This window comes from Fuscovulum sp., assembly GCA_035192965.1.
Classification (GTDB): Bacteria; Pseudomonadota; Alphaproteobacteria; order Rhodobacterales; family Rhodobacteraceae; genus Paragemmobacter.
The window spans coordinates 2,181,830-2,238,193 of sequence record CP136571.1 but is presented as its reverse complement, the minus strand read 5'-3'; the positions used below and the strand labels follow the sequence as shown (position 1 = coordinate 2,238,193).

Below are 56,364 nucleotides of genomic sequence, written 5' to 3'. Positions count from 1 at the left end.
ATCAACGGCGTCGGCGGCGATTGTCCCGGCAAGACGGAACTGCACCGCGATATCCTCGCCCGCTCGTCCATCTTCGTCGAATACCCGCCCCAGACGCGGGTAGAGGGTGAAATTCAGCAACTCGCCCCCGACCACCCGGTCACCGAACTCTGGCAGGTCATCGCAGGCCAGACACAGGGTCGCACCCATGCGACCCAAGTCACCCTGTTCGACTCTGTCGGCTTCGCGATCGAGGATTTCTCGGCCCTGAACTACATCCGCTCCAAACTGGCAGAGACAGGCCTCTACGAAGACCTCGACATGATCGCCGACCCCGACGATCCGCGCGACCTGTTCGGCATGCTCCTGCGCGCCGCCTGACACACCCCGAAAAAGCGGCCAAGCCGCTTCATCTTGGCAAAAATACCCTGGGGTCCGGGGCAACGCCCCGGGGGGTGCCTTCCCGCGCACCCTTGCCGGATCATCTACACGCCGCTCGCTGCGTGCATACGCCCGTCTGCACAGCCGTCTGCACCACACGCTGAACGCCGATTTCAGTGCAAACGGAACTCGCCCACCACGTTGCGCCACTCGCCGGGGCTGATCAGCTTGCGATGGGTGAACCGCACCGAATGCAGCGGCCCCTCGATCTGCTCATGCCAGAACTCGATGAAGCGGAACAATTCCGGGTAATCCGGGGCCAGATCATAGGTCTGCCAGACGAAGGTATTGAGAACATTGCGATAATCCGGCATCCGATAGTAGAATTCCGCCGTCGTCAGGCCATATCCCTTCAGCATCAACTCGGTCTCGCTGCGGTCACGGTTCAGGCTCATGCGCACCTCCAAGTTATTCCCCCAGTAAAATGCTGTACCGATTCGGATTTTCCGGCAATGATTTCAATATGTTGTCACTCTCCCGCCGTGGCTGCCAAAACCCAGGCCCTTCCTGCATTGCACCCCAGATACGGGATGGTGTAAGGTCCACGCCAACAAGATGTAGCATGCCCACAGGAAGGCTCAGGTCCACGTGAACGACACGCCCGAAACCCCTGAAAACACCGAAGATTCCGCGCCAAAGTCCACCTGGACAGGCCAGCAGCGGTCGATCACCGAAGAGATGAAGACCGCCTATCTCGATTACGCCATGAGCGTGATCGTCTCCCGCGCGATCCCCGATCTGCGCGACGGTCTGAAACCGGTTCACCGCCGCATCCTGTTCGCGATGCAGGAATCCGGCAACACCCATGACAAATCCTATCGCAAATCCGCCCGCCCGGTCGGCGACACGATGGGGAAATACCACCCCCATGGCGATAGCGCGATTTACGATGCACTCGTCCGCATGGCACAGCCCTTTTCCATGTCGCTCAAGCTCTTGGATGGGCAGGGAAATTTCGGGTCCATGGACGGCGACGCCGCCGCGGCCATGCGCTACACCGAAGTGCGGATGGACAAACCCGCCGCCTTCCTTCTGGCCGATATCGACAAGGATACCGTCGATTTTCAGGACAACTACGATGGCAAGGACCGTGAACCCACCGTCCTTCCCGCCCGTTTCCCGAACATGCTGGTCAATGGCGCAGGCGGCATCGCTGTCGGCATGGCGACCAACATCCCGCCCCACAACTTGGGCGAGGTGATTGATGGCACGCTGGCCCTGATCGACAATCCCGACCTGTCGACAGAGGCGTTGATGGACATCATCCCCGCCCCCGATTTCCCCACGGGCGCGGTGATCCTCGGCCGGTCCGGCGCGCGCAAGGCATATCTGGAAGGGCGCGGCAGCGTCATCATCCGGGCCAAGACGCGGGTTGAAGAAATCCGCAAGGACCGTTTCGCCATCATCATCGACGAGGTTCCCTATCAGGTGAACAAGGCGCGGATGATTGAAATCATTGCCGAAATGGTCCGCGACAAGAAAATCGAAGGCATCTCCAACGTCGCCGATGAATCCGACCGGATCGGTGTGCGCGTGGTCATCGAACTCAAACGCGACGCAACGCCCGATGTGGTGCTGAACCAGCTTTACCGTTTCACGCCGATGCAAACCTCGTTCGGTTGCAACATGCTGGCGCTGAACGGTGGTCGCCCCGAACAACTCACCCTGCGCGATTTCCTCACGCATTTCATCACCTTCCGCGAAGAGGTCGTCGCCCGCCGCACGGCGTTCGAACTGCGCAAGGCCCGCGAACGCAGCCATATCCTCTGCGGTCTGGCCGTCGCTGTCTCGAACGTCGATGAGGTGGTCCGCACCATCCGCGCCAGCGCCGACGCCGCCGAGGCGCGCGAAAAGCTGATGACGCGCCGCTGGCCCGCCCATGACATCGCCGATTACATCCGCCTGATCGACGATCCTTCGCATACGATCAACGAAGACGGCACCTATAACCTGTCCGAGGCGCAGGCCCGCGCCATCCTTGATCTGCGCCTGCAACGCCTCACCGCGCTTGGCGTCAAGGAAGTCACGGACGAGTTGGAAGAACTGGCCGCCAAGATCAAGGATTACCTTGATATCCTGTCCTCGCGCGACCGGATCATGGGCATCATTTCCGATGAACTGCGCGAGGTTAAGGCCCTCTTCGCCGTCCCCCGCCGGACCGAAATTCAGGACTGGTCCGGCGATATGGAGGATGAAGACCTTATCGAGCGCGAGGATATGGTCGTCACCATCACCTCGGGCGGCTATATCAAGCGCACGCCGTTGGTGGAATTCCGGTCCCAGAACCGGGGCGGCAAAGGCCTTTCGTCGATGCAGACGAAAGAAGATGACGTCGTCACCACCCTGTTTGTCGCCAACACCCACACGCCGCTTTTGTTCTTCACCACCGACGGCATGGTCTACAAGATGAAGACATGGCGCCTGCCGCTGGCGGGCCGCACCGCCAAGGGCAAGGCCATCGTCAACATCCTTCCCATCGCCACCGGTGTCTCCATCGCGGCCCTGATGCCTGTCGATGTGCCGGAAGAAGAATGGGAAAACCTGCAAATCGTCTTTGCCACCTCTGATGGCGATGTGCGCCAGAACGACCTGTCCGATTTCACCAATGTCAAACGCAATGGCAAGATCGCGATGAACCTGCCTGACGGCGTGTTCCTTGTGAACGCAGCGATTGCCGATGAAAACGATGACGTGATGCTGGTCACCGCTGGCGGCCGCGCCATCCGCTTCCCCACCACAGATATCCGCGTGTTCAAATCGCGCGGGTCCACCGGGGTGCGCGGCATCCGTCTGGGTGAAAGCGATACCGTCGTCTCCATGGCCATCATCCGCCATTTCGACGCCACGCCCGAAGAACGCGAAGCCTATTTGAAACAGCGTCGCCTGATGGCCGGCGCGGTTGAAGATGAGGGCGAGGCCGATGAAGACGAAGAGACCGTTGCCGCTGGCCAGTTGTCTCCCGAACGCTATGCCGAAATGTCCGCCGCCGAAGACCTGATCCTGACGATCACCTCGGGTGGGTCGGGCAAGCTGTCCTCCTCCCATGGCTATCCGATCCGGGGCCGCGGCGGCATGGGCGTCAAGGCGATGGATGGCGCGATGCGCGGCGGCAAGCTCGTGGCATCGTTCCCGGTGGAAATGTCCGATCAGATCATGCTCGCAACCTCCACGGGCCAATCCATCCGCGTGCCGGTCGACCAGATCAGCTTCCGCTCCCGTTCGGCCGGTGGCGTAAAGGTGTTCAACGTGGGCACGGATGAAGAGGTCGTCTCCGTCGCCCGCGTCGCCGAACAGGGCGATGATGACGCTTGAGGAACGGCTGGCAGCCCTTGCTGCCAGCGGTGACACCATAACCTACGGTGCGCTGGCCCGCGATCTGGGCTGGCGCGTTGCGGAACTGACTGCCGCCCTTGAGCGGCTGATGGAAACAGACGCTGCCACCGGCGCACCCCAGCGCGCAGCCCTGCTGGAAGCCCGCCTCGCGAACGGGCAACCCGCCCCGGGTTTTTTCCTGAAGCTGGCCGAACTGGGCATCGTGCCCGATGATCCTGCCGCCTTCATCGCCGAGACCCGCGCCCGCCTGCGCCGCTGACCTGTGCATGGGCGCACAAACACCTTGCATCCAGCCCTATTTGGCGCGCCGGAAAGCTGGGCTATGCCTGCGCCAATCGGTCGCTCCTGAACAAAGGTCGCGCGCCGGGATATTCGGTACACAGGGACAGGAACCCAAACGATGCAAGCACTTAACACTTTTGGCCCGCTGGTGGGCCGCGTACTGATCGGCCTTCTTTTCCTGCTCGCAGGTCTGGGCAAGCTGGGCGATGTCGCTGGCTTCTCCGGCTATCTCGCCTCGGGCGGCCTGCCCGCCTTCCTCGCCTGGCCTGCGGTGATCTTTGAACTCGCCGTCGGCGCACTGCTGATCGTGGGCTACCAGACCCGCATCGTCGCATTGGCCACCGCCGCCTTCTGCGTGGTCGCAGGCCTGCTCTACCACTTCGCCCCGGCAGACCAGATGCAAATGGCCATGTTCCTCAAGAACCTTGCCATCGCGGGCGGTCTTCTGATGTTCGCCATCCACGGCCCCGGTCGCTACGCCGTCGACAAGGCATAATGCCCTTTCACCCCCGGCCCTGTGCCGGGGGAACGACCTTCCCCTCTCCCCCACCTCGGGGGCGAGGGCTTGGAAAAGGGGCGCCCACCGCCGACACCCTTTCCAACCGCGCCATTTGCGCCTAAATCCACCCCATGACAGACACACTCCACATCATCGGCGGTGGCATGGCCGGGGCCGAAGCCGCCTGGCAAGCCGCCCAGCAGGGCATTCGCGTGGTCATCCACGAAATGCGCCCCCATGTCGGCACATTCGCCCATCGCACCGGCAGCCTGGCCGAGATGGTCTGTTCCAATTCCTTCCGTTCCGATGATGACGAACGCAATGCCGTTGGCCTGCTCCATTGGGAAATGGGCGCGGCTGGCGGCATCATCATGGAAACCGCCCGCGCCCACCGCCTGCCCGCAGGCGGTGCCTTGGCCGTGGACCGCGATCCCTTTGCCGAGGCCGTCACCGCCCGCCTGCACGCCCATCCCCTGATCACGGTCGAGCCGGGCGAGATCACCGAACTGCCCAGCACCGGCCATTGGATCATCGCCACCGGCCCGCTCACCTCTGCCACTTTGGCCAACAGCATCCGCGCGGCCACCGGGGCCGACAGCCTCGCCTTCTTCGATGCCATCGCCCCCATCGTCTATGCAGAATCCGTCGACATGTCGGTCGCCTGGATGCAGTCGCGTTATGACAAGGGCGAAACCGCCGAAGAACAGACCGCCTATATGAACTGCCCGATGGACAAGGCGCAGTATGAGGCCTTTATCGACGCCCTGCTTGCCGCCGACAAAACCGAATTCCACGAAGGCGAGACGGCAGGTTACTTTGACGGCTGCCTGCCGATCGAGGTGATGGCCGAACGCGGGCGCGAAACCCTCCGCTTCGGCCCGATGAAACCCGTGGGGCTGACAAACCCGCACCGCCCCGACGTGAAACCCTATGCCGTGGTACAGCTGCGCCGCGACAACAAGCTGGGCACGCTCTACAACATCGTGGGCTTCCAGACGAAGATGAAATACGGCGCGCAAACCGCTGTTTTCAAAATGATTCCCGGTCTGCATGAGGCATCTTTCGCGCGACTTGGCGGCATCCATCGCAACACCTTCATCAACTCACCCACCCTGCTGGATGATCAGATGCGCCTGAAGTCCCGCCCCAACCTGCGCTTTGCCGGGCAGGTCACGGGCGTGGAAGGCTATGTCGAATCCGCCGCCATGGGCCTGCTCGCTGGCCGCATGGCCGCCGCCGAGCTTCAGGGCCGCCACCTGCCTCCGCCCCCGCCCGATACCGCCATGGGCGCGCTGATCACCCACATCACCGGCGGCGCGGATGCCAAGACCTTCCAGCCGATGAATGTGAATTTCGGCCTTTTCCCTCCGATTGATGCCAAGGGCGGGCGCAAAGGCCGCAAAGACCGCTACAAGGCCTATACCGACCGCGCCAAGGACAGCTTCACTCGCTGGCTCGCGGATCAGACAGCCATGGAACACCAACCCGCCGCCGAATGATGCTGCGCACCCGCTTTGCCCCTTCGCCCACCGGGCCGCTGCATCTGGGCCATGCCTATTCCGCCCTTCTCGCGCATGACATGGCCCGCGCTGCAAACGGTGCCTTCTTGCTGCGGATGGAGGATACCGATCTGGACCGCTGCCGCCCGGAATGGGAGGCGCAGATCGCAGATGATCTCATTTGGCTCGGCCTCACCTGGGATGGCCCGATCCACCGCCAATCCGACAAGATCGCACAATACAACGCCCGCCTTAAACCGCTGGCGGAACGTGGCCTTCTCTACCCCTGCTCCTGCACCCGAGCCGACATTCGCGCCGCGCTGTCGGCCCCACAGGAAGGGGTGGCCTTCCAAGTCTATCCCGGCACTTGCCGCCACCGCAGCATGGAAAGCCGCCAACCGGGCGATGCCCTGCGCCTGAACCTCGCAACGGCATTTGACGCGCTTTCAGGCGAACCGCTCACCTTCACGGATACCAGCCCTGCCCATCAAGGCACCCATCAGATCGACCAAAAAACCGCCCTCGCCCTGATCGGCGACGTGGTTTTGTCCCGCAAAGGAGAGGATATCGTCGCCTATTTCCTCGCCTCCGCCTTCGATGACGCTGACCAAGGCATCACCCATGTGATCCGGGGCGAAGATCTGTTCGATTTCACCCCGGTGCAGGTGATCCTGCAGCGCCTCCTCGGCCTGCCCACCCCCACCTACCACCACCATCGCCTGATCCGGGACGAGAACGGCAAGCGCCTCGCCAAACGCGACGACGCCCGCGCCATCACGAAATACCGGGCCGAAGGCGCCAAGCCGCAAGACATCCGCCGCATGGTCGGCCTCTAGCCCCCGCCGCGGCTCTCTTCTCTGTTGAAATATCCTCAGGGGGTGAATTGGCGCGGCACGCGCCAAGAGGGGGCGCGAGCGCCCCCTTCCTTCCGTCACTCCATCGGCTCCGTCAGCACCACCTCTGCCCCGTCCCGCACCGCCGTGTAAAAGCACGACCGCCGGTTCGTGTGGCAGGCGGGCCCCGTCTGATCCACCTGCACCAGCAGACAATCCCGGTCGCAATCCACCCGCAACTCTACCAGCCGCTGCACATGGCCCGATGTTTCGCCCTTCACCCAGAACGCCGCCCGCGACCGGCTCCAATAGGTCACCCGCCCGGTTTCCAGCGTCTGCCCCACGGCATCGGCATTCATCCAGGCCATCATCAACACCTCGCCCGTCGCATGATCCTGCGCAATACAGGGGATCAGGCCATTGGCATCATACTTTAGGCTTGCGGCATCAAAGCTCACGGGCCTTCTCCTTGGCAGAGGCGGTGGACGGGTCTATCTAAGGGATGCAACGCCGGAGGAAAAGGCATGAGCGACAGCGATCTGGTCAAGCTCTATTCGGGCCGCATCCTCGAATTGGCGGCGGATATCCCGCATCACGGCCGCCTGCCCGCCCCCGAAGGGACCGCCCGCAAACGCTCACCGCTTTGCGGATCGACCGTGACCGTGGATCTGACGATGGCGGGCGACCGCATTGCCAGCTACGGCCAGGACGTCAAGGCCTGTGCCCTGGGTCAGGCCTCGGCCTCGGTCACGGGCCGCGTGCTGATCGGTTGCACCCGTGAACAGGTGGCGCAGGCCCGCACAGAGTTGGAAGCGATGCTCAAACGCGGTGGCCCGGTGCCGCACGCCCCGTTTGACGGGCTCGAGGTGCTTTTGCCCGCCCGCGACTATGCCAATCGCCATGCCTCAATCCTGCTGGCGCTGGATGCGACGCTGGACGCGATGGATCAGGCCGCCAAGGCCAGCGCGGCGGGCTGACGCTTTTCCCCAAGAATGAAAAAACCGCCGCACGTCTTGCGACGGCGGCGGCAGTGGCGTTTCGTTCCGGTGGCGAATGGCAGGGCTGTCATCCGCGTGCCGCTTGGGGACAGGCACGGCCGGGAAACGGAGCGCAGGCAGAAAACGTCAGGCCGTGCCGAACAGGTGCAGGCAGGCAAAAAGCAGGGTGAACAACGACACGACACCAATCGTGTCTTCCACCAACGTGGCGCGCGAACGGGCCAGAATATCCTTGATTTCGGTCAACATCGTCACCTCCATGCTTCGTTGCTCATTTGTTCTCATATTCCGGCGGGCCTGTAAAGAACTTTTTAAGAACATTTGAGATCATAGGGGGAACACGCCCACCCTCAGACGTGCTGGAAGTGTGGCAGGGCCGTAAGTTCGGCAAGCCGATTTCGGGGAAGAAGGCCCTTATCCGACCGAAATCAACCGGATCGCCCGGTCCTGATCCAGCAGCCAAAGCAGCAGCCGCGCCGCGCGCCCACGCGGGGTGCTCAGGTCCGGGTCATCGGCCAACAGCCGCCGCGCATCCGTCTGTGCAATCGCCATCAGCGCGCCCTGCCGTTCCAGATCGGCCACGCGGAACCGGGGCAACCCCGATTGCGCGGTGCCGATCAGATCGCCCGCCCCGCGCATCGCCAGATCCTCTTCGGCGATGCGGAACCCGTCCTCGGTGTCGCGCAGCACCTTCAGCCGCCGCTCGCCGCCCTCGCTCAACGGTGCCTGATACATCAGAAGGCAGGTCGATGCCGCCGCCCCGCGTCCCACCCGCCCGCGCAGCTGGTGCAACTGTGCCAGACCGAAACTCTCGGCCCGTTCGATCACCATGATGCTGGCATTGGGCACGTTCACCCCCACCTCGATCACCGTGGTCGCCACCAGAACCTTGGTCACCCCCGACACGAAGCGCGCCATGGCGGCATCCTTTTCGGCGGGGGGCATCTGACCATGCACCATGCCCACCACATCGCCAAAGGCCGCGCGCAGATGCTGAAACCGCGCCTCGGCGCTGGCGTAATCCAGCACCTCAGAATCCTCGACCAGCGGGCACACCCAATAGGCCTGCCGCCCCTCGGCCACGGCTTGCGCCAGATGCGCCACCACCTCATCCATCCGCGCCGTGCTCACCAGCGCCGTGCGGATGGGCTTTCGCCCCGGCGGCTTTTCATCCAGCACCGAGACATCCATGTCGCCATAACTCGCCAGCGCCAGCGACCGGGGGATCGGTGTCGCCGTCATCACCAGCGTGTCGGTGGCCACACCCTTGGCCCCCAGTTCCATCCGCTGCGCCACGCCAAAGCGGTGCTGTTCGTCCACAATGGCCAGCCGCAGATCGTGAAAGGCCACATCCTTCTGGAACACCGCATGGGTGCCCACCAGAATGCCGATCCGCCCCTCGGCCAGATCGCGCATCTTGGCGACACGCTCCCCCCCCTTGTCGCGCCCGGTCAGCAATTCCAGGCGCACCCCTGCCGCCGCAGCCAGCGGCGCCAGCCCCTCATGGTGCTGCCGCGCCAATATCTCCGTCGGGGCCATCAGCGCGCCCTGCCCCCCGGCCTCGACCGCGATCAGCAGCGCCATGAAGGCCACCAGCGTTTTCCCCGCCCCCACATCGCCCTGCAACAGCCGGTTCATCCGCAGCGGCGCTTCCATATCCAGCGCAATCTCGCGCAGCGCGCGGGTCTGCGCGCCCGTGGGCGCATAGGGCAGGCTTGCCAACACCTGCGCCTGCAATACCCCCGTCCCCACTGTGGGCAGCCCCTTTTGCCGCCGCAGCGTCGCCCGTGCCAAGGCCAGCGTCAGCTGATGCGCCAGCAGTTCATCATAGGCCAGCCGCTGCCGCGCCGGATGGGTGGCGGCCAGATCCGCCGCCCCCTGCGGCCCATGCGCCGCCAGCAGCGCCGCGCGCCAACCGGGCCAGCCCTCGCGCGCCAGAAGCGGACCGTCGATCCATTCCCCCAGATCCGGCGCACGGGCCAACGCCCCCGCAACAGCCTTGGCCACCAGCTTCTGCGTCACCCCCGCTGTCAGTGGATAGACCGGCTCAAATGCCGGCAACTCCCCCGCTTCCTCTACCCGCAGCACATGGTCGGGATGCACCATCTGGGCGATCCCGTCGAACAGTTCCAGCTTGCCCGAAATCAGCCGCCTCTGCCCCGTGGGCAGCAGCTTTGTTAGGTACTCTGCGCGCGCGTGAAAGAAGATCAGCATGAATTCCAGCGCTGCATCGCGCACCATCACGCGGTAGGGCTTGCCCTTGGTCCGCGGCGGGAAATGCGCGCCCACCTCCACCTCCACCGTCACGGTGCAAGGGGCCACCACATCGCGCACGCTGGCTTTGCGCGCGCGGTCCACCCCGGAATGCGGCAGCAGATACAGCAGGTCCTTGGGCCGCTGCACCCCCAGCCCTTCAAAGGCGCGGGCAGTCTTTTCGCCCACGCCCTCCAGCGTTTCCAACCCCGCGAACAGCGGAAACAGTTCGGGCGGGCGGCTCATGCGTCCCCGATCAGGGCAAGCCACCCATCCTCGTCGATCATCTTCACGCCAAGCCGTTCGGCATCCTTGGCCTTCGACCCCGCGCCTGGCCCGGCCACCAGCAGATCGGTCTTGGCGCTGACCGATCCCGCCACCTTGGCGCCAAGGGCCTCGGCCCGCGCCTTGGCCTCGGCCCGGGTCATCTTCTCCAGCGATCCGGTGAACACCACCGTCAGCCCCGCCACGGGCGAGGCCGTCGCCCGCGCCTCGGGCGGCAACACCTCCAGATGCGCGACCAGCCGCGCGATCGACGCCCGCTCCTCCGGGTTGGCCAGCGTGTCCGACAGCGACAGCGCCAGCACCGGCCCGATCCCATCGCCGGTGATCAACTCCTGCCAGGCAACCTGCGCGTCCCCCGGAACGGCAAGCATGGCGGCCGCACGGTCCCGCGCCTCCTTGGCGCGCACGCGCCGCCCTTCCGCAAGGGCAGCCTGCCGTTCCACCGCTTCCGCCTCATCCGCTGCGCGATGGGCCAGCGCGGCCGGACGCGCCAGATCGACCGCCGCCGCAAGCGCATCCCAGCTTTGATAATGCCGCGCCAGATCCTGCGCCGCGACCTCGCCCACATGGCGCATCCCCAGCGCAAAGATCAGCCGCGCCAGCGCAATGCGCCGCCGCTCGTCAATCGCGGCCCAAAGATTGGTCACCGATCTGTCGCCAAACCCGTCACGATTCTTCAGCTTCTGCAACGGGTTGGCGGCATCTCTTGCGGCAAGGGTAAAGATGTCCGCAGGCTCGCGCACGGGCAGGATGTCATCGGCAAAGAACATCTCAATCTGCTTGCGCCCCAGACCTTCGATGTCGAACGCCGAACGACCCACGAAATGCACCAGCCGCTCCACCGCCTGCGCCGGGCAGATCAGGCCCCCGGTGCAGCGGCGCACGGAATCCCCCTCTTCCCGCACGGCGGGCGATCCGCAATCCGGGCAAACCGCAGGGAAGCTATAGGGCACCGCCCCCGCAGGCCGCTGCGCCAGATCGACATCTGCAATCTTCGGGATCACATCCCCGGCGCGGTAAACCTGCACCCAATCGCCCACGCGGATATCCTTGCCGCCCCGGATCACCTCGCCCCGCGAATCCCGCCCGGCGATGTAATCCTCGTTGTGCAACGTGGCGTTGGATACGACCACGCCCCCCACCGTGACCGGCGTCAGCCGCGCCACGGGCGACAGCGCCCCGGTGCGGCCCACCTGAATGTCGATGGCCTCCAGCCGCGTCCAGGCCAGTTCGGCCGGGAATTTATGCGCAATCGCCCAACGCGGCGTGGTCGATCGGAACCCAAGCCGCGCCTGCAACGCAAGGTCATCCACCTTGTAGACCACCCCGTCAATGTCATAGCCCAAGGTCGCCCGCTGCGCCTCAATCTTGCGGTAGTGGACCAGCATCTCCTCTGGCCCTGCGCAAAGAACGGTCAGCGGATTTGTCTGAAACCCCAATGTCTTAAGCCGTTCAATTGCACCAAATTGCGAACCCGCCAAAGGTGCCGACAGCGCCCCCCAGGCATAGGCAAAGAACCGCAGGGGCCGCGCCGCCGTGATCGTGGCATCCAACTGCCGCAGCGACCCCGCCGCTGCGTTGCGCGGATTGGCAAAGATCTTGTCGCCCTTCGCCGCCTGCCGCGCGTTCAGCGCGGCAAAATCGGCATGCGACATGTATACCTCGCCCCGCACCTCCAAAACGGCTGGTGCATCGCTCAGCGTTTGCGGGATATCGGCAATCGTGCGGGCATTGTCGGTGACATTCTCGCCCACCTCGCCATCGCCGCGCGTGGCGGCCTGTACCAGCCGACCGCCCTCATAGCGCAGGCTCAGCGACAGGCCGTCGATCTTCGGCTCCGCCGTATAGGCGATGCCTGACCCAGCCCCCGGCCCGGCGCCCAGAAAGCTGCGCACCCGCGCGTCGAATTCGACCACATCATCCGTCTCGAACGCGTTCTCCAGCGACAGCATCCGCACCTCATGGCGGATCTTGCCGAACCCGTCCGCCACTGCCGCGCCCACCTGATCTGACGGGCTGTCGCCCCGCTTCAGATGGGGAAACCGCTCCTCAACCTCGGCATTGCGGCGCTTGAGCGCGTCATATTCCGCGTCCGAAATCTCGGGCGCGTCCAGCCTGTGATAGGCCTCATTCGCCGCTGCAATTGCACTGGCCAGCCGCGCCAGTTCCTGCCGTGCCTCGGCCTCGCTCAATTGCCCGACATCCATTTCCGCCGCCATGACAGCCCCCGTGATCGCCCCCAAAGGTTTAGGGGGCGACCACAGGACAGTCCAGCCTCAGCCGTTCAGCTTGCCGCCGCGATGGACACGCGGCGATGCGCCACTTCCGGCACAGGATCGCGCATCACATAGCCGCGCCCCCAGACGGTTTCGATGTAATTGTCACCCCCCGTCGCCTCGGCCAGCTTCTTGCGCAGCTTGCAGATGAAGACGTCGATGATCTTCAGTTCCGGCTCATCCATCCCGCCGTACAGATGGTTGAGGAACATTTCCTTGGTCAGCGTCGTGCCTTTGCGCAGGGAAAGGAGTTCCAGAATCTGATACTCCTTTCCCGTCAGATGCACGCTCTTGCCCCCCACATCGACCGATTTCGCATCCAGATTCACATTCACCTGACCGGTGCGGATGATGGATTGCGAATGCCCCTTGGACCGGCGGATGATCGCGTGAATCCGCGCGATCAATTCCTCACGATGGAAGGGTTTGGTCATGTAGTCATCCGCGCCAAAGCCAAAGCCGCGGATCTTGTTATCCGTGTCGTCGGACCCGGACAGGATCAGGATCGGTGTCTCGATCCTTGCAAGGCGCAGCTGGCGCAGAACCTCATGCCCGCTCATGTCAGGAAGGTTCAGGTCCAGCAGGATCAGGTCATAATCGTAAAGTTTCGCCAGATCGATCCCGTCTTCGCCCAGATCGGTGCAATAGACGTTCAGATTGGCATGTGTCAGCATCAACTCGATGCTCCGCGACGTCGCGGGATCGTCTTCAACCAGAAGTACTCGCATTTTACACTCCGTAAGGTCGCATAAGAACGACTTTGCAGACCACTCATTAAACAAATATTACTATGCCAGCATTTGAAAGAAAGACAACTTAAAATTGACGATATTGCTGGATCTTCGTCACCCGAAGGGCAGCCTCACCATGGCTGCGGATGGCGGTTTCCCACAGACCGAACTCCTCATCCGTCAGGTCATATCGTTCCAGTGCCTCATCCCGGGCCAGCAATCCATGGGCAACCGCCTGCACCACCACCGCCTTGCGCCGCGCCACCCAACGGCGGGTGTCGGCGGGCGGCAGATCGGCCCGGGTCAGGATGGTTCCATCCGGCAGCGTCACATGGCGCGGGCCAGAAACACGCTTGATATACATGGCAAGCCTCCTTTGTTTAGCCCGCACTATCGCGCCAGTTCCTTAATCCTTGCTGAACGCCCGCCGAGGCGCAGGCCCTTGTGGCCCGGCCCCCTTTTCCTGTAATGCAACGGCTTCCCGCCCTCGAAAGCTAGTCCGATGCCGCTTGATCAACCGCTCAATTCCCTGGGCCTGCCCAAGGCCCCCGCCGACACCCGCGTGGTTGTCGCCATGTCGGGTGGCGTCGATTCCTCGGTCGTGGCCGCGATGCTGGCGGAAGAGGGCTATGATGTCGTGGGGGTCACCCTGCAGTTGTACGATCACGGCGCGGCGCTGGCCAAAAAGGGGGCCTGTTGCGCGGGACGCGATATCCACGATGCCCGCCGCGTGGCCGAAACCATGGGCTTTCCGCATTACGTGCTCGATTATGAAAACACCTTCCGCGAGGCGGTCATCGAAGAATTCGCCGATGCCTATCTGGCGGGTGCCACCCCTGTTCCCTGCATCCGCTGCAACGAACGGGTAAAGTTCAAGGATCTGCTGGCCACCGCCAAGGATCTGGATGCCGACTGCATGGCAACAGGCCATTACATCCAACGCATGATGGGCGCGCGCGGGCCGGAACTTCACATGGCCACCGATCCGAACCGCGATCAAAGCTATTTCCTCTTTTCCACCACGTCGGAACAACTCTCCTACCTGCGCTTCCCGCTTGGCCATCTGGCCTCCAAGGCGGAAACGCGCGCGCTTGCCGCCCGTTACGGCCTGCCCGTCGCCGACAAGCCCGACAGCCAGGACATTTGCTTTGTCCCCAACGGCAACTACGCCGCCGTGATTGAAAAACTGCGCCCCGGCGCGGCTGATCCGGGCGAGATTGTCGATCTGGCCGGCAACATCCTGGGCCAGCATCGCGGCGTGATCCACTACACGATCGGCCAACGCAAGGGGCTGGGCATCGGCGGACTGGAAGACCCGCTTTATGTGGTCCGGCTTGATCCCGTCAGCCGCCGCGTGATCGTCGGCCCGAAAGAGGCGCTGTCCACCCGCACCATCCCGCTGCGCGAAATCAACTGGCTGGGCGATGCGCCCCTGACCAGCCGCCCGGAATGGCACCTGAACGTCAAGGTCCGCTCGACCCGCCCACCGCGCCCGGCGGTGATCCGGCCCCTGTCCGAGACGGAGGCCGAGGTGGAATTGCTGGCCCCCGAAGACGGCGTCAGCCCGGGCCAGGCCTGCGTCTTCTACGCACCCGAAGGCACCCGCGTCTTTGGCGGCGGCTGGATCTGGAAAGGCCGCCAGGCCTGAAACTTTTCACTGAAAAGTTTCAAGCCGTACCGCACCGGAATTTTTCCTGAAAAATTCTGGTGTTGTTTGCGCCAAGATTTTTCCCGAAAAATCTTGGCGCGTGGCAGGTGCAGTTCACAACGCCGCCAACACCGACCGCGCCGCCCGAAGCCCGGGCGGCTCACCGCCTTTGCCCAACAGTTCCATCGTCACCCGCATCGCAGCATCCTGCGCTGATGGATCGGCCAGCACCGCTTCCACTGCCGGAACAATCAGATCGGCGCGGCAACGGTCTCCGATGAATTCCGGCACCACCCGTGTCTCAGACACCAGATTGACCAGCGTTACCGTGTCAATCAGCGCCGCCCGCCGCATCAGCCACAGGGTCAGCGGGTGCATGTCATAGGCAATCACCATCGGGCAGCCATTGGCCGCCAGTTCCAGCGACACCGTGCCCGACGCGGCAATCGCCACATCCGCCGTGGCAAAGGCCCCGCGCTTCAGACCCGCCTCCTCGATGATCTGCGGCTGCACGGCCCACCCCGCCGTCACTTCACGCACCAGCCCGGCCACCCCCGGCACCGTGGGCAGCGCCACGCGCAGGCCCGGATGGCGGGCGGCCAACCGCGCTACCACCTCGCCCAGCACGGGCGCGATCCGCGCCACCTCGCCCCGGCGCGAACCGGGTAGGGCCAGAACCAATGGCCCCTCTCCCGCAAAGGCGGCACGCTCCGTGTCGGAGGCCAGCGTCTCGGCCACCACAGGATGCCCCACGAAATCGCAGGTCATGCCCGCCGCTGTCATATAGGGCGGCTCGAACGGCAACAGCGCCAGCACGTGATCGACATGGCGCGCCATCTTGGCCGCCCGCCCCGGCCGCCAGGCCCAGACAGACGGTGCCACATAATGGATCGTCCGCAGCGCGGGACGCGCGGCTTTGACCAAGGCCGCCACCCGCAGCCCAAAATCGGGGGAATCGATGGTGACCAGCGCCGCCGCATCACTGGCAATCACGGCCTCTGCAACCTCACGGATGCGCCGTTTCAGATGCAGGTATTTGGGCAGCACCTCAGCAATGCCCATGACCGACAATTCATCCATTGGAAACAGCGACGCCATCCCCTGCGCCTGCATCAAGGGCCCAGCGACGCCGGCAAACTCCGCCCCCGGCGACAATTGCTGCAATCCCGCCATCAGCGCCGCGCCCAGACGGTCGCCCGAAGGCTCGCCCGCGACGAGGAAGATCTTCATGCCTCCCGCGCCCACAAGAACAGGCCGCGCGCCTTGGCCTCGGCAATCATTTCCGGCACGTTCAGGCAGATCACCCCGCCCGCCTCGAACGCGATGCCGCCCAGCCCCGCCTCGGCCACCCGGCGCACCGTCTCCGGCCCCAGCGCCGGCAGGTCGATGCGGCGGTCCTGCCCCGGCTTGGGGGCCTTGTAGAACAGCCCCCGCGCGCCCGCAGGTCGCAGCGCAGGCGGCAAAGCCGCCACCCCCGCCAGCATCACATCCGTTCCGGGCAGCGCCTCTACGCCCAAGCACAGCCCCTGCTGCACCACCGCGCCCTGCCCCACATCCACCGCCCCCAGCGCCGCCACGATGGCCGCTGCGCGTTTGGCATCCGCCTGATCCCGGTCCGTCACCTGCCCGGCCAAAACGCCCGCCTCCGGCACCAGATCCGGCGCAATCTCCGGCACGCCCGCCAACGCGAACCCTGCCTCTTCAAAGATCGCCAGCACTTCGCGCAGCGTGGCATCATCGCCCTGCGCCATGGCCTGCAACAGGCGCGGCACCATGGTCGCGGTATCGGGATCGAACAGCGCCGGATCCAACCGGGGCCGCTCTACCGCGCCTGCAAAACAGACGCGGGCCACCCCCTCATCCTCCAGCCGCCGCAGGAAGGGCACCAACCTCTCAACGCGGAACGCCAAATCGGGAACCAGACCGGCAGGGTTGAACCCTTCCAGCGCCGCCACAAAGGGCCGTTCCTGCAACGCCGCCACCAGCGCCGCAGGCAGCGCCCCGCGCCCCGCAATGATCGCCGTCCGCGTCATTTCGGCGTCAGGAAAGACCGGTCCGAGGCCGACAGAATGAAATCCGTCACCTCGCGCACATGCACGCTGTCCGTCTCTTCGCCCAGACGCCGCGCCCGGTCCAGAAACGTCCCCTCGCCCTGTGCCAGCATCTGATAGGCGGCGCGCAGCGCGGTGATTTCGCCCCGCTCCACCCCCCGGCGCTTGAGGCCCACAAGGTTCAGCCCGTCCAACTCGCCCCGCGGGGCCTGCACAAGGCCATAGGGGATCACGTCATTCGTCACCATCGTCACTGCGCCGATGATGGCCCCCTGCCCGATCCGCACAAATTGATGCACGCCCGACAGACCGCCCACGATCACATCATCGCCCAGCACACAATGCCCGGCGATGGCCACGTTGTTCACCAGAATCACACGGTTGCCGATCTGGGCGTCATGGCCCACATGCGCGCCGGTCATGATCAGAACGTCATCGCCCACCCGCGTGACACCGCCGCCACCCTCGGTTCCCAGGTTAAGCGTCGCGCCTTCGCGGATGCGGCAGCGTTCGCCGACGACAAGCCGCGACTTCTCGCCCTTGTATTTCAGGTCCTGCGGCACCTCGCCCACGGTGGCAAAAGGAAAGATCACGGTCTCGGACCCGATCTCCGTGCGCCCCGTCACGACGGCATGGCTCTTCACCACCACGCGGTCATGCAGCACAACCTCGGCCCCGATCACGCAGAACGGCCCGATCTCGCAGCCCGCGCCGATCACCGCTCCGGGTTCCACAACACTCGACGGATGGACGCGCGCCTCGGGGTGAACGGTCATATCTGTCACGCCTTCGGCACGTCAAACATGGCCATGAAGGTGGCCTCGCAGGCCAGCTCCCCCTCAACCATCGCGCGGCCTTCGAATTTCCACACGCGCCCCCCGCCCCGGACGGCCCGGACATGCAGTTCCAGCACATCCCCCGGCACCACCTTGCGGCGGAACTTCACGCCATCCACACCCATGAAGAACACATTCGCATTCTTGTCGACCAGATCCATCGACAAGCCCACCAGAATCCCGCTGGTCTGGGCCATCGCCTCGATGATCATCACGCCGGGAAAGATCGGCATGCCGGGAAAATGCCCGGTGAACTGCGGCTCGTTGATCGTCACATTCTTGATGCCGACACAGCTTTCGGGAACGACGATGTCGCGCACCTTATCGACCAGCAGGAACGGATAGCGATGCGGAATAATCCGCTGGATCAAGGCGAGGTCGGCAGAGGTGACGGGACTGTCGGTCATCTGGTTCTCCTTCACGGGTGCCAAACAGGACACCCGTTCGTGACTAGCAACTTGAAAAGGCCGAAACAAGCGCCCCCGGATCAGGGGGCGGTGGCCGCGCCATCGGCACCGTCCGGCGCCGCTTCCGGTGCGGGGGCTTCGGGCAGCGTCGATCCGTCCCCAAGGGCGGCATCAATCAGCGGGATCGCTTCGTCGGTGATATCCACACCGCGCAGTGACAGGATCACCGTATCCTTGTCAAAAATGGCAACCGCCCCGCTTTCCTGCATCAACTCGCCCAGCACGGGCACCGCCGCCTGCAGGAACCGCTGGCGGTCCTCCTCGCGCTTGGTGGTGATGGCACGCGACTTTGCGTCCTGCGCGGCGCGGATGGCTTCAGTCTTTTCGTCAAAGGCCGTGGCCAGCGCCTGAAACGCCTCGGCATCCAGCGTGGCCCGCTGGTCCGTCAGGCTGCGCTCTTCGGCTTCCAGCGCGCGTTCAAGCGCAAGGTTCTCGGCAATCAAGGCCTTGCTGTCGGCCTGAAACCGGGCCTCCGCTGCCTTGCCAAATGCGGACTCGGTGAACAGCCGGTTGCGATCCAGCATCAGCACCGGCGCGCGCAACCCGTCGGACTCCTGCGCTTGCGCAGGCACCGCAACAGGACCGCACAGCGCCAGCAGCGCCGTCACCAGCACCGTCTTTGCGCCCGCGCGCAGCATCAGAACTTGGTCGATACCGTCAGGTCGAAGGTCTGCTCGACGTCGTAATCTTCCTTGATCAACGGCTTGGCAAAGTTCAGACGCAGCGGCCCGACCGGCGTTTCCCAGAACACCGAGAATCCGACCGAAGACCGCAGGTTCAACGAGTCGTCCACGATATCCGCCCCGGCCAGGCCGCCGTTGACGTTATCCAGACTCCAGACCGACCCCACGTCAAAGAACAAGCCGCCGGTGATGCCGTATTCTTCCGGCAGACCAAGCGAGAAATCCGCCTCGAACCGCGCGACGGCAAAGATGTTGCCGCCCAGTGCCTCGTTATCCGTACCCGCGCCCAGTTCGCGCGGCCCGATCCCGCCCGGCTCAAAGCCGCGGATCTTGCCATTGCCGAAGAAGCGTTCGGTGATCCGGCTGTTCGTTCCACCAAGGCTGTTGATCATCCCGCCTTCAAAGATGGCGCGCAGCGTCACCTCTTCCTGCCGCACCTTGGTTTCCGCCAAGGCCAGCGCGCTGGTCAGGATATACTGGCTGTCGCCGCCCAAACCGGCAAAGTCTTGGCCAAAGCGCAGCAACACGCCGCCCTTGGGGTTCAACCCGCTGATCCGGCTGTCATAGCTATAGGTATAGCCGACCGAACTGGTCACCACCGCACCTTGGTTGACGTCCTGACGGATGATGTCCGACGCCGTTGCCGGGGCATTGCTGATCTTGCTGTCCTGATAGGTATAGCGCACTTCCAGCCGGCTCAGCTCACCCACCGGGAATTCCAGCGCGGGCGAGAACCGACCGATGCGCGAGTCATAGGTGGACGAATTTTCATTGTCGGACTCGCGATAGGAAATCGCGAATTTCAGCGCCACATCCCGGCCCAGGAAGGCCGGTTCGCGGAACGAGAAGCTGCCTTCGGTTGCATCCGTGCCAGTCGTCAACGACACGCCAACCGCCTGCCCGCGACCCAGGAAATTCTGCTCGCTCAGGCCGATGTTGAACCCGATCCCGCTCGACACGCCATAGCTCGCGCCAAGGCTCAGCGATCCGGTCGGCTGTTCTTCCACATCGACATTGACCACCACCTGATCCGGGCTGCTGCCCGGCTCGGCATTCACCTGCGCATCAGCGAAATAGCCCAGCGTCCGGATACGTTCCGCAGACTGGCGGATTTCGCGCGCATTCAGCGGGTCACCTTCCACCGTGCGGAACTGGCGGCGCACCACCTGATCCAGCGTCGTGGTGTTGCCCTCGATGTCGATCCGTTCCACGAAAATCCGTTCGCCACGCACGATGGCGAATTCCACGTCCAGCAGGCCGCCGCGTTCATCCCGCGTGATCCGCGGATCGACGCGCACAAAGTTTAACCCCTTGCGAAGCGCCAGATTTTCCATCCGCGCGATGTTGTTGTCGATCAGTGCCGGCGACCACACCTCACCCGGACGGATGCGCTGCACCGCTGCGAATTCGGCCTCGTCCAGCCCTTCCACTTCGGAAATGGTCGACACCTGCCCGATGCGGAACTGTTGGCCCTCGCGGATCGAGATGGTCACAAAGAACGCATCGCGTTCGCGCGCAACATCCGACGTCGCCTCAAGCACCTGCACATCGGCATAGCCGCGCGCCAGATAGAAATCGCGCAGCAGTTGCTTGTCCAGTTCCAGCCGCTCGGCCACGAAGGTATCGCGCTGGATGATCTGGCGCAGCAGACCGGCCTGCTTCGTCTCCAGCACCTGCCGCAGACGGCGGTCGCTGAAGGCCCGGTTGCCGACGAATGACAGCCGCTCAATCTCGGCCACCTTGCCCTCGGTCACCTCGAACACAAGGTCCACCCGGTTGCCGTCGCGGCGGATGATGCGCGGCTCCACCGTTGCGGCGATCCGGCCGCGCTGGCGATAGGCCTCGGCGATATTGGCAGCATCCTCCTCGGCCTGCGACGGCGAATAGACGAAGCGGCCCTTGGACTTGGCGATCTCGGCCAGTTCCTCATCCTTCAGCCGCGCATTGCCCTCAAAGTTCACGATGTTGATCATCGGATTTTCGACAACGCGGATCAGCAGTGTGCCACCCTGCGGCACCAGTTCGACAGATTGGAACAGCCCGGAATTGACGATTCCCTGATAGGCGTCATTCAGACGGGCGGCAGACACCGTCTCGCCGCGACCGATTCCAGCCAAAGAAATGATCGTCGCAGCTTCGATGGCCTGGTTGCCTTCGACCTGCACGCCGGAAAAGCTGTAACTTTGTGCCTGAGCGGGTGTCAGGAACGGCCCGGAAATGGCCGCGCTGGAAAGGAAAAAGGCAATCAGCGCCGGGCGCATCACCCCGGTGCGCGCACGCATCTCCGGCTTCGCCTGCGTCTCGAACGCCGTTGTCGTGTTCCGCATTGCCTGGCCCCGCCGTTAACAAAGTCTTGTGCTCTGACTACTCGGAAGCGCAGGACTTGTCAAAAGGCTGAGGCCTTTTTAACGATTTTCAGTGACCCAAAAGTGAAGAACCAAGGAAGGCGCCGGCCAGCAAACCCGCCACCATCGTCCCCACCGTGAAGATACGGTCGGAATTCACCACCATGATCAAAGACAGGCCGCGATAGCCCTTCGTGAATGTTTGCATCTTCTATCCTCCGGCCCCCGTTCGTGAGGTCAGGACTAGGATGCAAATATGGCGCGACTTTGGCTCACACCCGGCACTTTCGCGACGGGGGCAAACTGGCACGCGCCTTGCTGGCGCGCTGCCCACTTTAGGTTACGGACAGAAAATGTCGTTGGTTAGCGCAAAGACCATCAGCGTCAGAATCGCCGCCAGACCCACCGTCATCAACACCCGCAGCGCTTTGGCCGTCGGCGGTTTGCCGGTCACCGCCTCATAGGCGTAGAACACCAGATGCCCGCCATCCAGAACTGGCACCGGGAACAGGTTCATCATCCCCACCGCCGTCGACAGCATGGCGATGAACCAGATGAAACTGGTGATCCCCGCGCTTGCCGCCGCACCAGAGGTTTCGGCAATCCCGATCGGCCCGCGCAGATTGCACGACGATATCGCCCCCGTCACCATATGCCACAGCCCCGACAGCGACGTGGTCGCAATGTCCCAGCTTTGGCTTGCGCCCAGACCGATGCTTTCAATCACGCCCGGCACCCGCGTTTCCGGCTCGAAATACATCGCCCCCGTCAACCCGATCAGCCAGCGGGTTTCAAACCCGCCCTCGGCCAGCGGAAGATCCACCCGGCGCGGCTGCAATTCCAACTCGACCGGCTGGCCCTCGCGCATCAGGCTCAACCGCAGGGGCGTACCATCGGATGCCCCCACCAGTTCGCGCAGTTGCGAAAAGGTCGTTACCGCCTGCCCGTTCACCCCTGTGACGATGTCACCCGCCTGAACCCCGGCCTCCTGCGCTGCCGAATCCGGCTGCACCGTTTCCACCAGCGGCGGCAGCGGATGCGAATCCGTCACCTCGACCGTCACGCCGCCCCGATCCACTAGGTATTGCGCCGTGGCCACCGGCGGCAAAGCTGCCGCCGCATCAAGGAAGGCCGGGAAATCCGGCGTCTCCTGCCCGCCCAATGCGACGATCTTGTCGCCCGGTTGCAGGCCAGCCGTGATCCCCGGCATGGTCTTGACCATTCCCACCGTCGGCGCATCCGTCGCCACACCGCTGGCGAGAAACACCCCGGCAAAGACAACGATCGACAGGATGAAATTGAAGATCGGACCCGCCGCCACCGTCGCCGTGCGCGCCCAAAGCGGCGCGCCATGCATCGTGGCCCGCACCTGTTCAGGCGTCAGCCCGCCCAGATCATCCACATGCCCGGCCGACGCCGCGTTCGAATCCCCAAAGAATTTCACATAACCGCCCAAGGGCAGCGCCGCGATCTGCCAGCGCGTCCCGCGCTTGTCCGCCCGCGACCAGATCACCGGCCCAAAGCCCAGCGAAAACACCTCTGCATGAATCCCTGACCAGCGACCCACGATGTAATGGCCGAATTCATGCACAAAGACGATGATCAGCAGCGCCAGCACAAAGGCAAGGATCGTATAGGCCAAGCCGCCAAAGCTTGGGATCAGGTTGATAAGTTCCACGCGCTACCTGCCCTTTATTCGGTTTCGGGCCTGCTCGGCGGCCCGTATTCTTGCCAGATGGTCCATGGCCAGCACCTCTTCAAGGCTCGCCGCGGGCTTTGTCAGCCCCGTCTCGGCTGACAGGACCTCCAGCGTATCCTCGACCACCGCCGCCATGTCCAGAAATCCGATCTCGCCCGCCATGAAATGATCGAGAGCGATCTCCTTCGCCGCATTGAACGCCGCGCCCGACAGCCCGCGCAGCGCCATCACCTCACGCGCCAACCGCAGCGCTGGAAAGCGGCGGTCATCGGGGGCTTCGAATGTCAGGCTGCCCAGCCGCGCCAGATCCAGCCGCTCCACCGGGATATGTCCCCGCTCTGGCCAATGCAGCGCGAATCCGATGGCATGGCGCATGTCGGCAGGCCCCAGATGGGCCATGATGCCCCCATCGCGGAACCCCACCAGCGCATGAACGATGCTTTGCGGATGCACCAGCACCTCGATCATCGCCGGATCGAACCCGAAAAACTCGCGCGTCTCGATAAGTTCCAGCGCCTTGTTGAACATCGACGCGGAATCAATGCTGATCCGGTTGCCCATCGACCAGTTGGGATGCGCCTTTGCCTCGGCCACCGTCGCCGCCGCCAGCCGCTCCAGCGGCCATTCGCGGAACGGCCCGCCCGATGCAGTGATGATCACCCGCTCCACCGCCCCGGCATCTTCGCCTGTCAGCGCCTGAAACACCGCTGAATGTTCGCTGTCCACCGGCAGGATCGTCGCGCCATGCGCCCGTGCCGTGGCAAGCAGCAACTCCCCCGCCGTCACCAGACTTTCCTTGTTTGCCAGCGCTAGACATGCCCCATGGCGCAGCGCGCGCATCCCCGGCACCAGCCCCGCCGCGCCCACGATCCCGCTCATTACCCAATCGGCTGGCCGATCCGCAGCCTCGGCAATTGCCGCCGCACCCGCCGCTGCCTGCACGCCCGACCCTGCCAGCGCTTCGCGCAGCGCGGGCAACTCCGCCTCATGCGCCGTCACCGCCACCTCGGCCCGCAACTCTCGCGCCATCTCGGCCAATCTGCGCACATTGCGCGCGCCGGTCAGCGCAACAACCCGATAGGCATCGGCCCCGCCTGCCCGGCGGATCAGATCAAAGGTGCTCTCACCGATCGACCCCGTGGCCCCGAATATGGAAATCGACCGCATATCCCCTCAGCCGATCGGAAGGTCTTTGAAGAACAGACCCAGCAGCATCACCAGAACCGTCGCCCCTATCAGCGCATCGAACCGGTCCAGCAGCCCGCCATGGCCCGGAATCAGGTTGGAACTGTCCTTCACCCCTGCCCGGCGCTTGACCCAGCTTTCCAGAATGTCGCCCAACTGCCCGGCCAGCGCCACGATGGGCGACAGGATCAGCAGACCCCAATCCCCCCGCCCGGCAATCACAAAGCACAGCCCCACCAGCGCCGCCCCGATCCAGCCCGCCACCGTCCCCGACCAGGTTTTCTTCGGGCTGACCTTGGGCCAGAACTTCGGCCCGCCCATGATCCGCCCGACGAAATACCCCGCCACATCCGACACCACCACGATGATCACCAGCCACAGGATGCCGGTCGTGCCAACCTCTTCGCGCAGGTCCACCAGCCCATAGCCCGCCACCATGATCGCCGCCGCATAAAGCGCGGCAATCTGGCGGTCCCGGCGCGGCGTCAGCGCCAGCGCCATCGGCGCCATCATCAAAAGCGACGTCGCCAGATCAGACCGCAACACCAGCGCCCCGCTCAGCGCCGCCGCCGCAATCCCGGCCATCAAAAGGGGGCGGTTCTTCTGCACCGGCGCGGTGATCGCCGCCAGTTCCCAGATCATCCCCGCCGTCAGCAGCACCACCAGCACAGCAAAGGATGGCCCGCCCAGCCAGATTTCCGCCGCACCGACGGAAATCATCACGATGGCCGACACCACCCGTGGCCTCAGGTCATTCCACCGACCCAGCACATTGGCCGCCGGCTCTGCCGGTGCCGCTGCGGCCTGCGCGGCGGCCTCCGCCGCGCTCTCCTCCGTCTTGTCCGTCATGCGCCTGCCACACCACCAAATCGACGCTCGCGATTGCCGAACTGGCCGACAATTGCCGCCAATTCCTGCGCGCCGAAATCCGGCCACAGCGTTGGCGAAAACTCGTATTCCGCATAGGCCGCCTGCCAGGGCAGGAAATTCGATGTCCGCGTCTCACCGCTGGTCCGGATCACCAGATCAGGGTCGGGCAGATCGCCCGTGTCCAGACGCGAAGCAAACACCGCTTCCGTCACCGCCTCGGGTGCCAACCGCCCCTCGGCCACATCACGGGCGATGGACCGCACCGCGCGGGCAATCTCATCGCGCCCGCCGTAATTGATGGCCACAGTAAGGTTCAGCCGCGCGCCACCCGCCGTGCGCGCCTCGATCCCGGCCATCATTTTCTGCAACTTCGGGTCCAGCCGCGTCCGGTCGCCAATGAACCGCAACCGCACGCCTTCAATCGACAGTCGGTCCGCCTCACGCTCGATATAGCGGGCAAAGATCGCCATCAGGCCCAGCACCTCTTCGGTGGACCGCTTCCAGTTCTCGGTCGAAAAGGCGTAAACTGTCAGCCAACGGATGCCCAGATCAGGACAGGCGCGCACGATCTCGCGCACCCGTTCCGCCCCGCGCCGATGCCCCACAAGCCGCGGCCAGCCGCGCGATGTGGCCCAGCGGCCATTGCCATCCATGATTATGGCCACATGCTCCGCATTGCGGGGCGGGCGCTTCGGATCGGTTGTCTTGCCTGTTCCCAAGCCCTGCTCCCCCCCACATAGCCAGACGGGGACCAAAGCCCCCGGCCCGGCCATGTCAGACCTGCATGATTTCCGCCTGCTTCTGTTCAAGCTGCTTGTCGACGGCGACAATCGCCTTATCCGTCAATTCCTGCACCTCGTCTGACCACATCTTCTGATCGTCCTCGGACATGCCGGCAGATTTGGCCTTCTTGATCTGGTCCATCCCGTCGCGCCGCACGTTGCGGATCGCCACCTTGGCGCTTTCGGCATATTGCGCCGCCACCTTGGCCAGCTCCTTGCGGCGCTGTTCGTTCAACTCGGGGATCGGCAGCCGGATCAGCGGCCCGTCGGTCACCGGGTTGATCCCGATCCCGCTTTCACGGATCGCCTTTTCCACCTTGCTGATCATGCCCTTGTCCCAGACGTTGATCACCACCATCCGCGGCTCAGGCACGTTCACGGTGCCAAGCTGGTTGATGGGCGTCATCTGGCCATAGGCATCCACCTGAATGGGGTCCAGAATTTGCGCCGACGCACGGCCCGTCCGCAACGAGGCGAATTCCTGCTTCAGCGCGTTCATCGCGCCGTCCATGCGGCGCTGAATGGCGTCCAGATCGATGTCGAGGTCATCAGCCGACATTTGGTCTTCCTTCATTCTCCAGCCCAAACCCGCTTCGGATTTCGGGGCCGTTTCGTTGCTCTATACCAGAGCCGCACCGCAACGGAACAGCGTCATTGACCACGCGGCAGGGCACATCCCTGCGCTGCGCTGCGGCCCGGCGCGTCAGTCCTGAACCCGTGTATAGGTTCCTTCGCCCCGCAGGATGCCGCGGAACCCGCCCGGCTCGTCCAGCGAAAACACGATGATCGGCAGGTTGTTGTCGCGCGCCAGCGCGATGGCCGAGGCATCCATCACCCCCAGATGCTTGGCCAGACATTCATCATAGCTCACCGTCACATAGCGTTTGGCATCGGAGTGCTTCTTGGGGTCCTTGTCATAAACCCCGTCCACCTTGGTGCCCTTGAAGATCACCTGACAAGCCATCTCATTGGCACGCAACGTGGCGGCCGTGTCGGTGGTGAAATAGGGGTTGCCCGTCCCGGCCGCAAAGATCACCACGCGCTTCTTTTCCAGATGCCGCACGGCGCGACGGCGGATATAAGGCTCGCAGACCTGATCCATCGGAATCGCGCTGATCACACGGGTGAACACCCCGATCTGCTCCAGCGCCGATTGCATCGCCAGCGCGTTCATCACCGTGGCCAGCATCCCCATATAATCCGCGGTCGTCCGCTCCATCCCTTGCGCCGATCCGGCCAGCCCGCGAAAGATGTTCCCCCCGCCGATCACCATGCAGATCTCGACGCCCAGATCGTGCACCGACTTCACCTCTTGCGCGATGCGCTGAACGGTGGGCGGATGCAGACCAAAGCCCTGATCCCCCATCAGCGCCTCACCCGAGATCTTGAGCATCACGCGGCTATACTTCACCGCAGCATCAAGACCCGGTTTGGACATGGAAAACCCCGTTCTTCAGTATATCGGTTGGACTGCGCCGCAAAATGTATGAAAACGGCGGCGGGTTCAACCGGGAACGGCAGGCCGGAATTGCGAATGTCGGCACCGCACACAGGGGGCCCCGCCCTTCCCTGCCTGCGCAACAGGCCCGGACCAATGGACGTTGAAAGGAACATCCCCCTTGGGCTTTGATCTGTCGCCCCTCTCGCGCGAAGCCCCCGTCCTGATCGCAGGCCCCACCGCCAGCGGCAAATCCGCGCTCGCGATGGAACTGGCCGCCCGCGACGGGCGCGTGATCGTGAATGCCGACGCGCTTCAGGTCTATGATTGCTGGCGCATCCTGACGGCCCGCCCTTCTGTTCCCGACGAATCCGCCCTGCCTCACGCCCTATACGGCCATATCGGGCGCGATGCGCCTTATTCGGTGGGCCATTGGCTGCGCGAAGTGACGCCACTCTTGTCCCGCCCTGTCGTCATCGTGGGCGGCACGGGGCTTTACTTCACCGCCCTCACCGAAGGGCTGGCAGAAATCCCGCCCACGCCCCCCGCCATCCGGGCCGAGGCTGACCAGCGCCTGTCGCAGCACGGCCCCGCCGCCCTGCTGGCAGATCTCGACCCCACCACCGCTGCCCGGATTGATCAGCGCAATCCCGCCCGCATCCAGCGCGCATGGGAGGTGCAGCGCAGCACCGGCCGCGGCCTCGCCGCCTGGCAGGATCAGACCGGCGCGCCGCTTCTGCCTTTGTCAGGCGCGCAGGCGCTCGTCCTGCGGCCCGATGTCGATTGGCTCAACAGCCGTATCGACCACCGCTTCGACCAGATGATCGCCGCAGGCGCATTGGATGAAGCCCGCGCCGAACTGCCCCATTGGCAGCCCACCCGCCCCTCCTCCCGCGCCATCGGCGCGCCTGAACTGATCGCCCATCTGCGCGGCGAACTGTCCCTGCCCGATGCCATCGCGGCTGCCAAGATCGCTTCGCGCCAATATGCCAAACGTCAGCGGACATGGTTCCGGTCCCGCATGGGCGACTGGCGCAGCATCGTCCTGCCCTGACGGCACCCGCCAAAATGGGCTGTCATAGAACACTGCCACAGAACTGAGACACCCCTTGGTTATCAACAGGCGACGAATGCCTTGTGGATAACTGCCCCCCCTCGCCATCTTTTCGCTTGGGTTCGTTGCAATAGCAGGCGTATGATTCGTTAACAACGCGGCGGAAGTGCCTTTGATGCAAGACCAAAACCATTCAGCGGCCGTTTCGGGTGTGGCTGGCGGGGAACCCCGCCTTGTCGCGATTCCGCGACTCGCCGCCGGTGGCCGTTGGCGGGTCGAGGCGATGCGCGCCATTTCCGAACCGATGCTCCTGTGGTTCACCAAGGGACAGGGACGCATCACCGTGGCCGGCGTCACGCGCGGCTACACCGCGCACAACGCTGTCTTCATTCCCGCCGGCGTGATGCACGGGTTCGAGGTCGGGCCGCAGGTCTTTGGCAATGCCATCTTCTTTGGCAAGGATTGCCCCATCCCCCTGCCCCAGACCCCGCAGATCCTCCGCATCCGCGAGGTACACGCCCAGCAAGAGGTGAATGTCATCTTCGACATGATCCTGCGCGAGATGAATTCCGACAGCCCCGCCCATGAACGCGCCACACGCCATTACCTTGGCCTTCTGGGTGTCTGGCTGGAACGGCAGGTCGCCAAGGCCGCGCCCGAACAGGGCAAGCCCGACGCCGCCCGCCGCCTGGTGGCACGCTACACCGCGCTCATCGAACGCGATTTCCGCTCGGGTGCCGGGGTTGGTGACTTTGCCGCCGCGCTGGGCGTCACCCCCACCCATCTGTCGCGCTGTTGCCGTCAGGCTTGCGGCCGGTCGGCCATCACGATCCTGCAAGACCGCCGCATTTTTGAGGCCCGCCGTCTGCTGGCCGAAACCCGGATGCCCGTGGGCCAGATCGGGGCCAGCCTCGGCTTCACCTCGGCGGCCTACTTTACCCGTGCCTTCCAGCACCTCACCGGCAAGTCCCCGACCGAGTTCCGCCGGTCCCAGTGACGGGCGTTCGGCGGCGCCATCGCCCGGAATCGTCGCAAATCTGTCGCGAACCGACCGCCAGACGGCGAATCCAAGCGTTGACGTAAGACCGAAAAAGATGCGCTATGGTGTTTGCGAACTGCGCGCCGCTGGCTGTGATGCTCTTGCCCATGTCGATGCTTGCATGGGGAAATCCTGCTCAACCGGTGCGCGAAACCGACATAAAAATAATAAACCAACTGCCAGTCCAGGGAGACCGACATGAAAGACACGCTCGACATCGCCGCACTGCATCCGGCGGCCACGATGTATGCCAACGAACTGCGTCAGGGCCAGTTGTCCCGCCGCGAATTCCTTGCCCGCACCACCGCACTCGGCGTCTCTGCCGCCGCTGCCTATGCGCTCATCGGCATGGACGCGCCCGCCATGGCGCAGGACACGCCCGCGATGGGCGGCACGCTGCGCATGTCTATGGAAATCAAGGCGCTGAAAGACCCGCGCACCGCCGACTGGTCGCAGATCGCCAACGTCACCCGCGGCTGGCTGGAATACCTCGTCGAATACAACAACGACGGCTCGATCCGCGGCATGCTGCTGGAATCGTGGGAAACCAATGCCGACGCCACCGAATACACGCTCAAGGTTCGCCCCGGCGTGAAATGGAACAACGGCGAAGACTTCACCGCCGATGACGTGCTGCACAACTTCACCCGCTGGGGCGATGCCAGCGTCGAGGGCAACTCGATGCCGGGCCGCATCACCAATCTGGTGGATGCCGAGGCGAAAACCCTGCGCGAAGGTGCCGTCACCGTCGTTGACCCGCTGACCGTGAAACTCACCCTCAGCGCGCCGGACGTCACCTTGGTCGCAGGTCTGGCCGACTATCCCGCCGCCGTGGTCCACAAATCCTATGACAACGGCGATCCGACCGGCACGCCCGGCACCGGCCCCTTCCTGCCCGAAACGGTCGAGGTGGGCGTCAAGGCGCATCTGGTCAAGAACGCCGATCACACCTGGTGGGGCACCGCCGTCTATGGCGGCCCGTATCTGGACCGGATCGAATATACCGACCTCGGCACCGATCCGTCGGCCGAAGTGAACGCCGCAGCAGCGGGCGAACTGGATGCGACCTACCAGTCGACCGGTGAATTCATTGAACAGTTCGATGCCCTGGGCTGGACGAAATCCGAAGCCGTGACCGCCGCCACCCTCGCTGTGCGCTTCAACCAGATGGCTGAAGAGTACAAGGATGTGAACGTCCGCACCGGCCTGATCAAATGCGTCGACAACAATGTCGTGCTGGAGCTGGGCTATTCGAACCTCGGCACCGTGGCAGAAAACCACCATGTCTGCCCGATCCATCCCGAATACTACGCCCTGCCCCCGCTGGCCGCTGATCCGGCAGCCGGCAAGGCCGCGATCGACGCCGCCGGGAAGGCCGATTTCGAATTCGAACTGATCTCGCTCGATGACAGCTGGCAGGCCGCAACCTGTGACGCCGTCGCCGCGCAGATCCGCGACGCAGGCATCAACATCAAGCGCACCGTTCTTCCGGGCTCCACCTTCTGGAATGACTGGCTGAAATACCCGTTCTCGGCCACCGAATGGAACATGCGTCCGCTCGGCGTCCAGATCCTCGCCCTGGCCTATCGCTCGGGCGAAGCCTGGAACGAATCCGCCTTCGCCAACGCGGAATTCGACTCCGAACTCGCCAAGGCGCTGTCGATTGCCGACGCCAAGGCCCGGTCCGAGGTGATGAAGCGTCTCGAAGAGATCATGCAGGAACAGGGCGTCATGGTGCAGCCCTACTGGCGCTCGATCTACCGCCACTTCGATCCGAAGGTGAAAGGTGCCGACATGCACGCCACCTTTGAACACCACCACTACAAGTGGTCGATCGCTGCGGCCTGATCTGCCATCGCAAGACGGGCGCGCGGGGCATTCCCCGCGCGCCCTCCTTCGCCTGCTCCGGGCGCGCTTGCCCCGCACAGCCATTCCATTTGCCTGCGATCCCATGACCGGGAAAGGATGAGCCATGCTCCTCTTCGTGCTTCGGCGTATCGGTGTCATGATCCTGACGGCCATCGCGCTCACCTTCATCGTCTTCTACATGACGAACCTGCCGCCGAACCTTGAAAAGCTTGCTAAGTCCGAAGCCTCGGTCCGCATGGCCGATGACGCCGTGGCAAGCTGGCTGGAAAGCAACGGCTATGGCGGGTCGGTCTTCGTGCGTTATGGCGAATGGCTTGGCGTGATGCCCGGCTGGACCCTCACGGATGAGGATGGCACGATCCGCGGCCGCTGCATCGAAAAGGGTCAGGACGCCGCCACCGCCCGCAGCCATTGTGGGATCCTGCAAGGCGACTGGGGCTTTTCCACCGTCTTCAAACAACCCGTGACCGAGGTTCTGGCGCGCTCGCTCGGCGCAACCGGCTGGCTGATGCTCTGGGTGATGATCGTCATGGTCCCCGCCTCGCTACTCCTTGGCGTGCTCTCGGGCATGCGCGAAGGCAGCCGGACCGACCGGATCCTGTCAACCGTTGCCATCACCACCACCGCCACCCCCGAATATGTCTCCGGCGTCATCCTGATCGCGCTGCTGGCCTCCGCCACGGCAGGCGTTTCTCCGATCCTCGCCGAAGCGGGCTGGATTTCGGGCAAGACGCTGTTCCCCGGCACCGCCACCTCCGCCATGGAGAACATCACCTTCTGGAACTTCTTCCTGCCCGTGATGACCATCGCGCTTTACGGCATCGGCTACATCGCCCGCATGACCCGCGCCTCGATGACCGAGGTGATGACCCAGCAATACATCCGCACCGCCCGGCTCAAGGGCGTGGGTTTCCGTCAGGTCGTCATGCGCCACGCGCTGCGCAACGCCCTGATCGCCCCCTTCACGGTGATCATGTTGCAATTCCCGTGGCTCTTGAACGGCGTGGTGATCGTGGAAACGCTCTTCAACTACAAAGGCTTCGGCTGGACCCTCGTGCAGGCCGCCGGCAATAACGACATCGACACCCTGCTCGCCTGCTCGGTTGTCGCCGTCTTCGTCGTCCTGGTAACGCAGCTGATCTCGGATATCGGCTACGTCTTCCTCAATCCCCGCATCCGCCTCGCGTAAGGGAAGCAAGAATGGACGACGCACTTTCCTGGGGCTCCATCTTCCTGCGCATCGCAGCGCAGCTCCTGCCCGTCTGGGTGGCGCTGATCGCCACCTTCGCACTGTCGATGCGCTATAAACGCCGCTTGGGCCTCTATGGCCGCATCTTCGACAGCCCGGTGGGCATGACAGGCTTCGGCCTTGTGATGTTCTGGGTCTTCATAGCCATCTTCGCCGACTGGATCATCACCCATGATCCGCTGGCACAGCTGTCGGGGATGAAGAACATCCTCCCCGGCGCGCCAGTCAAGGACGTGGCCGAAGGCGCCTATCCTTATTACCTGCTGGGCGGCGACCACCTCGCCCGCGACGTGTTTTCCCGCATGGTCATGGGCGCGCGCGAAGTGCTCAAGATCGCCCCCGCCGCCACGGTCATCGCCTTCATGGTCGGCATCACACTGGGCCTGCCCGCAGGTTATCTGGGCGGCAAGCTCGACACCACGATCAGCTTCATCTCCAACCTCGTCCTCGCCTTCCCGGTGATCTTGCTGTTCTACCTGCTGGTCACGCCCGAGATTCGCGTCACCGGCATCCCCACGGCGCTCGCCGCAATCCTGTTCATCTTCCCGGTGATCTTCCTCACGCTGCTTTTGAACGCGCGCTTCTTCACCGCACCGTCCAAGCGCAACCTCTATGTGGGCCTTGTCCTCGTCATCGGCCTCTGGGCCTATTCCGGCCTCGCCTTCAATGCCGATCCCACCGGCATCTGGTCGATGGACCCTAACATGCTTAACGTCTTCGTCTCGGTCGTCTTCGTGAACTCGCCCGGCGTGTTCCGCATCGTCCGCGGCATGGTGATGGACATCAAGACCCGCGATTACGTCGCCGCCGGCCAGACCCGCGGCGAAGGCCCGTGGTACATCATGCTGTGGGAGATCCTTCCCAACGCACGCGGCCCGCTGATCGTCGATTTCTGCCTGCGCATCGGCTACACCACCATCCTTCTCGGAACGCTCGGCTTCTTCGGCCTCGGCGTCACGCCCGAATCCCCCGACTGGGGCAGCACCATCAACTATGGCCGCCGCCTGCTGGCCATCGCCCCCCACCCGGCGGTCGTCCCCGCCTTCGCCCTCATGTCGCTTGTCCTTGGCCTGAACCTCCTCGCCGATGGCTTGCGCGAAGAAAGCATGAAGGACTGATCCCATGACCCGCCCCCAATTCTTCTCTGTTCAAATATCCCACGGGGGTCCGGGGGTGTGAAACCCCCGGTCCCGCACCCTCCACCCGCGCGAGGCCACCATGTCTGAACCCTGGGATCCGTCCAAACCCATCCTCGAAATCGAGAACCTTTCGATCTCCTTCTTCACGCGCCTGCGCGAAATCCCTGCCGTGATGGATTTCTCCTGCACTGTCATGGCCGGTGAGGCGATGGGGCTGGTGGGCGAATCCGGCTGCGGCAAATCCACCGTCGCCCTCGCCGTCATGCGCTATCTGGGCAAGAACGGCCGCATCACGGGCGGGACCATCCGCTTCAAGGGGCGCGACCTGACGAATATGGAAGATGAAGAGCTGCGCAAGATCCGCGGCTCGGAAATCGCCATGATCTATCAGGAACCCATGGCCTCGCTGAACCCGGCGATGAAGATCGGCGCGCAACTGGCCGAAGTGCCGATGATCCATCAGGGCATGGCCAAGGACGATGCCTGGAAACTCGCGCGCCAGATCGTGGCCGATGTCCGCCTGCCCGACCCCGACCGCATCATCAACGCCTACCCGCATCAGCTCTCGGGTGGCCAGCAGCAGCGCATCGTCATCGCCATGGCGCTGATGTCCAAACCCGCGCTCCTGATCCTTGATGAACCCACCACCGCGCTCGACGTGACAGTTGAGGCCGGCATCGTCGATCTGGTCAAGGAACTTGGCACGAAATACGGCACCTCCATGCTGTTCATTAGCCACAACCTCGGCCTCGTGCTCGACGTCTGCGACCGGCTCTGCGTCATGTATTCCGGCGAGGCGGTGGAAACCGGCAATGTCGAGGAAGTTTTCGACAAGATGCGCCACCCCTATACCCAGGCGCTCTTCCGCTCCATCCCGCTGCCCGGTGCCGACAAGAACACCCGCCCGCTCGTGGCCATTCCCGGCAACTTCCCTCTGCCGCATGAGCGCCCCAACGGGTGCAACTTCGGCCCGCGCTGCGATTACTTCAAGGATGGCCTTTGCAACGCGCAAGACGTGCCCATGGCCACCGTCCCCGATGACAACCGTCACGAAACCCGCTGCCTCCGCTTTGCCGAGATCGACTGGAACGCCCCCCTCGCCGCCGTGAAAATGGTCGAGAAAACGCCTATCGGACGCGTGGTCCTGAAACTCGACGATCTCAAGAAATACTATTCCGTCTCCGGCTCCGCCTTCGGTGGCGGCTCGGCCAAGGTGGTAAAGGCCAATGAAACCCTCAGCTTCGAGGCGCGCGAAGGCGAAACCCTCGCCATCGTGGGCGAATCCGGCTGCGGCAAATCCACCTTCGCCAAGGTACTGATGGGGCTGGAAACGGCAACCAGCGGCCAGATCATGCTGTTTGATGAAAACGTCCAGAACACGCCCATCCAGATGCGTGACACCGGGACGATTTCGAAACTGCAAATGGTGTTTCAAAACCCGTTCGACACGCTCAACCCGTCCTCAACCGTGGGCCGCCAAATCATCCGCGCGCTGGAGATTTTCAAATTCGGTGACTCTGATGCCGAACGCCAGTCCCGGATGCTGGAACTGCTCGATCTCGTCAAACTCCCCCGCGCCTTCGCCGACCGGATGCCGCGCCAACTGTCCGGCGGCCAGAAGCAGCGAGTCGGCATCGCGCGCGCCTTTGCAGGCGGGGCCAAGGTGGTGGTGGCCGATGAACCCGTCTCCGCGCTTGACGTGTCGGTGCAGGCCGCCGTGACCGACCTCCTGATGGACATCCAGCGCAAAAACAAGACGACGCTGCTGTTCATCAGCCATGACCTGTCCATCGTGCGCTACCTGTCGGATCGCGTCATGGTCATGTATCTGGGCCATGTGGTGGAAATGGGCACCACCGACCAGGTGTTCCAGCCACCCTACCACCCCTATACCGAGGCGCTGCTGTCGGCCGTTCCCATCGCCGATACCCGCGTGCAGAAGAAACGCATCGTGCTGGAAGGCGACATCCCCTCAGCCGTCAACCCGCCCCCCGGCTGCCCGTTCCAGACGCGCTGCCGCTGGAAATCGCAGGTCGCAGGCGGGCTTTGTGATCGCGAGGTGCCCCCGGTGAGGATGCTGGAAGGCGGCCATCAGATCAAATGCCACCTGCCGGACGAGGTTTTCGCCACCATGGAGCCGGTCATCAAGATCGCCGCCGAATAAGCGGAAATTGACACAATTTCCGCGTCGTTTTCTGACGCAGAAAACGCTCCCCCACTGGGGGGAGCCGGAATTTGCGTCAAATTCCGCCGCGATTTCTGCGTCAGAAATCGCCCCTTGTCCAAAGCGCCCAAGCCAAAATTCTTCGAAGAATTTTGCAAGAATTTTCGAAAATTCTTGCGCGCGCCCTACCCGAGGATCGCCTTCACGTAATTCTTGGTCTCGGCATAGGGCGGGATGCCGTCATGTTCTTCCACCGCCATCGGCCCGGCATTATAGGCCGCCAGCGCCAGCCGCCAGCTGCCAAAACGGTCATACATCATCCGCAGATAGCGCGCCCCGCCTTCAAGGTTCTCTTGCGGATCGTTGATATCCACGCTCAGGAACCGCGCCGTATCGGGCATCAGCTGCGCAAGGCCCGTCGCGCCCTTCGGGCTCACCGCGCCGACGTTCCAGCCGCTTTCCTGCTGCACCAGCCGCAGGAACAGATCTTCGGGGATGTTGTGCTTGCGCGCCGCCGCCTTGGCAACCTCAAGGAACTCGCCCTTGTAATTGCCGCGAAAGGCCGGCACCGGCCCCCCGTCTTCGTCACGTTCGCTTTTGGGCTTCAACCGTTCCGATCCGGAATACTGCTTGGACAGCCGCCCCTCCAGCAGGTCTTTCTGCTTTTCAAAGATCGCCAGACGCGAAACGCCCGATCCCGACAGCGTCAGCCCTTCCGCGCGCGCGCCTTCTGCCGGCAGCACCGCCCAGACCGCAATCAGGGAACCAAAGACAAAGGTCCGCATCCATCCATCCCGCACATCCAACCGGGCGGACACTACAAGATCACCACCCCTCTTGGCCAGTGCCTTGATCACCGCTCAGACCTTCGTCGCGACGGCCGCTTCGGGCACCAGCGGGGCGTTCAGCAGATCCTCGATCAGCACGCTCACCAACTGCCCGCGCCCCTGCACGCCGGCCTTGCGATAGATGGCATTCAGGTGCGTTTTCACCGTCCCCTCCGCCGATCCGCGCAGGGTGGCAATCTCGGCAATGGAATAGCCCTTGATGGTAAAGGCCGCGACATCCGCCTCTGATGGCGTCAGGCCCCATTGGCGAAAGTAATCCTCCATCAACGAACCCAGCGCCCCGGCCGCCACGCCCAGGGATTTCTCCATCACGGCCTGCCGCCGCATCAGGTTCATCAGCGCCCGCACCTCAAATGCCAGCCCGACAAACAACCCCAGCGTGGCCCCCAGTTCCGGCAGCATATGCGTCAGCACCACGCCGCCTTCCTGGAAATCCTCGACGATATCCACCACAAAAAAGGCCGAACACAGGATCTGGAACCCGATCAGCAGGATCAGCAGCCGCGCATCACGCGCCTTCGGGCGCGCAACGTCGCGGGTCGAAACAACGTCATCGATCATCGGCTGGCTCACCCTCACCTCACCCGGTCATCCATCAGGGAAGTGTCTTGTACCCTGTCACCATGGATTTCGGAAGGTTTACCCCAAGCCTGCGGCTTTCCACCACTACGGCCAGCACATGCACCACGATGGAAATCTCGGCCCAGATGACCAGCACCTCGTGCACTTCCTCCACCCAGCCCACGCCAAAGAACATCAGCGTCGTCATCGCATAGCCCGACGCCGCCAACCCGGCCATCGTCAACAGCAGGTTGAAGATCATCAGCGCGCCCAGAGGCGAGTGGCCTTCATGCACCCGGCGCCGCCCGGTGGCCATATCACCCACCTGCCCCAGCACCGCATCCGGCCCCGGCAGGAAATCGGCAAAACGTGCATGGCGCGTGCCGATGAATCCCCAGATCACACGCAGCGCGATCAGCCCGGCCACGATATAGCCCACCCATTGATGCGCCACCTTGCCCGGCGCGGTGAAAAAGGCATTGGCCGCAAAGGCCGCCACCAAGGCCCAGTGAAACACCCGCACCAGCGGATCCCAGACACGCACCTTCACCGACATGATCCCAACTCCCGTTCCATGATCCCTTGGGGGGCAGGCGCGCCCGGGTTCACCCCGGCCGCGCCTGCCTGCATCATCACCGACGCGCCACCCTCGGGCGCGCCGAAAGGGGATCAGCCCTCTTCGCCTTCTTCATGCTCGACCTGCTTCAGGCCCGCATCGAACCACAGCTCTTCCATCTTGCCGTCCTTGACGACATAGACCTCGATCAGCCCGTCTTCGGCCTTGAACTGGCGGACCTCATAGCCTTGGGCCACCAGCTGCGTGGTCAGCGTTTCCTGCACGGCGGCATCCACCGTGGCTTCGGTTTCTGCCATCGTAATGGCAGGCGCGGCAAAGGCACCACCCAGGCTTCCAAGGACAAGGGCAACAACGGCAAATTTACGGATCATCATCTCTGCTCCAGGTTTGTTCGCCGACGGACATCTCTGCCGCCGGATGCCCCCCACCTGCCCCGTTCCAGCGTGATCCGAAATCCAACCCAGGTCTTGGATAGGTCTTGGCCTTCCCCCCTCTGACCAAAGGCACAGAGCGGACTTCCGCTCTCCACCCAAAGGTGCAGGCGCCCCAAAGCCGAGCCCAGCCGATGCCCGGCCTAACCCCAGCCTATGATTGCGGCCTCCTGCCCGGCGGGCTATAGCCTTTTGTTAACCAGCCGGAGGATAGCCTCCGCACAGGATCAGATTCGGAGGGAAAACATGGCCGGTTCCGTCAACAAGGTGATCATCGTCGGCAATCTCGGGCGCGACCCCGAGGTTCGCAGTTTCCAGAACGGCGGCAAGGTGGTGAACCTGCGCATCGCCACCTCGGAAACCTGGCGCGACAAAAGCTCGGGCGAACGCAAGGAACGCACCGAATGGCATTCCGTGGCGATCTTCAACGAAAACATCGCCAAGGTGGCCGAACAGTACCTGAAAAAGGGATCGAAGGTTTACGTCGAAGGCCAGCTTGAAACCCGCAAGTGGCAGGATCAAAGCGGGCAGGATCGGTATACGACCGAAGTCGTCATCCGCCCCTATCGCGGTGAACTGACCCTGCTTGACGGCCGCGATGGCGGCGGCGGCGGCGGTGGTGCAGGCGGCGATTACGGCGGCGGCGGCTATGATGATTATCAGGGCGGTGGCGCCTCTGGTGGCGGCGGTGGCGGCTATCAGGGCGGCGGCGCGCGCAGCGGCGGTGGCGGTGGCGCCCCCGCAGGCGGGCGCAGCGACATGGATGACGAGATCCCCTTCTGATCCCAACGGCCATACGGCTGAAACGGCAAAGGGCGCATCCCGCAAGGGCCGCGCCCTTTTTGCTGCGCCCTTGTCGGGGCCAACTTCCTGCACTGGACCTTGGCCCCGGCATTCCCTATATATTCACTCAACAACCCCTTCCGGAACCGCCATGACCAACGTGGACAAGATCGAAGGCGCACCGCTGATCGCGCCCTCCAGCACCGACCACCCGCTCTACGACCAGGTGGTCGAGGCCTGCCGTACCGTGTTCGATCCGGAAATCCCGGTGAACATCTTCGATCTCGGCTTGGTCTATACTGTCGACATCTCAACCGAGAATGACGTCGACATCACCATGACCCTCACTGCGCCGGGTTGCCCCGTGGCGGGCGAAATGCCCGGCTGGGTGGCCGATGCGGTGGAACCCGTGGCCGGGGTGAAGTCGGTCAATGTGAAGATGACCTTCGATCCCCCTTGGGGAATGGACATGATGTCCGATGAGGCCCGTCTCGAACTCGGCTTTATGTAAGCGCAAAACTTTTTTCTTGCATTTCGGCTTTGCAAAGGTTTTCATTTGCATCAGCCCGATGCAAGGACTCCGCTTTGCAATCCCCGTCCGATCCGGTCCATGCTGTCATCACAGGTGATCTCGTCGCCTCTAGCACCCTGCCCGACAGCAGGCTCGATGCGGCGATGTCCGCGCTGCACCATGCCGCGCAAAGCTGGGCGGCGGAGGATCTGCAATTCACCCGCTTTCGCGGCGATGGCTGGCAGATCCTGATCCAACGCCCCGGACGCGCCCTGCGCATCGCCCTGTCGCTCTCTGCCGCGCTCACCGCCGCTGATACCGGCCTTTCCACCCGCCTCGCCATCGGCTTCGGCAGCGTCACGCGCCGACCCACGGGCGATCTTTCCGCCGCCAGCGGAACCGCCTTTATCCACTCGGGTCGCGCGCTGGATGCCATGCCGCGCAACCAGACCTGGGCCGTCGCAGGCGGCACGGGCCTGCCCCCGTGGATCGCGGCCTCCATTCCCCTCGCCGAATGGCACGCTGCACTCTGGACCAAAGGACAGGCCGCCGTCGTGGCCGAATACCTCGATCCCGTCCACCGCACCCAGGAAGAATGGGCCGCCCTCATGGGCCTTACGCGGCAGGCGTGGAAATCCCGCTTCGCCGGATCAGGCATCGCCGCATGGCAGCCGACACTCGACCTTTGGGAAAACTGGGATGGCGCAGGGATAAGCGATGATTGAAACCCTGACCGCCCTCTTCCTCGCCCATGTGCTGGCCGATTTCCTGCTGCAACCGGACCGCATGGTCGCAGGCAAGCGCAAACCGCTCTGGTTTCTCGCCCATACCGCCATCGTGCTGGCCACGGCCATTGCCGCCACAGGCAGCCTTCACCCGGCGCTCTTCGCCCTCACCCTCGGCCATGCCCTGATCGACGCGGCAAAACTTGCCACGCGCCGCACCGATGCCACCGCATTTCTGCTGGATCAACTGGCCCATATCGCCACGCTGCTGCTCACTGCCGCGCTTGCGCCCGACCTTTTCGCCAGCGGCCTTTGGGCAGACCTGCCGCAGCTTCCCGCCCTCTTTGCCCTTGCCGCAGGCGCGATCTGGACCATCCGCGCGGGCGGCCATGCCATCGGCCTGCTGATGGCCCCGTGGACCGCACTTATCGCCATGGATGGCCTGCCCAACGGTGGCCGCGCCATCGGCCAGCTTGAACGCGGGTTGATCTTCGTGATGATCCTCGGCGGCCTGCCCGAAGGCATCGGCTTTCTCATCGCCGCAAAATCCGTCCTGCGCTTTGGGACCGTGCGGGAAGAGGCGAAACTGTCGGAATACGTCATCATCGGCACTCTCGCCTCCTTCGCCTGGGCGCTCTTGTCCGCATTCGTCACGCTTGCGGTTCTGGAAACCCTGCCGCCACTTGGAATTCCTGCATTTCCGCCTTAAGTTAAGCCAACAAGGAGAACCCCATGTTCGGCATCCCCGGCAAACAGGCTGTGACACTGACCCCCGCCGCCGTACGGCAGATCGCCCGCCTGATGGAAAAGCAGGGAAGCACCGGCCTGCGCATCGGCGTGAAAAAGGGCGGCTGCGCGGGCATGGAATACACCATGGATTATGTCACCGACATCAATCCGATGGATGAGCTGATCGAACAGGATGGCGCACGCGTGATGATCGCCCCGATGGCGCAGATGTTCCTTTTCGGCACCGAGATCGACTATGAAACCTCGCTGCTGGAATCGGGCTTCCGGTTCAACAACCCCAACGTGGCTGAAGCCTGCGGGTGCGGTGAATCGATCAAGTTCAAGGAACAGCCCGCCGCGTAAGGTAGGGCCGTCACGAACACACGCCCCGGGCCTGACCCGGGGCTTTCCATTTTGCACGGTCCTCTGCACCAGCGCACCAAGCGCTGCCAATCCCGCATGTCTCTGCACGAATTTGTATGCACAACCGTCTGCACCGCCATCTGCACAAAGCGCTGCACACCCCTTTTCCTTCATCCCCTTTCCCCGTAACGCTTGTTGCGTGCAAAACCCCGGGAGGACAGCATGAGAAAACTCGCCGCAGGCAACTGGAAAATGAACGGCACCGCCGCCAGCCTGACCGAGGTTTCCGCCCTCGCCCAGGCCCATCCTGCCCCCGCCTGCGACGTGCTGCTCTGTCCCCCCGCCACCCTGATCGCCCGCATGGCCGATGTTGCCAAAGGCACCCCCGTGATGGTCGGCGGGCAGGATTGCCACGCGAAATCCACAGGCGCGCACACCGGTGACATATCGGCAGAAATGCTCGTGGATTCAGGGGCTTCGCATGTGATCCTCGGCCATTCCGAACGCCGCACCGATCATGCGGAAACCGACGCGCAGGTGCTGGCTAAGGCCGAAGCCGCCATCAAGGCCGGCCTCATCGCCATCGTCTGCATCGGCGAGACAGAGGCCGAACGCGATGCCGGCCGCACGCTTGATGTGGTGGGAACCCAGCTGCACGGCTCCGTCCCCGCCAATGCCACGGCAGCCACCCTTGTGATCGCCTACGAACCCGTCTGGGCCATCGGCACCGGCCGCACCCCCACCATCGCCGAGATTGCCGAAGTACACGCCTTCCTCCGCGCCCGCCTCACCGCCCGCATCGGGGCACAGGCGGCAGGGGTCCGGCTGCTCTATGGTGGGTCGGTAAAGCCTTCAAATGCCACGGAAATCTTTGCCATCCCCCATGTAGACGGCGCGCTTGTCGGCGGCGCCAGCCTCAAGGCCGCCGATTTCGGCGCCATCGTCGCGGCCCTTTCCGCCGCCTGATCGCGCCCTTTCACGTCGCCCCCGGAACAGCCTTCGGCCCGGCACCGGGGGATGGTTCGGGCGTGATGCAGGACATTTGATGACAGCCCTTTCCCCCACCCGCTCTGCCCTTTCGGCCAACCTGATCTGCATGGCCTCCATGCTGATCTGGGCCGCCGCCCTGCCTGCGGCAGAGGTGCTCATCCGTGCCGACCCCGCCCCCCTGCCACCGGTCATCCTGAACGCCGCACGCATGGTGATGGCAGCGGCGTTCCTGTTGCCGATCTGGTGGCTGGTCGAAGGAACGGATGCCCTGCGCCGCGCCAACTGGCCGCGTGGGATCATGGTGGGCTCGCTTCTGGCGCTGGGGGCGCTGCAACTCGTCTTTGGCCAGACCCGCACCTCGGCGGTGATGGCGGCAGTCGTGTCCTCGGCCATGCCCCTGATCGGGATGACGCTGGAAATTTTCCTTGATGGGCGCAAGCTTACGCTGCAAATCGCGCTCGGCATGCTGCTGTCGATCCTCGGCGGCATCCTTGCGGCGGGCAATTTCGACGGGGGTCTTTCCTTCGGCATCGGGGCGCTTCTCTGCCTCGGCTCTGTCATCACCTTCACCCTCGCCTCACGCTGGACAGTCACCGCCCTGCCCGGCCTTACCCCCCTCGGCTCCACCAGCCTCACCGTCTGCGGCGCGGCGCTGGCGGGCACGGTTTTCGCCCTGATCGGCGGGCTGTTCGGCCTGCCCGGCCCCAACCTTTCCGCCTTCGGCCTGACCGAGTTTACCGCGCTTGCCATCTATGGCGTGGGCGGCCTCGCCATCAGCCAACTCCTTTGGATTATTGCCGTGGGTCGCCTCGGCATCGCCATGTCGGCGCTGCATATCAACCTGACGCCATTTTATGTCATGGTCTTCATGCTGGCGCTTGGCGGCACCTGGAGCTGGATTCAGGCGCTTGGTGCGGCTTTTGTCGCCATCGGCGTGCTGGTGGCGCAAGGCCTGATCGCGCTGCCCCGGCGCTAAAACCCATCAAGAACAAGATCATGCAAGACCTTCACCAATCCCCCACCGATCCTGCCTTCGTTCAGAACCCCTATCCGTTCTATGACCGCGCCCGCGCCACCGGCCCTTTCTTCCGCTGGGTTGATTACAACCTGATCTGCACTCCCAACGCATCAGCGGTGAACGCCATCCTGCGCGACCGCCGCTTTGGCCGCGAAGCCCCGCCCGAATGCGCGCCCGTGATCCCCGATCACCTGCGGCCCTTCTACGCGGTCGAGGCGCATTCGATGCTGGAACTGGAACCGCCGCGCCACACCCGCCTGCGCAGCCTTGTCCTGCGCGCCTTCACCTCACGCCGCATCGCCGCGCTTGGCCCTGAAATCACACAGCTTTCCAACGATCTGATCGATGCATTGCCTGCGGATGAATTCGATCTTCTCCCGACCTTCGCGCAGAAACTGCCCGTCATCATCATCGCCCGCCTTTTGGGTGTGCCGGAAACTATGTCGGATGACCTGCTGCGCTGGTCCAATGCCATGGTCGGCATGTATATGGCCAACCGCAGCCGCGCCGCCGAGGATCGCGCCATCGCAGCGACCGAAGATTTCGTGGCCTTCCTGCGCGGCTATATCGCCGACCGCCGCGCCGACCCGCGGGATGACCTGATCACCCATCTGATTGCCGCCGAGTCCGAGGGTGACCGTCTGACAACCGACGAACTGATCTCGACCTGCATCCTGCTGCTGAATGCGGGGCATGAGGCGACGGTTCACACCATCGGCAATGGCGTGAAAACGCTGCTTGAAACGAAAACCCCCGCCACCGCCCTATCCCCCGACAAGGTAGAGGCGACGGTAGAGGAAATCCTGCGCTTCGATCCCGCGCTGCATATGTTCACCCGCTGGGCCTATGAAGAGGTTGATGTGATGGGCCATCGCTTTCAGCGCGGTGATCAGGTCGCGCTGCTGCTGGCCGCCGCCAACCGCGACCCCGGCCAATGGGACCGCCCGGCGCAATTCCTGCCCGACCGCCCCGCCAAACCCAACGCCACATTCGGCGCAGGCCTGCATTTCTGCGTGGGCGCGCCGTTGGCCCGGCTGGAATTGCAGATCGCCCTGCCGATCCTGTTTCAACGCCTGCCGAACCTGCGCCTTGCGGAAAAACCTGCTTATGCCGATGTGTATCACTTCCACGGGCTCAAAGCGCTGCACCTCGCCCGCTAGGACCGTCAGACCGGCAGGATCGTCGTCGCCTTGATCTCTTCCATGCTCAACAGCGCGGTCACGTTGTAAATCCGCACCTCGGAAATCAGGGCCTGATAAAACGTGTCATAGGCCCGCGCGTTCTTGACCCGCACCTTCAGGATATAGTCGATGTCGCCCGCCAACCGATGCGCTTCCAGCACCTCGGGACGTTCGCGCAGCGCTTTCAGGAACTTGCGCTGCCAGTCCGCCTCATGCTCGCTGGTGCGGATCAACACAAAGAAACAGGCCTCCAGCCCCAGCGCCTCGGGGTCCAGAATGGCGGTCTGCCGCGTGATGACGCCCGCCTCCTTCATCCGGCGGATGCGGTTCCAGACCGGGGTCTTGGAAGACCCCACCTTGCGCGCGATCTCATCCAGCGACTGCTCGGCATCGGCCTGCAGTTCCGCAAGGATTTTCCTGTCCATCTCGTCCAGCCGGACCGCCATTCGCAAATTCCCCCGTTTCGCGGAAACACGTTCCACACTGCGCCAGTATCGGAACAATCGTTCTTATCTGCAAGGGTGGCTGGCCCGAAACCGGGAAAATATCCTATATTCCAGACAGCCAAACCGGGATCGCCAGCATGACCGACCTGCCCCATTTCGCCCCTACCCCTGTTGCCGTCACCTTTGTGGGTGCCGGCCCCGGTGCGGCCGCGCATCTGACACTGGGCGCTTTCCGCGCACTGCAACAGGCGGATGTGGTGATCCATGACCGTCTGGTCGGCGATGAGGTGATGGCCTTGATCCCGCCGCATGTCACCCGCATTGACGTGGGCAAAGAAGGGTTTGGCCCCGCCACCGCCCAGACCACGATCAACGCTACCATCGTGGCTCAAGCCATGACAGGCGCGCGCATTGTCCGCCTCAAGGGCGGTGATTGCGGCATCTTTGGCCGTCTGGACGAAGAGATGGACGCGCTGGAAGCGGCAGGCCTGTCCTTCGCCATCCTGCCCGGCCTGACCTCTGCCGCTGTCGCGGCGGCCAATATCGGCCAGAGCCTGACGAAGCGTGGCCGCAACGGCGCGCTGCGCATCGTGACCGGGCATGACATGGAAGGTTTCGCCGAACAGGACTGGCGCGGTATGGCCCGCCCGGGTGAGGTTGCGGCGATCTACATGGGCAAGAAATCCAGCCGCTTTATCCAAGGCCGCCTGATGATGCACGGCGCCGCCCCGGAAACCCCCGTGGCTATCGTGGAAAACGTCTCGCGCGCCAATCAGCGTGTGATCGCCGCCACCCTTGCCACCCTGCCCGACGCTGTGGCGCAAGTCGCAGGCCCTGCCGTGCTGCTTTACGGCCTCGAACCCCGCCGCATCCGTGCGGCCCTGCCCGCACTGACGTCAGAATTGAAGGAAGCCACCGCATGAGCCGCCGCTTCACGCCCAAGATCGTCACCGCCAACCGCCTGCGCGAAGGCGATGTGGTCTATCTGACCGCCGATGACCGTTGGTCGCCGTTCCACCATGAGGCGGAATTGATCGAGGATGAAGCTCATGCCCAGATGCGCCTACTTCACGCCGCCGCGCAAAAGCTGATCGTCGTCGGCGCTTACCTCGCCGATGCCAAGCCCGGCCCGAATGGACCGGAACCCACCCATTTCCGCGAAGAATTCCGCACCCGTGGCCCGTCGAACTATAACCACGGCAAACAAGCCGACTACGCGAACTGAGGCAGCCAGAATGTACAGCTATTCCGAATTCGATGAAGCCTTCGTCCGCGAACGTGTCGCCCAGTTCACCCAGCAGGTGGAACGCCGCCTTGACGGGTCGCTGACCGAGGAAGAATTCCGCCCGCTGCGACTGATGAACGGGCTGTACCTGCAACTGCACGCCTACATGCTGCGGGTGGCCATTCCCTATGGCACGATCAACCCGAACCAGATGCGCCAGCTGGCCCATATCGCCCAGACCTGGGACAAGGGCTATGGCCACTTCACCACCCGCCAGAACATTCAGTTCAACTGGCCGAAACTGGAAGACGTGCCCGCCATGCTTCAGGCGCTTGCCGATGTGGGGATGCACGCCATCCAGACATCGGGCAACTGCGTGCGCAACGTGACCGCCGATCATTTCGCCGGCGCTGCGGCGGATGAGATCGAAGACCCCCGCCCCGTGGCAGAACTGCTGCGCCAGTGGTCGACCGACCACCCGGAGTTTCAATTCCTGCCCCGCAAGTTCAAGATCGCCATCACCGGTTCCCCGAATGACCGTGCGGTCACCCGCGCCCATGACATCGGCCTGCGCATGGTCCGCAACGCGGCGGGCGAGCCGGGGTTCGAGGTGATGGTCGGCGGCGGTCTTGGCCGCACGCCCATGATCGCCCACACCGTGCGGGACTTCCTGCCCAAGGCCGACCTGCTGCCCTATGTGGAGGCGGTTCTCAGCGTCTACAACACGCTCGGCCGTCGCGACAACAAGTACAAGGCACGCATCAAGATCACCGTGCATGAAACCGGCGCGGCAGAAATCACCCGCATGATCGAGGAACGGTTCACGGAGTTGCGCCCCCTCTTCGGTGGCAATGACCAGAAACTGCTGGCCGAGATTGAAGAGGCATTCGCCCCCCCGGCCTTTCGCAACGCGCCCGTCGATGCCTATGATGCCTTTTACAGCGCCGACCCGGCCTTCCGCGCCTGGGCCGACACGAACCTCGCTGCGCATCGCAACGCGCAATACGCCATCGTCACCATCAGCCTCAAGGCGCATGGCGAAACCCCCGGTGACGCGACCGCCGATCAGATGCGCCTGATCGCCGATCTGGCCGAAACCTTTGGCCATTCGGAAATCCGCATCAGCCACGAACAGAATGTCATCCTGCCGCATGTCCACAAATCCGACCTGCCGGCCCTGCATGCCCAACTGGTCAAGGCGGGCCTTGGCACGGCCAATGTCGGCCTGATCTCGGATATCATCGCCTGCCCCGGCATGGATTACTGCGCGCTGGCCACCGCCCGGTCGATCCCCGTGGCGCAGCAAATCGCGACGCGGTTTGATGAGCTGAAGCTGGAACACGATATTGGCCCGCTGAAGATCAAGATCTCGGGCTGCATCAACGCCTGCGGCCATCACCATGTGGGCCATATCGGCATTCTGGGCCTGGATCGTGCGGGGGTGGAAAACTACCAGATCACTCTGGGCGGCGACGGCACCGAAACCGCGGTGATCGGTGAAAAGACCGGACCGGGCTTTGCCTATGATGACATCGTCCCCGCGATCGAACGCATCGTGCGCGCCTATCTGGCGTTGCGCGAAGCCCCGGGCGAGACCTTCCTCGACGCCTTCCGCCGTGTCGGGATCGCGCCCTTCAAGGCCGCGCTTTACGATCAGGAAGGCGAACAGGATGCCGCGTGACACCAGCCTCACCCAAGGCCTGCATCAGGGCAGCGTCGCGGACCGCGTCGCCACCCTGAACGCCCGCTACAAACACCACGGCGCGACCGCGGTGCTGGAACACGCGCTCAAGGACGCAGACCTTGGCCGCGTGGCGCTGGTGTCGTCCTTCGGGGCGGAATCGGTGGTTCTTCTGCACCTCGTGTCCGTTATCGCGCCGGAAACCCCGGTGCTGTTCATCGACACGCGCATGCTGTTTCAGGAAACGCTGGATTATCAACGCGAACTGGCCGAAAAGCTGGCGCTTTGCGATATTCGCACCATCCGTGCCAACCCCGCCCGCGTGAATTTCGAAGATCCCGATGGCACGCTGCACCAGTTCAACACCGATGCCTGCTGCGGCGTGCGCAAGGTGGAACCGCTGGAGCGCGCGCTTGCGCAATTCGACGGCTGGATCACCGGGCGCAAACGCTATCAGGGCAGCACACGGCAAGAGGTCGACTTCTTCGAAGCCGAAGGCGACACGCGTATAAAGGTCAATCCGCTCGCCCATTGGGGCCGCGAGGATCTTGAGGAATACATGGTCGAAAACCGCCTGCCCCAGCATCCGCTGGTGGCCAAAGGCTATCCGTCCATCGGCTGCGCCCCCTGCACCAGCCCGGTGAAACCCGGCGAAGATCCCCGTTCGGGCCGCTGGCGCGGCAGCGAGAAAACCGAATGCGGCATCCATTTCATCGACGGCAAGCCCGTCCGCACCGTCAAGGAGAACGCGGCATGACCGTGATCGTCACCGATACTGGCTTTGCCGCCGAAGATTGGAATGCCCCCTTCGTCACTCTGGCCGATCTGCCCGCCCATCAGGGCGCGGTGGATCTGTCCAACACCGACGACCCCGAGGCGCTGCGCCCCCATCTGGCCGATCTCGGCCTGATCCGCGTGGCCTTCCCCGCCTTCAACGATGGCAGGGCGTTCACAATCGCCCGCCGCCTGCGGATGATGGGCTACACGGGCCGCCTGCGCGCCCAAGGCAATGTGATCGCCGATCAATACGCCATGGCCCGCCGCGTGGGGTTCGATGAGGTGGAAATCAGCGACGACCTCGCCGCCCGCCAACCCGCCGAACAATGGGCCTTCCGCGCCGATTGGCAGGCCCATCACTATCAGGCCCGCCTGCGCGCCTGACCCCGCCCTTCGCCCCGCGACAGACCGCGCCCTTTTCCCGGCGCGCGCCTTCCGCTATTGCCCGAACAGCCGATGACCGAACAGAGTGCCATGATGGACGCCCCCAACACCGCGACAGCCGCCAAGCCGCACCTTCCCGATGCCCAGAGGGTGACACAGGTCACCCACTGGACCGACCGGCTGTTCTCGTTCCGCGTCAGCCGCCCGCGTTCATTGCGCTTCCGCTCGGGTGAGTTTGTGATGATCGGCCTGATGGGCGATAACGGCAAACCGCTTTTGCGCGCCTATTCCATCGCCTCCCCTGCCTGGGATGAGGAGTTGGAGTTCTACTCCATCAAGGTTCCCGATGGCCCCCTCACCTCGAAGCTTCAGCACATCCAGCCGGGGGATGAGATCATCCTTCGCCCCAAACCCGTGGGCACCCTCGTGCATGATGCGCTGCTGCCCGGCAAACGGCTGTGGTTCCTTGCCACCGGCACCGGCCTTGCGCCCTTCGCCTCGCTCATGCGCGAGCCTGAGACGTATGAGAAATACGATCAGGTCATCATGATGCACACCTGCCGTGAAGTGGCAGAGCTGGAATACGGCCGCCAATTGGTGGAAAGCCTCAAGGATGATCCGCTGATCGGCGAATTGGTGGGCGACAAGCTTCTCTACTACCCCACCACCACGCGTGAGCCGTTCCATCACATGGGCCGCGTCACCGACAACCTCACCTCCGGCAAGGTCTTTGCCGATCTGGGCTTGCCGCCCATGAACCGGGATGAGGATCGCGCCATGGTCTGCGGCAGCCTTGCCTTCAACATCGACGTGAAGAAGATCCTCGAAGATTTCGGCCTGACCGAAGGCGCGAATTCCGATCCGCAGCAATTCGTGGTCGAAAAGGCCTTTGTCGGCGACGGGATCTGATCCTTCGCCTATTCCAAAGCAAAAGGCCGCGCCGGTCACCCCGCGCGGCCTTTTCCATTTCACCTTGGCTCAAATACCCAAAGAACAGCCCCGCAAAGTGCAGGGTCGGGCGAGGGCGTCAACCGCCCCCGCCCGATGCGCAGGGTCAAAGACCCAGCGCCGCCTTCACCTGGTCGATCGCCGGCTGCACCAGCGCAGGGCTTGCCGCTGCCGCTTCCACAGCCGATTTCAGCGTGGTCTTGGTGGTGGCATCCAGCTGCGACGCGTCGATCAGCGCCGAAATGCGCGCCGGATCAAAGTTCGCCGGGTCCAATGCGGCGGCAGCTTCCGCCTGCACATCGGCCGCGCCTTCAGTCACGGCATCCGCAACTGCACCGGCACCTTCGGTCACGGCTTCGGCCGCACCTGTCGCGGCTTCACCCACTGCTTCAGCCGCGCCTTCGGCGGCTTCGGTCACAGCCTGGGCTGCAGCAGCGGCGGCGGCTTCTGCCTCGGCAGCGGCGGCAGCGGCGGCTTCCGCCTCTGCAGCAGCGGCGGCTTCAGCTTCTGCTGCGGCAGCAGCGGCCGCTTCCTCGGCGGCCTGCGCTGCGGCGGCGGCTTCTGCTGCTGCGCGCTGAGCCGGAACATAGCTGAACTGGTAATAGCCAAGCCCAGCCAGAATGACGACCGCAAGGCCAATCAGGACATTTCTGTTCATCGTCTGTCTCCCATTGCCGGAGCCTACTCCGGTTGTAGCGCCCATATGGACCCTTCGACATCGAATTTGAACCCCCCTTGGCCGGACCGTGGCCCGATCCTGCCGCTTTCCCTACCCCGTGCCCCCCGCTTTGGCCTTGCGCACCAAGCGATTCCCGTTGAAACAGCGCCCACTGCCGATTAGATTGCGCGCGCAGACCGAAACCGCAGAAGGACCACCACCATAGCCCGCAGACCCCACAATGCCCCTCCGCAGCGCGAGACGGGCCCCCGCGTGAACGACCGCATCCGTTCGCCCGAAATCCGCCTGATCGGCGCCGATGGCGAAAACATCGGGGTGGTCACACCCGCCCGCGCCATGCAGATGGCCGAAGAGGCAGGCCTCGATCTGGTCGAGATCAGCCCGAATGCGGAACCTCCGGTCTGCAAGATCATGGACTTCGGCAAGTTCAAATACGAACAGCAAAAGCGCGAGGCCGAAGCCCGCAAGAAGCAGAAGATCATCGAGATCAAGGAAATCAAGTTCCGCCCGGGAACCGATACCCACGATTACGAAGTCAAGATGCGCTCGGTGCTGAAGTTCCTCGAAGAAGGTGACAAGGTGAAGGTCACCCTGCGTTTCCGGGGCCGCGAAATGGCGCACCAGGATCTGGGTCTTGAACTTCTCAACCGCGTTGCTGCCGATGTGGGCGACAATGGCAAGGTTGAATCCATGCCCCGCCTCGAAGGCCGGCAGATGGTTATGATGATCGGCCCGAAGTAAATCTTCGGCCAAGTCGGAACGAGGGGCGCGTCACCGACGCGCCCTTTTGATTTGGACAAGCCGAAAGCCCGCTGCGCCACGCCCCGATTTTTCGCAGAAAAATCGCCCGGTCGCCGCTCAATCCGGCTCGCGCAATTGCGGGCGCAGCGGGATTTCCTTCAGCAACCCGCCCACGCCCATCGCCGCGATATCCGCATCGCTGACCGTCAACCCACAGGCATAGCGCTCCAGCACCCAATCCGCCCCGTTCAGCGCGGGCGACCGCGCGCAGCCCGGCAGGCCGATCACAGGCCGCCCGCCTTGCCGGCCATGAAACAGCAGGTTGCCCGGATCCACCGGCATCCCGAAGCGGAACACCTCGCCACCCGCCGCCCGCACCGCCTGCGGGGCAGTATCCATCAGATCCGATGTCGCCGATCCGGTCAGGATCAGCGCGATGTCGCCCGGCAAACCGCGCAGCGCCTGCGCGATGGCGGCTTCGTCATGCGCCACCGTCTCCACCGCCGCCAACCGCATCCCCAGCGCGCGCAGCCGCCCCTCGATCGACCGCCGTCCTTTGGCGGCAAGCTTCGCCTCCAGCCCCGGCGCGTCGGTCAGCACCAACCCGGCATCGCGCAGTACCACGGGCCGCACGCGGATCGCCGCCCGCGCCGCTGCGCAGGCCGCCGCCAAGGCCGCCTCTTCCACCCCATAGGCGATGATCTTGACTGTCCCCACTAGGGTGCCCGCCATTACCCGATGGAACGGCGTCAATGTCGCCAGCGTGATCGCCGGGTGGATCAGGTTCATCCGATGGATCGCCGCCGCGTCCAACTCCACGATCCCCGGCCCGTTTGCATTCAGGTTCACCCGGCCCGTGAAGGCCGCACTCGGCCGCAACCCCTGCCCCACCGGGTCCGGCACCAGCGCCGCCGCAAGGCGTGCGGCTGCCGCGTCCTCGCCCACATCGCCCGCCTCCATCCGCGCCACGGTCACAAGAGCCAGCCCCGCCGCCCGCAGCGCCGCAATCTCCGCCGCGCCCAGTACAACGCCCTTGCGCAGCCGCCCGCCCGGCACCGCTTCGGAATGCGCCAACACCGCCCCCTCTGCCGCCTCCAGCGCCACCTCGCCAAAGAACATGGCTACCCCTTCCGCAGCCGCGTGGTGATCTGGGCCATCACCGATACGGCAATTTCCGCCGGGCTTTTCGCCCCGATATCCAGCCCCACCGGCGCATGGATGCGCGCAATCTCAGCGTCCGAGAAACCCGCCGCCGCCAACCGTTCCACCCGTTTGGCATGCGTCCGCGTAGACCCCAGACAACCAAGGTAGAAGACTTCCGATCGCAACGCGACGCGGATCGCCGGATCGTCAAGCTTGCTGTCATGCGTCAGCGTGACAATCGCCGTGCGCGCATCAGGGGCCAGCGCCTCCAACGCTTCATCCGGCCAATCCTCGACGATCCGTTCCCCCGGAAACCGCGCCGCCGATCCAAAGGCAGACCGGGGGTCGATCACCGTGCAGTCATAGCCACAGATGCGTGCCACCTGCAAAAGCGCCTGCGCGATATGCACCGCCCCCACCACGATCAGGCGCAGGGGCGGGTTGTGGATGGCGATGAACCGCCCGTCCTCTTCCATCCCCGACCTGTCCGCGCGAAAGCGCGCATCCACCGCCGCCTCATCGCCGGGCCGGATCAGCGCGCGCGTCCACCCCTCGGTCTGCACGGCCACGGCAACCGCTTTCCGCTCCGCCCGTGCCGCAACCAGCCCCTCCAGGACCGCGTCGGGCAGCGCCTCCGCCCCTTCGCCGATAGGCTCCACCAGAACCCGGATCGTGCCGCCACAGGCCAGCCCCACGGCAAAGGCCGTCTCGTCGCTGACGCCAAAGGTCATCACCCGCGACTTGCGGTCTCCCAGTGCCTCCATCGCCTCGGTCACCACCGCGCCTTCGACGCAGCCGCCCGATACCGACCCCATGATCTCGCCCGCGCCGGAAATCGCCAATTGGCTGCCCGCCTGTCGCGGGGCCGATCCCCAGGTTTCTATCACCGTGGCAAGCACCGCCCCACGCCCGTCGCGGTGCCAAGCAAGGGCGATCTCCGGGATGCTGTCATGTTCGCTGCGCGCGCTCTGTTCGGTCATCGGCCCCTCCATCGGTGCCGATCATGCGCTGCCCGCGCCGCCCGCGCCACTGGCAAAAGGTGGCGAAGGCAGGCTTCAGGGCCGCAGGGCCGCCCGCAGGTCCTGCCCCATCGACGGCTGCGCCCAGTTGCCCTGATCGGCGGCGATTTCCGGCATGCCCCGCTCTACGCAAGCAACGCCTTCGCAGGGCAGGTTTTCCGCCATCAGCAGACAGGGGCTGCGGGTCACCACCGCATGATAGCTGACCGGCCGCGCCGACAGGTCAATCTGCGCCAATTGCGGGGCAAGGCTTGCCGCCGTCACCATCACCCCCGGCCTGCCCGGATGCACCATCATCCGGTTCTGCTGGGTCAGATAAAGGTCGCGGCGTGGCTTGCCAGGGCCAAAGGCGTTGGCCGCGATCACCACAGGATGGCGCGGATCGGCGGCCCATCCCGGTTCCGGGCGCATGTCCCAACTGCCCTGCCACAGCACGAAATGCGGCCGCCCGTCCGGGTCCAGCACGGCTTCGCCGGGTTCGATCTCCTCAACCGGTGTCGGGCCATCAGCGGTCAGCAATCGCGTGCCGCGCCGGAACCCCCGCACAGGGCCGGGGGCGGGCTGACCAAAGGGAAAAAGGGGCGGGACAGGATCCATGCAGGGCATAACGACCGGATCGCGGGAATGTATAGGTCGCGCCCAGCAACGCCTTCCTAGCCGGATCACACACCACGCTTCGAACCGGAAAGGGGCCGTGGGTCATCACACCCACGGCCCCCCATCACGATCCGGCTGATCCGGTTACTGGATCTGCGCGCTGCGCAGCAGCGGGGTGATCACCCGCACCGCCACACGGCGGTTCTGCCGTTCAGCCTCTGCCGTCTTGATCCGCAGGTCCGATTCGCCATAGCCCTGCACGACAATGTTTTCCGGCGGAACATCGAAGTATTCCGTCAGCGCCAGCGCCACGCTTTCCGCCCGCCGATCCGACAACGTCAGGTTCAACTGCGCCGGTCCGACAGCATCGGTGTGACCCTCGATCAGGAAGATCTCGTTCGGGTTCTCATCGATCATCGACTGCATGAACCGCCCGAGCGAGGCCAGCGATTCCGCCTGCCCTGCCTTGATCGCCGCCGAGCCGCTGTCGAAGGTGATCGTGTTCACGTCCACCGTCGCGGCCAACTGGCGCACCTGCGGGATATCGCGGATCTGGCGCAGGCTAAAGCTGCGACCCACTTCCTTGGTATCCAGTGCCGCCATACGGGCACGCAGCAGGGCGTCTTCCTCAGATGTCGACAGGCTGATCACCCGGCCACGCGGTGCGGGCAGCGTCGCCACGTCGATCCGCTCTTCCGGATAGAGGTCGTCGATCAGCACGATCTCGCGGCCCAACTCATCATAGGTGGCCCGGCGCAGCACACGGCCGGTCGCATCGCGGATGGTCACGATCTGCGTGCCGTCCCCGCGCTCCACGATCGTGCGGGTCGATCCGTCACGGAAGCTTTCGGTCCGCACGTTCGAACCCGGACGGCGCAGCAGGGTGTCGTCATCACGGTACAGGTAATAGTCGCCATTCCCGCGCTGCACGACAACGCGGTCACCGGTGTTGGACACAACCTGATCGCGGTTGGCGTTGATGATCGCCCCCACGGCCAGCGCGCCCAGCGCAACAAGGCCAAACTTCTGCAAATCGGTCAGACCGTTGTCATCATTCGATGCCGCCGCCGCCGCTGCCAGATTGGCCGATGCCGGGGCCGCAAAATCCTCGGCCGAGGTGCGGGTGGTTTCCGCCGTGATTTCCTGCACGATCACATCGGTTGCATCCGGCGCTTCGGTGATGACGACAGGCTCACCCTCGGTCACCACGACCGGAGCTAGCGCCGCCGCTTCCCCCAACGCCGCCGGGTCCACACCTTCAGGCGTCGCCAGCAATTCGCTCAGGGTTTCGACGGCCGTATCGGTCGGTGCTTCGGGTGCCGACGGATCGACCAGAATGGCGGGATCGGTCACCGCTTCGACAACCGCCTCGGCAGGCACGTCCGCTAGCGGTTCCTCGGTCGCTGCTTCTTCGGTCACAACGCCTTCAACCGGGGCTTCTTCCGTCACGGCTTCATCCGTCACGACACCTTCAACCGGCGCTTCTTCGGTCACGGCTTCGTCCGTCACCACACCCTCGACAGGCGCTTCTTCGGTCACAGCTTCATCCGTCACCACACCCTCAACCGGGGCTTCTTCGGTCACGGCCTCTTCAGCCGCTGCTGCTGCTTCAGCTTCTGCTGCTGCCTCGGCCTCGACAGCTGCTGCGGCCGCCGCCTCTGCTTCGGCTTGTGCTGCCGCTTCCGCCTCTGCTGCTGCGGCCGCATCGGCTTCGGCCTTCGCCGCTGCTTCTGCATCTGCCGCCGCTGCGGCATCGGCCTCTGCCTGCGCTGCCGCTGCAGCTTCTGCATCTGCCGCAGCTGCGGCATCCGCTTCTGCCTGCGCTGCGGCGGCTGCCGCTGCCTCGGCTTCAGCCTGCGCTGCCGCTTCGGCTTCTGCGGCTGCGGCGGCTTCTGCTTCTGCCTGGGCCGCAGCTTCCGCCTCTGCGGCGGCGGCTGCCTCGGCTTCCTGCTGTGCGGCGATGGCTGCTGCGGCCGCCGCTTCCGCTTCGGCCTGTGCGGCCGCTTCAGCTTCTGCTGCTGCGGCGGCCTCTGCGGCCGCGGCGGCTTCTGCTTCTGCTGCTGCGGCAGCCTCGGCCTCT

Annotated in this window: 59 protein-coding genes (2 of these 59 only partly in view); 29 read left to right on the top strand and 30 right to left on the bottom strand. The window is 64.2% G+C overall.

The features are described from left to right. Positions 1-360, top strand: the final stretch of a protein-coding gene (locus RSE12_11005) for an ornithine cyclodeaminase (protein ID WRH60937.1). It extends 669 nt beyond the left edge of the window; only the last 360 of its 1,029 coding nucleotides appear in the window; its start codon lies beyond the left edge, outside the window; the stop codon is at positions 358-360. Between the two features lie 173 nt (positions 361-533). Here RSE12_11005 and RSE12_11000 read toward each other — a convergent pair whose 3' ends face one another. Continuing rightward, positions 534-815: an usg protein gene (locus tag RSE12_11000; protein ID WRH60936.1), complete on the bottom strand. Its 282-nt coding sequence runs from the start codon at positions 813-815 to the stop codon at positions 534-536. Positions 816-1,098: 283 nt separating this feature from the next. On the opposite strand from RSE12_11000, the gene gyrA reads away from it, so the two are divergent. From gyrA to gluQRS, 5 genes are all read left to right on the top strand, one after another. Next, on the top strand, positions 1,099-3,732 hold the full coding sequence (gene gyrA, locus RSE12_10995; protein WRH64793.1) for a DNA gyrase subunit A: 2,634 nt from the start codon (positions 1,099-1,101) through the stop codon (positions 3,730-3,732). After that, the gene (locus RSE12_10990) at positions 3,719-4,012 is read left to right on the top strand and encodes a hypothetical protein (protein WRH60935.1); all 294 of its coding nucleotides are present in this window, start codon (positions 3,719-3,721) and stop codon (positions 4,010-4,012) included. The genes gyrA and RSE12_10990 overlap by 14 nt, the downstream gene beginning before the upstream one ends. A gap of 141 nt (positions 4,013-4,153) precedes the next feature. Further along, the gene (locus RSE12_10985; protein ID WRH60934.1) at positions 4,154-4,531 is read left to right on the top strand and encodes a DoxX family protein; all 378 of its coding nucleotides are present in this window, start codon (positions 4,154-4,156) and stop codon (positions 4,529-4,531) included. A gap of 134 nt (positions 4,532-4,665) precedes the next feature. After that, positions 4,666-6,033, top strand: coding sequence for a methylenetetrahydrofolate--tRNA-(uracil(54)-C(5))-methyltransferase (FADH(2)-oxidizing) TrmFO (gene trmFO / locus RSE12_10980; GenBank protein ID WRH60933.1), 1,368 nt, complete (start codon positions 4,666-4,668; stop codon positions 6,031-6,033). Beyond that, positions 6,030-6,869: a tRNA glutamyl-Q(34) synthetase GluQRS gene (gene gluQRS, locus RSE12_10975; GenBank protein ID WRH60932.1), complete on the top strand. Its 840-nt coding sequence runs from the start codon at positions 6,030-6,032 to the stop codon at positions 6,867-6,869. The genes trmFO and gluQRS overlap by 4 nt, the downstream gene beginning before the upstream one ends. Positions 6,870-6,964: 95 nt before the next feature. Here the strand turns inward: gluQRS and hisI are convergent, their stop codons facing one another. Further along, positions 6,965-7,324: a phosphoribosyl-AMP cyclohydrolase gene (gene hisI / locus RSE12_10970; protein ID WRH60931.1), complete on the bottom strand. Its 360-nt coding sequence runs from the start codon at positions 7,322-7,324 to the stop codon at positions 6,965-6,967. A 66-nt stretch (positions 7,325-7,390) separates the two neighbouring features. Here hisI and RSE12_10965 point away from each other — a divergent pair, with 66 nt between their 5' ends. Further along, positions 7,391-7,843 carry an iron-sulfur cluster assembly scaffold protein gene (locus tag RSE12_10965; protein ID WRH60930.1) on the top strand — a complete coding sequence of 151 codons (453 nt, stop codon included), beginning with the start codon at positions 7,391-7,393 and terminating at the stop codon, positions 7,841-7,843. A gap of 147 nt (positions 7,844-7,990) precedes the next feature. Here the strand turns inward: RSE12_10965 and RSE12_10960 are convergent, their stop codons facing one another. The 5 genes from RSE12_10960 to RSE12_10940 all read right to left on the bottom strand — a co-directional run bounded on the left by RSE12_10960 (position 7,991) and on the right by RSE12_10940 (position 13,773). Then, positions 7,991-8,125: a hypothetical protein gene (locus RSE12_10960; GenBank protein WRH60929.1), complete on the bottom strand. Its 135-nt coding sequence runs from the start codon at positions 8,123-8,125 to the stop codon at positions 7,991-7,993. Positions 8,126-8,278: 153 nt separating this feature from the next. Then, positions 8,279-10,363, bottom strand: coding sequence for an ATP-dependent DNA helicase RecG (recG, locus tag RSE12_10955; GenBank protein WRH60928.1), 2,085 nt, complete (start codon positions 10,361-10,363; stop codon positions 8,279-8,281). Beyond that, positions 10,360-12,621: an NAD-dependent DNA ligase LigA gene (ligA, locus tag RSE12_10950; GenBank protein WRH60927.1), complete on the bottom strand. Its 2,262-nt coding sequence runs from the start codon at positions 12,619-12,621 to the stop codon at positions 10,360-10,362. Before ligA ends, recG begins: the two co-directional genes overlap by 4 nt. 65 nt (positions 12,622-12,686) lie before the next feature. Further along, positions 12,687-13,406: a response regulator transcription factor gene (locus RSE12_10945; GenBank protein ID WRH60926.1), complete on the bottom strand. Its 720-nt coding sequence runs from the start codon at positions 13,404-13,406 to the stop codon at positions 12,687-12,689. 88 nt (positions 13,407-13,494) lie between these two features. Further along, the gene (locus RSE12_10940; protein WRH60925.1) at positions 13,495-13,773 is read right to left on the bottom strand and encodes a DUF1153 domain-containing protein; all 279 of its coding nucleotides are present in this window, start codon (positions 13,771-13,773) and stop codon (positions 13,495-13,497) included. Between the two features lie 138 nt (positions 13,774-13,911). Here RSE12_10940 and mnmA point away from each other — a divergent pair, with 138 nt between their 5' ends. Continuing rightward, positions 13,912-15,057 carry a tRNA 2-thiouridine(34) synthase MnmA gene (gene mnmA / locus RSE12_10935; GenBank protein WRH60924.1) on the top strand — a complete coding sequence of 382 codons (1,146 nt, stop codon included), beginning with the start codon at positions 13,912-13,914 and terminating at the stop codon, positions 15,055-15,057. A 114-nt stretch (positions 15,058-15,171) separates the two neighbouring features. Here the strand turns inward: mnmA and lpxB are convergent, their stop codons facing one another. From lpxB to pyrH, 13 genes are all read right to left on the bottom strand, one after another. Beyond that, positions 15,172-16,287, bottom strand: coding sequence for a lipid-A-disaccharide synthase (gene lpxB, locus RSE12_10930; GenBank protein WRH60923.1), 1,116 nt, complete (start codon positions 16,285-16,287; stop codon positions 15,172-15,174). After that, positions 16,284-17,090, bottom strand: a complete 807-nt coding sequence (gene lpxI, locus RSE12_10925) for a UDP-2,3-diacylglucosamine diphosphatase LpxI (GenBank protein WRH60922.1) — start codon at positions 17,088-17,090, stop codon at positions 16,284-16,286. Before lpxI ends, lpxB begins: the two co-directional genes overlap by 4 nt. Next, on the bottom strand, positions 17,087-17,884 hold the full coding sequence (lpxA, locus tag RSE12_10920) for an acyl-ACP--UDP-N-acetylglucosamine O-acyltransferase (GenBank protein ID WRH60921.1): 798 nt from the start codon (positions 17,882-17,884) through the stop codon (positions 17,087-17,089). The genes lpxI and lpxA overlap by 4 nt, the downstream gene beginning before the upstream one ends. Before the next feature lie 5 nt (positions 17,885-17,889). Next, complete coding sequence (gene fabZ, locus RSE12_10915; protein WRH60920.1) at positions 17,890-18,351, bottom strand: 3-hydroxyacyl-ACP dehydratase FabZ; 462 nt, start codon at positions 18,349-18,351, stop codon at positions 17,890-17,892. 80 nt (positions 18,352-18,431) lie between these two features. Next, positions 18,432-19,049 (bottom strand): OmpH family outer membrane protein, encoded by a 618-nt coding sequence (locus RSE12_10910; GenBank protein WRH60919.1) that lies wholly within the window; start codon positions 19,047-19,049, stop codon positions 18,432-18,434. Then, positions 19,049-21,421: an outer membrane protein assembly factor BamA gene (bamA, locus tag RSE12_10905; GenBank protein ID WRH60918.1), complete on the bottom strand. Its 2,373-nt coding sequence runs from the start codon at positions 21,419-21,421 to the stop codon at positions 19,049-19,051. The genes RSE12_10910 and bamA overlap by 1 nt, the downstream gene beginning before the upstream one ends. An 88-nt stretch (positions 21,422-21,509) precedes the next feature. Then, on the bottom strand, positions 21,510-21,647 hold the full coding sequence (locus tag RSE12_10900) for a hypothetical protein (GenBank protein WRH60917.1): 138 nt from the start codon (positions 21,645-21,647) through the stop codon (positions 21,510-21,512). Positions 21,648-21,779: 132 nt separating this feature from the next. Next, on the bottom strand, positions 21,780-23,117 hold the full coding sequence (rseP, locus tag RSE12_10895) for an RIP metalloprotease RseP (GenBank protein WRH60916.1): 1,338 nt from the start codon (positions 23,115-23,117) through the stop codon (positions 21,780-21,782). A 3-nt stretch (positions 23,118-23,120) separates the two neighbouring features. After that, the gene (gene dxr, locus RSE12_10890) at positions 23,121-24,305 is read right to left on the bottom strand and encodes a 1-deoxy-D-xylulose-5-phosphate reductoisomerase (protein WRH60915.1); all 1,185 of its coding nucleotides are present in this window, start codon (positions 24,303-24,305) and stop codon (positions 23,121-23,123) included. A gap of 6 nt (positions 24,306-24,311) precedes the next feature. Further along, entirely contained in the window at positions 24,312-25,043 is a 732-nt protein-coding gene (locus RSE12_10885) for a phosphatidate cytidylyltransferase (protein WRH64792.1), read from the bottom strand. 125 nt (positions 25,044-25,168) lie between these two features. Further along, positions 25,169-25,846, bottom strand: a complete 678-nt coding sequence (gene uppS, locus RSE12_10880) for a polyprenyl diphosphate synthase (GenBank protein WRH64791.1) — start codon at positions 25,844-25,846, stop codon at positions 25,169-25,171. A gap of 121 nt (positions 25,847-25,967) precedes the next feature. Then, positions 25,968-26,534 (bottom strand): ribosome recycling factor, encoded by a 567-nt coding sequence (gene frr / locus RSE12_10875; GenBank protein ID WRH60914.1) that lies wholly within the window; start codon positions 26,532-26,534, stop codon positions 25,968-25,970. A gap of 144 nt (positions 26,535-26,678) precedes the next feature. After that, entirely contained in the window at positions 26,679-27,413 is a 735-nt protein-coding gene (gene pyrH, locus RSE12_10870) for a UMP kinase (GenBank protein WRH60913.1), read from the bottom strand. 163 nt (positions 27,414-27,576) lie between these two features. Here pyrH and miaA point away from each other — a divergent pair, with 163 nt between their 5' ends. The 6 genes from miaA to RSE12_10840 all read left to right on the top strand — a co-directional run bounded on the left by miaA (position 27,577) and on the right by RSE12_10840 (position 35,927). Beyond that, on the top strand, positions 27,577-28,467 hold the full coding sequence (miaA, locus tag RSE12_10865; GenBank protein ID WRH60912.1) for a tRNA (adenosine(37)-N6)-dimethylallyltransferase MiaA: 891 nt from the start codon (positions 27,577-27,579) through the stop codon (positions 28,465-28,467). 175 nt (positions 28,468-28,642) lie between these two features. Further along, positions 28,643-29,464 carry an AraC family transcriptional regulator gene (locus RSE12_10860; protein ID WRH60911.1) on the top strand — a complete coding sequence of 274 codons (822 nt, stop codon included), beginning with the start codon at positions 28,643-28,645 and terminating at the stop codon, positions 29,462-29,464. Between the two features lie 240 nt (positions 29,465-29,704). Continuing rightward, positions 29,705-31,354 carry an ABC transporter substrate-binding protein gene (locus tag RSE12_10855; protein ID WRH60910.1) on the top strand — a complete coding sequence of 550 codons (1,650 nt, stop codon included), beginning with the start codon at positions 29,705-29,707 and terminating at the stop codon, positions 31,352-31,354. A gap of 124 nt (positions 31,355-31,478) precedes the next feature. Next, the gene (locus RSE12_10850) at positions 31,479-32,564 is read left to right on the top strand and encodes an ABC transporter permease (protein WRH60909.1); all 1,086 of its coding nucleotides are present in this window, start codon (positions 31,479-31,481) and stop codon (positions 32,562-32,564) included. 11 nt (positions 32,565-32,575) lie between these two features. Continuing rightward, a complete protein-coding gene (locus RSE12_10845; protein ID WRH60908.1) occupies positions 32,576-33,742 on the top strand; it encodes an ABC transporter permease in 1,167 nt (388 codons plus the stop codon). Between the two features lie 100 nt (positions 33,743-33,842). Further along, entirely contained in the window at positions 33,843-35,927 is a 2,085-nt protein-coding gene (locus RSE12_10840; protein WRH60907.1) for an ABC transporter ATP-binding protein, read from the top strand. Between the two features lie 185 nt (positions 35,928-36,112). On the opposite strand, the gene RSE12_10835 is transcribed toward RSE12_10840, so the two are convergent. The 4 genes from RSE12_10835 to RSE12_10820 form a co-directional block, all read right to left on the bottom strand. After that, positions 36,113-36,712, bottom strand: coding sequence for a lytic transglycosylase domain-containing protein (locus RSE12_10835; protein WRH64790.1), 600 nt, complete (start codon positions 36,710-36,712; stop codon positions 36,113-36,115). 75 nt (positions 36,713-36,787) lie between these two features. Next, positions 36,788-37,336, bottom strand: a complete 549-nt coding sequence (locus RSE12_10830; protein ID WRH60906.1) for a helix-turn-helix transcriptional regulator — start codon at positions 37,334-37,336, stop codon at positions 36,788-36,790. Between the two features lie 34 nt (positions 37,337-37,370). Then, on the bottom strand, positions 37,371-37,892 hold the full coding sequence (locus tag RSE12_10825; GenBank protein WRH60905.1) for a cytochrome b/b6 domain-containing protein: 522 nt from the start codon (positions 37,890-37,892) through the stop codon (positions 37,371-37,373). 113 nt (positions 37,893-38,005) lie between these two features. Then, entirely contained in the window at positions 38,006-38,287 is a 282-nt protein-coding gene (locus RSE12_10820) for a PepSY domain-containing protein (protein ID WRH60904.1), read from the bottom strand. A 303-nt stretch (positions 38,288-38,590) separates the two neighbouring features. Here RSE12_10820 and ssb point away from each other — a divergent pair, with 303 nt between their 5' ends. The 8 genes from ssb (at position 38,591) to RSE12_10780 (ending at position 44,623) form a co-directional block, all read left to right on the top strand. Further along, positions 38,591-39,127, top strand: a complete 537-nt coding sequence (gene ssb, locus RSE12_10815) for a single-stranded DNA-binding protein (protein ID WRH60903.1) — start codon at positions 38,591-38,593, stop codon at positions 39,125-39,127. A gap of 151 nt (positions 39,128-39,278) precedes the next feature. Continuing rightward, positions 39,279-39,638, top strand: a complete 360-nt coding sequence (locus RSE12_10810; GenBank protein ID WRH60902.1) for an SUF system Fe-S cluster assembly protein — start codon at positions 39,279-39,281, stop codon at positions 39,636-39,638. 74 nt (positions 39,639-39,712) lie between these two features. Beyond that, entirely contained in the window at positions 39,713-40,363 is a 651-nt protein-coding gene (locus RSE12_10805) for a hypothetical protein (GenBank protein ID WRH60901.1), read from the top strand. Further along, positions 40,356-41,072, top strand: coding sequence for a DUF3307 domain-containing protein (locus tag RSE12_10800; protein WRH60900.1), 717 nt, complete (start codon positions 40,356-40,358; stop codon positions 41,070-41,072). The genes RSE12_10805 and RSE12_10800 overlap by 8 nt, the downstream gene beginning before the upstream one ends. Before the next feature lie 23 nt (positions 41,073-41,095). Further along, a complete protein-coding gene (locus RSE12_10795) occupies positions 41,096-41,455 on the top strand; it encodes an iron-sulfur cluster assembly accessory protein (GenBank protein WRH60899.1) in 360 nt (119 codons plus the stop codon). Positions 41,456-41,677: 222 nt separating this feature from the next. After that, on the top strand, positions 41,678-42,421 hold the full coding sequence (tpiA, locus tag RSE12_10790; protein WRH60898.1) for a triose-phosphate isomerase: 744 nt from the start codon (positions 41,678-41,680) through the stop codon (positions 42,419-42,421). Positions 42,422-42,500: 79 nt separating this feature from the next. Beyond that, on the top strand, positions 42,501-43,421 hold the full coding sequence (locus RSE12_10785) for a DMT family transporter (protein ID WRH60897.1): 921 nt from the start codon (positions 42,501-42,503) through the stop codon (positions 43,419-43,421). 20 nt (positions 43,422-43,441) lie between these two features. Beyond that, positions 43,442-44,623: a cytochrome P450 gene (locus RSE12_10780; protein WRH60896.1), complete on the top strand. Its 1,182-nt coding sequence runs from the start codon at positions 43,442-43,444 to the stop codon at positions 44,621-44,623. A gap of 5 nt (positions 44,624-44,628) precedes the next feature. Here RSE12_10780 and RSE12_10775 read toward each other — a convergent pair whose 3' ends face one another. Beyond that, positions 44,629-45,090 carry an Lrp/AsnC family transcriptional regulator gene (locus tag RSE12_10775; GenBank protein ID WRH60895.1) on the bottom strand — a complete coding sequence of 154 codons (462 nt, stop codon included), beginning with the start codon at positions 45,088-45,090 and terminating at the stop codon, positions 44,629-44,631. 137 nt (positions 45,091-45,227) lie between these two features. On the opposite strand from RSE12_10775, the gene cobA reads away from it, so the two are divergent. The 6 genes from cobA (at position 45,228) to RSE12_10745 (ending at position 50,066) form a co-directional block, all read left to right on the top strand. After that, complete coding sequence (gene cobA, locus RSE12_10770) at positions 45,228-46,013, top strand: uroporphyrinogen-III C-methyltransferase (protein ID WRH60894.1); 786 nt, start codon at positions 45,228-45,230, stop codon at positions 46,011-46,013. Then, complete coding sequence (locus RSE12_10765) at positions 46,010-46,315, top strand: DUF2849 domain-containing protein (protein WRH60893.1); 306 nt, start codon at positions 46,010-46,012, stop codon at positions 46,313-46,315. The genes cobA and RSE12_10765 overlap by 4 nt, the downstream gene beginning before the upstream one ends. 10 nt (positions 46,316-46,325) lie before the next feature. Beyond that, the gene (locus RSE12_10760) at positions 46,326-47,996 is read left to right on the top strand and encodes a nitrite/sulfite reductase (GenBank protein ID WRH60892.1); all 1,671 of its coding nucleotides are present in this window, start codon (positions 46,326-46,328) and stop codon (positions 47,994-47,996) included. Further along, positions 47,986-48,753 (top strand): phosphoadenylyl-sulfate reductase, encoded by a 768-nt coding sequence (locus RSE12_10755; GenBank protein WRH60891.1) that lies wholly within the window; start codon positions 47,986-47,988, stop codon positions 48,751-48,753. The genes RSE12_10760 and RSE12_10755 overlap by 11 nt, the downstream gene beginning before the upstream one ends. Continuing rightward, complete coding sequence (locus RSE12_10750; protein ID WRH60890.1) at positions 48,750-49,157, top strand: DUF934 domain-containing protein; 408 nt, start codon at positions 48,750-48,752, stop codon at positions 49,155-49,157. The genes RSE12_10755 and RSE12_10750 overlap by 4 nt, the downstream gene beginning before the upstream one ends. Positions 49,158-49,229: 72 nt before the next feature. Further along, positions 49,230-50,066, top strand: coding sequence for a ferredoxin--NADP reductase (locus RSE12_10745; GenBank protein WRH60889.1), 837 nt, complete (start codon positions 49,230-49,232; stop codon positions 50,064-50,066). 145 nt (positions 50,067-50,211) lie between these two features. Here the strand turns inward: RSE12_10745 and RSE12_10740 are convergent, their stop codons facing one another. Then, positions 50,212-50,763 (bottom strand): hypothetical protein, encoded by a 552-nt coding sequence (locus tag RSE12_10740; protein WRH60888.1) that lies wholly within the window; start codon positions 50,761-50,763, stop codon positions 50,212-50,214. A gap of 273 nt (positions 50,764-51,036) precedes the next feature. Here RSE12_10740 and infC point away from each other — a divergent pair, with 273 nt between their 5' ends. Further along, positions 51,037-51,525, top strand: a complete 489-nt coding sequence (gene infC, locus RSE12_10735; GenBank protein ID WRH60887.1) for a translation initiation factor IF-3 — start codon at positions 51,037-51,039, stop codon at positions 51,523-51,525. A gap of 117 nt (positions 51,526-51,642) precedes the next feature. On the opposite strand, the gene RSE12_10730 is transcribed toward infC, so the two are convergent. The 4 genes from RSE12_10730 to RSE12_10715 all read right to left on the bottom strand — a co-directional run. Then, on the bottom strand, positions 51,643-52,644 hold the full coding sequence (locus RSE12_10730; protein WRH60886.1) for a molybdopterin-binding protein: 1,002 nt from the start codon (positions 52,642-52,644) through the stop codon (positions 51,643-51,645). Between the two features lie 2 nt (positions 52,645-52,646). Continuing rightward, a complete protein-coding gene (locus RSE12_10725; protein WRH60885.1) occupies positions 52,647-53,648 on the bottom strand; it encodes an XdhC/CoxI family protein in 1,002 nt (333 codons plus the stop codon). A 75-nt stretch (positions 53,649-53,723) separates the two neighbouring features. Beyond that, positions 53,724-54,284, bottom strand: coding sequence for a Hint domain-containing protein (locus RSE12_10720; protein WRH60884.1), 561 nt, complete (start codon positions 54,282-54,284; stop codon positions 53,724-53,726). Between the two features lie 144 nt (positions 54,285-54,428). Then, positions 54,429-56,364: the 3' portion of an OmpA family protein gene (locus RSE12_10715; GenBank protein WRH60883.1), read on the bottom strand. The gene runs 203 nt beyond the window's last position; 1,936 of the gene's 2,139 nt are visible here — the last part of the coding sequence; its start codon lies beyond the right edge, outside the window; it ends in the stop codon at positions 54,429-54,431.

Excerpts from the sequence above, each read along its gene's own strand:
- RSE12_11000 (WRH60936.1), bottom strand. The coding sequence starts at position 815 with ATGAGCCTGAACCGTGACCGCAGCGAGACCGAGTTGATGCTGAAGGGA.
- gyrA (WRH64793.1), top strand. The coding sequence starts at position 1,099 with ATGAAGACCGCCTATCTCGATTACGCCATGAGCGTGATCGTCTCCCGC.
- RSE12_10990 (WRH60935.1), top strand. The coding sequence starts at position 3,719 with ATGATGACGCTTGAGGAACGGCTGGCAGCCCTTGCTGCCAGCGGTGAC.
- RSE12_10985 (WRH60934.1), top strand. The coding sequence starts at position 4,154 with ATGCAAGCACTTAACACTTTTGGCCCGCTGGTGGGCCGCGTACTGATC.
- trmFO (WRH60933.1), top strand. The coding sequence starts at position 4,666 with ATGACAGACACACTCCACATCATCGGCGGTGGCATGGCCGGGGCCGAA.
- gluQRS (WRH60932.1), top strand. The coding sequence starts at position 6,030 with ATGATGCTGCGCACCCGCTTTGCCCCTTCGCCCACCGGGCCGCTGCAT.
- RSE12_10965 (WRH60930.1), top strand. The coding sequence starts at position 7,391 with ATGAGCGACAGCGATCTGGTCAAGCTCTATTCGGGCCGCATCCTCGAA.
- RSE12_10960 (WRH60929.1), bottom strand. The coding sequence starts at position 8,125 with ATGGAGGTGACGATGTTGACCGAAATCAAGGATATTCTGGCCCGTTCG.
- recG (WRH60928.1), bottom strand. The coding sequence starts at position 10,363 with ATGAGCCGCCCGCCCGAACTGTTTCCGCTGTTCGCGGGGTTGGAAACG.
- ligA (WRH60927.1), bottom strand. The coding sequence starts at position 12,621 with ATGGCGGCGGAAATGGATGTCGGGCAATTGAGCGAGGCCGAGGCACGG.
- RSE12_10945 (WRH60926.1), bottom strand. The coding sequence starts at position 13,406 with ATGCGAGTACTTCTGGTTGAAGACGATCCCGCGACGTCGCGGAGCATC.
- RSE12_10940 (WRH60925.1), bottom strand. The coding sequence starts at position 13,773 with ATGTATATCAAGCGTGTTTCTGGCCCGCGCCATGTGACGCTGCCGGAT.
- mnmA (WRH60924.1), top strand. The coding sequence starts at position 13,912 with ATGCCGCTTGATCAACCGCTCAATTCCCTGGGCCTGCCCAAGGCCCCC.
- lpxB (WRH60923.1), bottom strand. The coding sequence starts at position 16,287 with ATGAAGATCTTCCTCGTCGCGGGCGAGCCTTCGGGCGACCGTCTGGGC.
- lpxI (WRH60922.1), bottom strand. The coding sequence starts at position 17,090 with ATGACGCGGACGGCGATCATTGCGGGGCGCGGGGCGCTGCCTGCGGCG.
- lpxA (WRH60921.1), bottom strand. The coding sequence starts at position 17,884 with ATGACCGTTCACCCCGAGGCGCGCGTCCATCCGTCGAGTGTTGTGGAA.
- fabZ (WRH60920.1), bottom strand. The coding sequence starts at position 18,351 with ATGACCGACAGTCCCGTCACCTCTGCCGACCTCGCCTTGATCCAGCGG.
- RSE12_10910 (WRH60919.1), bottom strand. The coding sequence starts at position 19,049 with ATGCTGCGCGCGGGCGCAAAGACGGTGCTGGTGACGGCGCTGCTGGCG.
- bamA (WRH60918.1), bottom strand. The coding sequence starts at position 21,421 with ATGCGGAACACGACAACGGCGTTCGAGACGCAGGCGAAGCCGGAGATG.
- RSE12_10900 (WRH60917.1), bottom strand. The coding sequence starts at position 21,647 with ATGCAAACATTCACGAAGGGCTATCGCGGCCTGTCTTTGATCATGGTG.
- dxr (WRH60915.1), bottom strand. The coding sequence starts at position 24,305 with ATGCGGTCGATTTCCATATTCGGGGCCACGGGGTCGATCGGTGAGAGC.
- RSE12_10885 (WRH64792.1), bottom strand. The coding sequence starts at position 25,043 with ATGATTTCCGTCGGTGCGGCGGAAATCTGGCTGGGCGGGCCATCCTTT.
- uppS (WRH64791.1), bottom strand. The coding sequence starts at position 25,846 with ATGGATGGCAATGGCCGCTGGGCCACATCGCGCGGCTGGCCGCGGCTT.
- frr (WRH60914.1), bottom strand. The coding sequence starts at position 26,534 with ATGTCGGCTGATGACCTCGACATCGATCTGGACGCCATTCAGCGCCGC.
- pyrH (WRH60913.1), bottom strand. The coding sequence starts at position 27,413 with ATGTCCAAACCGGGTCTTGATGCTGCGGTGAAGTATAGCCGCGTGATG.
- RSE12_10860 (WRH60911.1), top strand. The coding sequence starts at position 28,643 with ATGCAAGACCAAAACCATTCAGCGGCCGTTTCGGGTGTGGCTGGCGGG.
- RSE12_10855 (WRH60910.1), top strand. The coding sequence starts at position 29,705 with ATGAAAGACACGCTCGACATCGCCGCACTGCATCCGGCGGCCACGATG.
- RSE12_10850 (WRH60909.1), top strand. The coding sequence starts at position 31,479 with ATGCTCCTCTTCGTGCTTCGGCGTATCGGTGTCATGATCCTGACGGCC.
- RSE12_10845 (WRH60908.1), top strand. The coding sequence starts at position 32,576 with ATGGACGACGCACTTTCCTGGGGCTCCATCTTCCTGCGCATCGCAGCG.
- RSE12_10840 (WRH60907.1), top strand. The coding sequence starts at position 33,843 with ATGTCTGAACCCTGGGATCCGTCCAAACCCATCCTCGAAATCGAGAAC.
- RSE12_10835 (WRH64790.1), bottom strand. The coding sequence starts at position 36,712 with ATGCGGACCTTTGTCTTTGGTTCCCTGATTGCGGTCTGGGCGGTGCTG.
- RSE12_10830 (WRH60906.1), bottom strand. The coding sequence starts at position 37,336 with ATGATCGATGACGTTGTTTCGACCCGCGACGTTGCGCGCCCGAAGGCG.
- RSE12_10825 (WRH60905.1), bottom strand. The coding sequence starts at position 37,892 with ATGTCGGTGAAGGTGCGTGTCTGGGATCCGCTGGTGCGGGTGTTTCAC.
- RSE12_10820 (WRH60904.1), bottom strand. The coding sequence starts at position 38,287 with ATGATGATCCGTAAATTTGCCGTTGTTGCCCTTGTCCTTGGAAGCCTG.
- ssb (WRH60903.1), top strand. The coding sequence starts at position 38,591 with ATGGCCGGTTCCGTCAACAAGGTGATCATCGTCGGCAATCTCGGGCGC.
- RSE12_10810 (WRH60902.1), top strand. The coding sequence starts at position 39,279 with ATGACCAACGTGGACAAGATCGAAGGCGCACCGCTGATCGCGCCCTCC.
- RSE12_10800 (WRH60900.1), top strand. The coding sequence starts at position 40,356 with ATGATTGAAACCCTGACCGCCCTCTTCCTCGCCCATGTGCTGGCCGAT.
- RSE12_10795 (WRH60899.1), top strand. The coding sequence starts at position 41,096 with ATGTTCGGCATCCCCGGCAAACAGGCTGTGACACTGACCCCCGCCGCC.
- tpiA (WRH60898.1), top strand. The coding sequence starts at position 41,678 with ATGAGAAAACTCGCCGCAGGCAACTGGAAAATGAACGGCACCGCCGCC.
- RSE12_10785 (WRH60897.1), top strand. The coding sequence starts at position 42,501 with ATGACAGCCCTTTCCCCCACCCGCTCTGCCCTTTCGGCCAACCTGATC.
- RSE12_10780 (WRH60896.1), top strand. The coding sequence starts at position 43,442 with ATGCAAGACCTTCACCAATCCCCCACCGATCCTGCCTTCGTTCAGAAC.
- RSE12_10775 (WRH60895.1), bottom strand. The coding sequence starts at position 45,090 with ATGGCGGTCCGGCTGGACGAGATGGACAGGAAAATCCTTGCGGAACTG.
- cobA (WRH60894.1), top strand. The coding sequence starts at position 45,228 with ATGACCGACCTGCCCCATTTCGCCCCTACCCCTGTTGCCGTCACCTTT.
- RSE12_10765 (WRH60893.1), top strand. The coding sequence starts at position 46,010 with ATGAGCCGCCGCTTCACGCCCAAGATCGTCACCGCCAACCGCCTGCGC.
- RSE12_10760 (WRH60892.1), top strand. The coding sequence starts at position 46,326 with ATGTACAGCTATTCCGAATTCGATGAAGCCTTCGTCCGCGAACGTGTC.
- RSE12_10755 (WRH60891.1), top strand. The coding sequence starts at position 47,986 with ATGCCGCGTGACACCAGCCTCACCCAAGGCCTGCATCAGGGCAGCGTC.
- RSE12_10750 (WRH60890.1), top strand. The coding sequence starts at position 48,750 with ATGACCGTGATCGTCACCGATACTGGCTTTGCCGCCGAAGATTGGAAT.
- RSE12_10745 (WRH60889.1), top strand. The coding sequence starts at position 49,230 with ATGACCGAACAGAGTGCCATGATGGACGCCCCCAACACCGCGACAGCC.
- RSE12_10740 (WRH60888.1), bottom strand. The coding sequence starts at position 50,763 with ATGAACAGAAATGTCCTGATTGGCCTTGCGGTCGTCATTCTGGCTGGG.
- RSE12_10730 (WRH60886.1), bottom strand. The coding sequence starts at position 52,644 with ATGTTCTTTGGCGAGGTGGCGCTGGAGGCGGCAGAGGGGGCGGTGTTG.
- RSE12_10725 (WRH60885.1), bottom strand. The coding sequence starts at position 53,648 with ATGACCGAACAGAGCGCGCGCAGCGAACATGACAGCATCCCGGAGATC.
- RSE12_10720 (WRH60884.1), bottom strand. The coding sequence starts at position 54,284 with ATGGATCCTGTCCCGCCCCTTTTTCCCTTTGGTCAGCCCGCCCCCGGC.